This window comes from Nocardioides sp., assembly GCF_014360585.1.
Lineage (GTDB): Bacteria > Actinomycetota > Actinomycetes > Propionibacteriales > Nocardioidaceae > Nocardioides.
On the sequence record NZ_JACIXG010000023.1, the window covers coordinates 1 to 54016 of the forward strand.

Sequence of the window (54016 nt, forward strand, 5' to 3'; positions counted from 1 at the left end):
GGCGACGAAACTCTAGTTTCGTCGCCCACAACTACATTCTCGGCGGGTGCTGCTCGGGTCAGGGGTGGGTCATGGACTCGACGTCGAGGGCTTCGTCCAGCTGGGCCTCGGTGAGGGTGCCGTTCTCGACGTAGCCGAGCTCGATGACGGTCTCCTTGATCGTGGCGCCCTCGGCGAGGGCCTGCTTGGCGACCTTGGCGGCGGCCTCGTAGCCGATGTACTTGTTCAGCGGCGTGACGATCGAGGGTGAGGACTCGGCGTAGGCGCGCAGACGCTCGGTGTCGGGGACGATCCCGTCGACGGTGCGCTCGGCCAGGACGGTCATGGCGGTGGAGAGCAGGCGGATGGATTCCAGGACGTTGCGGGCCATCACCGGCATGGCGACGTTGAGCTCGAAGGCGCCGGAGGCCCCGGCGGCGGTCACCGTGGCGTCGTTGCCGATCACCTGGAACGCCACCATCAAGACGGCCTCGGGGACGACCGGGTTGACCTTGCCGGGCATGATCGAGGAGCCCGGCTGGAGATCGGGCAGGTGGATCTCGGCCAGGCCGGTGGTGGGGCCCGACGACATCCAGCGCAGGTCGTTGTTGATCTTGATGAGCCCGACCGCGATCGTCTTCAGGACTCCGGAGAGCTCGACCAGCGAATCGCGGGTGCCCTGGGCCTCGAAATGGTTGCGGGCCTCGGTGAACGGCTGGCCGGTGCGGTTGGCGAGGTCGGCGATCACCGACTGCGGGAAGCCGGCGGGCGTGTTGATGCCGGTGCCGACCGCGGTGCCGCCGAGCGCTAGCTCACGAACCCGGGGCAGCACCGACTCGAGTCGCTCGGCCGCGTAGCGGATGGTGGCTGCGTACCCTCCGAACTCCTGGCCGAGAGTGACCGGCGTGGCGTCCATCAGGTGCGTACGCCCCGACTTCACCAGGCCGGCGAACTCCTCGGCCTTCGCCTCGAGCGAGCCGGCCAGCACGTCGATCGCGGGCAGCAGCTGCTCGCTGACGGCGACTGCGGCGGCGACGTGGATGGCGGTCGGGAAGGTGTCGTTGGAGGACTGCGAGGCGTTGACGTGGTCGTTGGGGTGTACGTCCCGGCCGGCCCGCGCCACCAGGGAGGCGATCACCTCGTTGGCGTTCATGTTGGAGGAGGTGCCGGACCCGGTCTGGAAGACGTCGATCGGGAACGCGTCGTCGTGACGACCCTCGGAGATCTCGCCCGCGGCCGCGATGATCGCCTCGGCCTTGTCGCCGGGGAGCACGCCGAGATCGAAGTTGGCCTTGGCGGCCGCGGCCTTCACATGGCCGATCGCATGGATCAGCGCCGGCTCGATGGGTGTGCCCGAGATGGGGAAGTTCTCCACGGCCCGCTGGGTCTGGGCGCGCCACAGCGCGTCCTTCGGGACCCGTACCTCACCCATGGAGTCGTGCTCGATGCGAAAGCTCATGTCGTCCATGTCTGGTTCAACCTTTGACTAGTTGGTGCCATTCCTTGGCGAGACCCGGCCGGTAGAGAGCCAGCCTACGTAGAGCCAGTAGGTCTCCTCGTGCCCCTGCAGGTCGACGGGGTAGGAGTGTGCCTCGGCATGGTCGAAGACCTGCCTCATCACCTCCAGCAGCGCCGGAGCCTCCGCCGCCGACCAGACCACCACCGTGCCACCCGGGGCGGTCGCCCGCCGCGCATGGGTCAGCGCGGGCGCCTCGTAGAGCGCTCCGTTGGCGTCGTGGACCAGGTAGCCGGGACCGTTGTCGACGTCCAGCAGCACGACGTCGTACGCCTCGGGCCGGCTCTCCCGCAGGACCGCGGCCACGTCGGCGACCTCGATGTGGACGCGCTCGTCGCTCAGCAGGTCGGGACCGTGGGGGATCCGCCCGGTGCGCATCCACTCGACCAGGCGCGGCTCGATCTCGACGACGGTGACTGCTTCGACGCGCGGGTCGGTCAGCACCGCCTCGAGAGTGAAGCCGAGCCCGAGGCCACCGATGAGCACCTTTCGCGGCTGCGCGTGCAGCTCGAGCGCGCGCGTGGCGAGCGCTTTCTCGGTCGAGGTCTCGCGGGTGTCCATCACGAAGATCCCGTTGGCCCGCAGCTCCAGGTGGCCGTCCGCCCGATGCCGGAGGGCCAGACCACCGTCGACGATCACCGATTCAGTCCCGCTCACGGTTTCCATTCTGTCCGATGTGGGTACTGAACTGGGCATGAGCGATGACAACACCCAGTTCCCAGCCCAGCAGCAGGAGCCTCCTGGCCTCACCGGCGAGATGGAGCCGCTGCCCGACCACGGCGAGTCCAGCTACGAAGGCCACGGCCGCCTCGACGGAAAGATCGCGCTGATCACCGGCGGTGACTCCGGCATCGGTCGCGCGGTCGCCCTCGCGTACGCCCGCGAGGGAGCAGACGTGGCGTTCACCTACCTCCCCGAGGAGGAGCCGGACGCGCAGACGACGTCGAAGCTCGTCGAGGACGCCGGACATACGGCGCTGGCCATGCCGATCGACCTGCGCGAGAGCGAGGCGTGCGACGAAGCAGTCGAACGTACCGTGCAGGAGCTCGGCGGCCTGGACATCCTGGTCAACAACGCCGGCTACCAGTTCGCCCGCGACAAGGGCCTGACCGACATGGACGACGAGCGGATCGACCGGACCTTCAAGACCAACCTGTACGCCCTGCTCTGGCTGACCCGAGCGGCCGTGCCGCACCTGAAGAAGCGCAGCGGCTGCGTCATCAACAACGCCTCGATCCAGGCGTACGAACCCTCGACCAGCCTGCTCGACTACGCCGCGACCAAGGCGGCGATCAACAACTTCACCGTCAACCTGGCCGCTGAGCTCGGGCCCGAGGGCATCCGGGTGAACGCCGTGGCTCCGGGGCCGATCTGGACGCCGCTGCAGCCCGCGACGCAGGCGCCGGAGAAGGTGGAGCAGTTCGGGGCGAACACTCCGCTGGGGCGTGCCGGCCAGCCGGCCGAGGTCGCACCGGCGTTCGTCTTCCTGGCCTCGCCTGCGGAGGCGTCCTACGTCTCCGGGACCGTCCTCGGGGTGACTGGAGGACGGCCGGTCTTCTGATGGCGACCAGTGGCGCCAGCGGTCGCCCGGTCGAGGGAGGAGGCCCGGACGAGCGGCCGGAGGAGCGCATCACCCGCAACTGGAACGAGCTCCTCCAAGAACTACGAGTGCTGCAGACGGGCGTGCAGATCCTGACCGGTTTCCTGCTGACGGTGCCCTTCTCGCCGCGCTTCCCCGACCTGGACGACCAGCAGAAGACGATCTATCTCGTCGTGCTGGTCGGTTCGGTCATCACCACCTGCCTCATCGTCGCCCCGGTCTCCTTCCACCGGATCCTGTTCCGGCGCCGGCAGCGGCCGTGGCTGGTGCGGGCCTCGCACGCCTGCGCCCGGGCGGGCCTGGTGGGCTTCGCGATCGTCTCTTCGCTCGTCGTGCTGCTCGTCTTCGACGTCGTCGTCTCGCTCGCAATCGCGGTCGTCGCCGCAGCGGGGGTGCTGATCCTGTTCGTCTCCCTGTGGGTGGGTCTGCCGCTGCTGAACGGACGGAACAACTCCGACTGATCGGGTGTGACCGTCACCACAGCGGGAGTACGCTGGTGGGAAACCGAGGCTGGTGGGCTTATGTGGTCGATCTTCTGGATCATCGTCGCCGTGCTGCTCGGAGTGGCAGAGGCGTTCACGATGACGCTGGCGTTCGCTTTCGTCGCCGGCGGGGCGCTCCTCGCTGCCGGGAGCGCGGCGCTCGGCGCGCCGGTGCTGGTGCAGGCGCTCGTCTTCGTGCTCGCGGGCGGCGGCAGCGTACTGCTGGTGCGGCCGGTGGCGCGACGACATCTGGCTCTGCCGCCGCCGGTGCGCGACGGCACCGATGCCTTGGTCGGTCGTCAGGCGGTCGTCCTCGCGGAGGTGAGCTTCGACCACGGCCTGGTGCGCCTAGCCGGTGAGGAATGGTCGGCCCGGCCCTACGACGAAGACCTGGTCATCCCGGTCGGATGCCGGGTCGACGTGCTCGAGATCGAAGGCGCGACGGCGCTCGTGCACCCGCGCGACCCGCTGTCGCTCTCGCCCTAGGAAGGACGTACGACATGGAGCTTCTGCTGATAGTCCTGGTCCTGGTCGCGCTGGTGGTGGGTGCGGTCGCCTCGACGGTGCGGATCGTGCCACAGGCGCGGCGCTACAACATCGAGCGCTTCGGGCGCTACCGGGGCACCTTGCAGCCGGGGCTGAACTTCGTGATCCCGCTGGTGGACAGGGTCAACACCAAGCTGGACGTTCGTGAGCAGGTCTACTCCTCCAACCCGCGCCCCGTCATCACCGAGGACAACCTCGTGGTCGCCATCGACACGGTTCTCTACTACCAGATCACCGACCCGCGGGCAGCCGCCTACGAGGTGGCCGACTACCTGCAGGCGATCGACCAGCTCACCGTGACCACGTTGCGAAACCTGATCGGATCGATGGACCTGGAGTCCACCCTGACATCTCGCGAGACCATCAACGTCCGCCTGCGCGAGGTGCTCGACGACGCCACCGGGAAGTGGGGGATCCGGGTCAACCGGGTCGAGATCAAGGCGATCGACCCGCCGGCCTCGATCAAGGAGGCGATGGAGAAGCAGATGCGCGCCGAGCGTGACAAGCGCGCCGCGATCCTGCACGCCGAAGGCAAGCGGGCCTCGCTGATCCTCGAGGCCGAAGGCACCCGGCAGAAGTCCATCCTCGAGGCGGAAGGTAACCAGCAGGCCCGGGTGCTCGAGGCCGATGGTGAGGCCAACGCCTTGGAGCGGGTCTTCCAGGCCGTCCACGCCAACGACGCCGACTCCAAGGTCCTCGCCTACAAGTACCTCGAGATGCTGCCCTCGCTCGCCGCGCACGGCAACTCGTTCTGGGTCATCCCCGGCGAGCTCACCGAGGCGATGCGTACGGTCACCGGCGCCTTCGCCGACAACGCCTCCAAGTCTGGGGGCAACGGCAACGGCAACGGCAACGGCGACGGGAACGAGAACGAACGACGTACGCCGCCCGTCCCCGCCCCGCGTGACGCCATCGAGCAGGCCCAGCGTGAGGCTCACGAGGAGGCAGCCAAGGCCGTCGAGCAGGCCAAGGAGGAGTCCGCCCGCGCGGACCGCATCATCGGCTGAGGGATGCCGGTAATCTGACCGGCATGTCGCCGGGTCTCGTGGTCGTCCTGCTTGTTGTCGTGGTCGTCGTCGGGATGCTGATGGCGGTCAAGATCGTCCCGGCGGCGACCTGCGCCGTGATCGAGCGCGGCGGCCAGTACCGCAGGACGCTGAGCCCTGGCCTCAACGCCATCGTGCCGCTGCTCGACCGGGTCGTGGCTCGGTTCGACATGCGCGAGCAGGTGCTGTCGATGCGGGAGCCCCTCGTCTGCCGCGACCACTACGTCTGCGAGGCGGCTCTGAACGTCTACTTCGAGTTCGAGGATCCGTCGATCGCCTACCGCGTCGACAAGCCCCAGCAGCAGCTCGAACGTGCCGTGCGTGAGGCACTGCGAGAGTTCGCCGGAATCGTCGACCAGGACGAGTTCGTCACTTCCGCCCAGCGCCTGACGGACGTCGCGTACGACGCCACCCGCCGCTCCCGCGAGGACTGGGGCATCCGCCTCAAGCGCGTCGAGGTCACCGACCTCCGCGGCCCCGACTCGGCGCGACGATGAGTCACCTAGGGGCCACGGGCACTCTGAAACCGACGCGCGACACGCCGTTGCCAGGCGTGTCGCGGTTGGATTCTGGGCCTCTCAGGGCCGGGGTCAGGCGGCTGCAGGTCGCTGGGCCAGCGCCATCTCGATGCACCTCAGCACGTACTCGGGCTGGAACAACACCTGGTCGTAGGTGAACCGCAGCACGATCCAGCCGTCGGCTGCGAGCATCGTGTAGCGCTGGCAGTCGCGGTCGTGCGCCTCGCGGTCGGCGTGGAAGCCCCAGGAATCGGCCTCGAGGATGATGCCGTTGATCGGGTCGACGAGATCGGGATGCACCGTCAGCGCGCCGACGCGCACCTCGTACTGCGGGATGAACTCGTAGCCCGCAGCCGCCGTGATCGCGCGTAGGCCGGACTCGAACGCGTTGGCGGCCGAGCCGTTGGCATGGGCTGCGACCTTCTCGACCTGATCCCTGTTGCCGCCACGCCAGGTGTGGCTGGCCGTGACGAGCTCCTCATGCGTCACAGAGTCATGGCGCAACGCCGAGTCGGCGACGGTCAGTGCGGCGGCGAACGGCAAGTCACGGGCGCACAGCATGACGGTGAGCAGGGGGCCGGTTGACCAGCCGTCCAAGTCCTCGCGCCGGGCGTCGTACGTCCAGAACCTGGCCTTGCTCGTGGGTCGCTCCTGTCGGCTCGGCAGGAGGAGATGCGGGACGCTGGGAGATGTACGGACCTCCCAGCCGTGATGGAGCGCGGCGCTGAGATGGGTGAGATGGAGGTTGTGCTCCACCGCGAGACGGCGACCGAGGTCGGTCACGGGGAGGGCATAACGGTCGCGGTCGACATGGATGATCACCTTCTTCGACACCGCGGTGCGGAGGCGTCGGCGGCTGGAGAGCGCGACGATGTCGGCGGCGCATGCGATCCCACCCAACCGCTCCAGCGCCTCGACTGCGTCCATGACTGCCAGTATGAGAGCGACCACCGACAGCCATGACGGGAGCCGTGGAGGCATCGCGTGCCGCTGGAGGGGGTACCGGGCTGACATGAGCGAACGACGCGATGATCACCTGGAGACCGACACGTCCGATGAGTCCGGGGAGGTCTCCGAGGTCCAGCAGCTGGACCCGGAGGCGGCCGAGACACCCGTCGCGCCGTCGGACTCGACTGCTGGATACCCGGAGTCGGAGTCCGGCGAGCCGGACACTCGTGGCTCAGGTCCCGACTCCGCCCCGCCGGAGAACCGACGCGACAACGAGACGACCTGACCCCTGGGTGGTCGTGCCGTAAACCTGTCGCGAGCGGGCGCCGGCGCGCGGCAGGATGCGGCCGTGACCTTGTCGACTCCCACGCTGCGTACGTCCCGACTGGTGCTTCGCCCTTTCACCGAGGCTGACGCGGAGTCGCTCTTCAAACTGCAGAGCAACGCCCACGTCCTGCGCTACTGGGACTCCGCGCCGTGGACCGAGCGCGAGCGTGCGGACCAGTTCATCGCCCGGTGCCGCGTCATGGCGGAGGAGGAGAGCGGGGTGCGGGTGGTCATCGAGCGCGACTCCGCGTTCCTCGGCTGGTGCACCTTCAACTCGTGGGACCCCGATTTCCGCAGCGCGTCCCTCGGCTTCTGCCTCAACGGGAACTCGTGGGGACACGGCTTCGCGACCGAGGCCGCCGGCGCGCTGCTGGCCTGGGCCTTCGACACCTTGGACCTGAACCGCGTCCAGGCCGAGGCCGACACCCGCAACGCCCCCTGCGCCCGGGTGCTGGAGAAGCTCGGGTTCAAGCTGGAGGGGACGCTGCGCGAGGACTGCATCGTGAACGGCGACGTCTCGGACTCGTGGGTCTTCGGGCTGCTCAGACGGGAGTGGGAACCGGTCGGCAGCAACTGAGAGGTGCCGTTGGGGCCGTTGCGGGGTACCGCAGGAGCCATGAGCCATCAGCAGCTTCCCGCAGAGGGGCCGGACGACCCCGACTACACCGATGATACCGGCCAGGTCTCCGAGACCGGGCGCCTCGACGAGGACGAGAGCAGTACGCCGATCGCCCCGTCGGACGCAACCGCTGGCTACCCCGACTCGGAGTCGGGCAGTCCGGACACGCAGGGGTCCGGACCGAGCGAGCCGCCGCCAGAGAATCGGCGTGACAACGACGTCTAGGGACTCTGCGGGCGGGCCGGGAGACCTGTCGCGACTTCGTGGGTCTTCCGGCTCCTCAGACGGGAGCGGCGGCCATAGGGCCTGTGGGAAACCCCTGCGACACACCGCATGTGGGCGTGTCGCAGGGCCGTCAAGCGCGTTCGTGGCCTCCAGCAGGATCAGCCGAAGAGGTCACCCAACCAGGACTCGCGGTGGTGGCTGCGTCGGTTGTCTTTGTGGCGGTCGTCGTCATAGTCGCGCCGCTCGTACTCTCGCTTCTCGTAGCGTCGCTCGTCGCGCTGCTCCTGGCGGGGCTGCTCCTGGCGGGGCTGCTGGTAGCCGCCGGGCTGCGGGGCGCCGACGGACCGCTCGATGATCTTGTCGATCTCGCCGCGGTCCAGCCACACGCCACGGCACTGCGGGCAGTAGTCGATCTCGATGCCTTGGCGCTCGCTCATCACCAGGGTGGCACCGTCGATGGGGCACTGCATGAGGGTCTCCTCGTCGTTGGGGGATCGGCGCCGATCAACTTATCCGGTCGTCCCGCAACGCCGAGGCTCACTGCCGGCCGACGTCCGCTCAGCGGCACCGAGGTGGTGCCGGAGGGCTCGGTGACGAACCTCGCGCCGTCGAATCGTGGGTCTTCAGCTGCTCCGGAAGGAATGGGATCAGTCGCCGAGACGCTTGAACGGCTCGATGGCGAAGACGACGTCGACGGCGACGTCGAAGTAGGCGGCGATCCGCAGAGCAAGATGCAACGAGGGGCTGTATTCGCCCCGCTCCAGGTAGCCCACGGTCTGGTAGTGGACGCCGAGGGCGTCGGCGAGCTCCCGACGGGAGATGCCGCGCTCGGCGCGTAGCATCGCGATCCGGTTGTAGACGGTGTCCGATTCGTTGGCCACAGGTCAGTAGCCCCTGGTCATGACCTTGTCGCGCGCGGCCGCGATCGCGGAGCCGGTCTGGCGGCGAGCCATCCGGCGGAGCACGATCGGTGCCAGCACGAGCCCGATGACGGCCCAGACACCGAGGACGGCGAACATCTCGACCGTGCGCCAGGAGTCTCCGATCTCGGCCGCCTCCGCCCCAGCGGGCATCATCGCGGACCGGGTGCCGAGCCCGAGCCAGTAGAAGGGGAAGACCTGCCCGACCCACTGCAGCCAGGTGGGCATCGCGGTGATCGGGTAGAAGATGCCGGAGATCGCGATCAACAGCATCGAGGCCAGCATGATCAGCATCGACTGGGCGCTCGACTTGAAGATCGAGCCGAGCGCCGACCCGATCGGAACGGTCGCGACCATGCCGACGACGAAGATGACCGGGAGCAGCAGCGCCGTGCGGCCGTCGATCCGAAGGTCGCCGATCACCGTCACCGCGGGAATCGCGAGCAGCACCAGGCTGGCCAGCGTGGTCAGCCCGAAGAACCAGATCTTGCCGATCAGGTAGCCGAGCATCCCGTCGGGCGTCGCTTTGGCCCGCAGCAGCGTGCCGTCCTCGCGGTCGGTGGCGATCTGCATCGCCGGGCCCGCGAGGCCGCCGAAGGCGATCGACATCCCGATCAGGCTCGGCAGCACCATCGCACCCAGTGCGAGGTCGGTGCCGGGCACGGTGTTGCCGCGCATGAACAGCAGCGTCACCGTGAAGCTGATCGGGAAGAGAAGCATCCAGAAGATGTCGCCGACGTCGGTCAGCGAATACTTGGTCTCCAGCCAGCCGCGGTGCAGCCCGGCGCGTACGGCAACGCCGCACGTGCTTGTCGTCCCGGTGGTGATCATGAGAGCGCCTCCAGCTTCTCGTGCTCGTCGGCCTGGCCGCTCTCGACCCGCTGGACGAGCGCGAGGTAGGTGTCCTCGAGGTTGGCCCGTTTCACCTCGAGCTCGGTCACGTCGGGGTCGGTCGCGAGCAGGCGGCGTACGAACTCGGTCGGATCACGGTCCTCGACGGCGTGCACGTGCCGCTCGTCTCCGGCGGTCCAGCGGACCTCCGCCTTGGTCGCGAGGTCGAGGGCCAGCTTGTCGGGACTGCCGTCGGCGATGATCGTGCCGCGGTCGAGCACGAGGATCCGGTCGGCGAGCTTCTCCGCCTCGGCCAGGTCGTGGGTGGTCAGCAGCACGGTGGTGTTCTCGAAGTCGGAGAGCCGGTGCACCAGTTCGTGGAACTCTCGTCGCGCGTGCGGGTCGAAGCCGGCCGTCGGCTCGTCGAGGAACACCAGCTCAGGACGGCCGACGATGCCGATCGCAACGTCGACCCGGCGGCGCTGACCGCCGGAGAGCCGCATCACCCTCTGCTCGGCGTGGGCGGTGAGGCCCACGAGGGCGAGGAGCTCGTCGACGTCCCACGGGCGAGGGACCTCAGCGGTGGCGTACGGCGCGTAGAACCGCGCGTGGTAGTCGAGCAGGTCGCGAACCCGCCAGCGGCTGTGGTCCCGCCATGACTGGAGCACCACGCCGACCCGCGCACGCCACCGCTCGTCGCCCCGTGCCGGGTCGGATCCCAGGACGCAGACGTCGCCTGACGTCGGCATCCGGAATCCTTCAAGGACCTCGATGGTCGTGGTCTTGCCGGCGCCGTTGGGCCCGAGCAGGGCGACGACCTCGCCGCGACGAGCAGAGAAGGTCGCGCCCTTGAGCACCTCGTTGCTGCCGTAGCGCACCCGCAGGTCGCGCACGTCGAGTGCCAGGTCGGTGAGCGCTGTTGTGCTCTCGCTATCGGACATAGCAGGAATACTACGACTGATAGACGAAGTGCGACAGCAAATTGGGTGGCCTCCCGGCTCAGCGCTCCTTGGAGCGGACCCGGATCCCGGTGAGGGGGACGGTGGTCGTCCCGCTCGGGTCGGTGAAGAAGTCGTTGCCCTCGCCGTCGACCACGATGAAGGCGGGGAAGTTTTCCACCTCGATCTTCCAGACCGCCTCCATGCCGAGCTCGGGATACTCCAGCACCTCGACGGACTTGATGCAGTCCTGCGCGAGCCGGGCGGCCGGGCCGCCGATGGAACCGAGGTAGAAACCGCCGTACGTCCCGCAGGCCTCGGCGACGACCTTGGAGCGGTTTCCCTTGGCGAGCATGACCATGGAGCCGCCGGCGGCCTGGAACTGCTCGACGTAGGAGTCCATCCGGCCGGCTGTGGTCGGGCCGAAGGAGCCGGACGCCATGCCTTCCGGCGTCTTGGCCGGGCCGGCGTAGTAGACCGGATGGTTCTTCATGTACTCCGGCATCTCCTCGCCGGCGTCCAGTCGCTCCTTGATCTTGGCGTGCGCGATGTCGCGAGCCACGACCATCGGGCCGCTCAGCGAGAGCCGGGTCTTGACCGGGTGCTGCGAGAGCGTCTCCAGGATCGAGGACATCGGCTGGTTGAGGTCGATGTCCACGACCTCGCCGGCCGCGATCTCCTCGGCCATCCCGGCGTCCGGCATGTACTGCGCCGGATCGGTCTCGAGCTGCTCGAGGAACACCCCGTCGCGGGTGATCTTGCCCAGCGCCTGGCGGTCGGCGGAGCAGGAGACCGCGATCGCCACCGGGCAGGAGGCGCCGTGGCGGGGGAGTCGGACGACGCGTACGTCGTGGCAGAAGTACTTGCCGCCGAACTGGGCCCCGATCCCGAAGGACTGGGTGAGCTCGAAGACCTTCTCCTCGAGCTCCGTGTCACGGAAGCCGTGGGCGCTCATCGACCCCTCGGTCGGCAGGTTGTCGAGGTAGTGGGCCGAGGCGTACTTGGCCGTCTTCAGGGCGAACTCCGCGGACGTCCCGCCGATGACGACGGCGAGGTGGTACGGCGGGCACGCGGCGGTGCCCAGCGAGCGGATCTTCTCGTCGAGGAAGGACAGGATCCGGTCGGGGTGCAGGATCGCCTTGGTCTCCTGGAACAGGAACGACTTGTTGGCCGAGCCGCCGCCCTTGGCCATGAAGAGGAACTTGTACTCCGGGCCGTTCTCACCCTCGGCGGTCGAGTAGATCTCGACCTGCGCGGGCAGGTTGGAGCCGGTGTTCTTCTCCTCGTACGTGGTCAGCGGCGCGAGCTGGGAGTAGCGCAGGTTGAGCTTGGTGTAGGCGTCGTAGACGCCGCGGCTGACGGTCTCGGCATCGTCGGCGCCGGTGAGCACGCCCTCGGACTTCTTGCCCATCACGATGGCGGTGCCGGTGTCCTGGCACATCGGCAGGATCCCGCCGGCGGAGATGTTGACGTTCTTGAGCAGGTCGAGCGCGACGAAGCGGTCGTTGCCGGAGGCCTCGGGGTCGTCGATGATCTTGCGGAGCTGCGCGAGGTGGGCCGGGCGGAGGTACTGGTTGATGTCCTTCATCGCCTCGGCGGTCAGCCGGCGGATCGCCTCGGGCTCGACCTTCAGGAACTTACGCCCGTCGACCTCGACCTCTTCCACCCCCTCGCTGCTGATCAGCCGGTAAGGAGTGTCGTCCTTACCGGTCGGGAGGAGGTCGGAATACCGGAACTCAACGTCAGCCACGAAAGGGAATCGTACGCCGCCCCCGGCCTCGGTCCCGACACCGAGGGCAGAGGATGTTCGCGCCAGCCTGCTCGAGAGCGGCGTGGAGTCGTGGCTGTCACGCGCGGGGCGGGACGGGGGCTGGGAGCCGGCCGTCAGGCGGCGGGCCCGGCTCGCAGGGCCGCCGATGCCGCGACCAGCGTCGCCACCACGGAGGCACTGAAGGCGGGATCCATCACCGCTGCGGAGCACGGGCCGCGGGACGGGCCGGACGGCAGCACCAGGCCGGAGACGAGCGCGCGGTAGGTCTGGACCCCGCCCTGCCGTGGGTCCGGGGGCAGGCGGTGAACGCAGTCGTCGGCGCCGACCAGCCGGCCCAGGGCCCGGAGCCCACCAGCCCCACGCGCAGGACGCGCTCAGGCATCGGTGAGCACCACCACGAGCCGGGTGTGCCTGGACATGTGATCCTCGAACTCGCTCGGGTGCTCTCCTGACTTCGGCAACCTACCCGAGCGTGTCAGCCGGCGAGGCCCATCGCGAACACATGCAGGGCACTGTTGGCGGATCAGGGGACGGGAGGCATCTCGGTCTGGCGCGAGTCGAGGCCGACCCTCGGCTTGCGCCAGTTGCCCCGGGTGAAGTCGGGGATCTCCACCGGCTTGCCGTTCTTGGCCAGCGACTCGACGCTCAGCGGGACCGGTGAGCACCACATGGCCGAGTCGTAGACGTCGATGTCGGGGACCAGCCCGGCGCGCATCGTCTGGATGAGACGCCACTGCAGGATGTAGTCCATGCCGCCGTGACCGCTCCCGGAGGCGTCGTCCTCGAGCTCCTTCCAGAGCCAGTGGTCGAACTCTTGGCGCAGCGCCTTGAAGCCGCGCCAGGTGTCGCCGCTGTGCAGCGGCTCGGCGTAGACGCGGGCGCCGGTCGAGTCGCCGCCGACGTAGTCCTCGAACAGGCCGCGGCTGCCCTCGATGCTGTTGATGCGGCTGTAGGGCCGGGGCTGGCTCACGTTGTGCTCGGCGCTGATGGTGCGACCCCCGGAGGTGGTGATCTCGCAGCTGATGCGGTCGCCGTTGATGTACTCCTCCTTCCACGACCGGTGGTCGCGGGGGACGAAGCGCTCGCGGTAGTCGGCCAGGCCCCGCGGCGCGGTCGCGGTGGCGGCCAGCGTGACGGCTCGGTCGCCGCGGTTGATGTCCATCGCGGCAGCGATCGGCGCCAGGCCGTGCATCGGGTAGAAGCTGGCGGTGCTGCGGGTGTGCCACAGGCGCCGCCAGTCGTCGGTGTAGTAGCCGTCGTTGAACAGCAGGGCTCGCAGATCGTGCAGGTAGCCGCCGGCGCCGTGGGTGATGTCGCCGAAGACCCCCTCGTGCGCCATCTTGAGCATCGCCAGCTCGTTGCGGCCGTAGCTGCAGTTCTCGGCGAGCAGCAGGTGCTTCCGGGTCACCTCGGAGGTGTTGACCAGGTCCCACAGCTCGTCGAGCTGCGTGGCGATCGGCAGCTCGACGGCGACGTGCGCGCCGGCCAGCATCGAGGTCCGCGCCTGGTCGTAGTGGAACTCCCAGGGGGTGGCGATGTAGACGAGGTCGAGCTCCTCGCGGTCGAGCATCTGCTTGAAGGAGCCACGCTCGCCGCCGTACTCCTTGGGGCGGGTCTTGCCGCGCGCGACGAGGTCGTCGGCCACCCGCGTGGCGCGGTCGGCGCGGATGTCGCACACCGCGACCACGTGCGCGCCGGGGATGTCGGCCCAGCCACGGGCCATGCCGAAGCCGCGGTTGCCGAGGCCGATCAGCCCGATGCGGACGATCTCGTGTGCTTCGAAGGCCTGGTTGACCATGGTGCGCTGGCCGGCGGCCCGCGCCGGGGTGGCGCCTGCGGTGAGGGCGCCGATGCCCAGGGCGGCCCCGCCCACTGCGGCGGCGGAGCCTAGGACGCTGCGCCGGGAGAACCCGGTAGCGAGCTTGGTGTCGGGCGTGGTGATGGACGTCGTCTGCATGTCTTCGCTCCGAGGTCGAGGTCGGGCCGACACGGCCTGATTGATCGTTTATGATCGAAACAATGCTTGTATCGGCAGAATCAATCGCTCAGGAAGACTGTAGGGCACGTCACATCGCGGCGCTAGACCCTTGCGCGCCGCGATCGACACGATCGGCTCGTCGCGGGGGTCAGGGGCGACGGCGCCGCGGATCTCGACCTACCAGAGGTATCCCGCTGGATGGGCCTAGGGCTGGGGCTTTTCGGTGGTGCGCGCTATGGTCGGAGACGTCCACACGGGAGTCCGCGGCAGCGGGCTGAGAGGGAGCTAAGGCCGCTCCGACCGTTACACCTGATCCGGATCATGCCGGCGAAGGAAGTGATTGGTTGTGCCTCTTCCACGTATTTTCTGCTTGGTCTCCTCGAGCGAGGATCTCGCGCTGCTGCCCGCATTCGCGGAGCTCGGCGTCGCCGGTTTCCAGGTGCGCGACAAGGCCGCGACGACCCGCGAGCTGCTCGCTCTGACCGCGGCCGTGATCGAGCGGGTCGCGGCGTACGAGGCCTGCGTCGTCGTCGACGACCGGCTCGATGTGGCGCTCGCGGCCGGTGCACACGGTGTCCACCTCGGTGCCGCCGACCTGCCGGTGGCCGATGCCCGCCGGATGGCCGACGCGGTCGCTCCGGGGCTGGTCATCGGGGCGACCTGCCGCGACCGTGCCGCGGTCGAGGCGGCGGCCGCCGCAGGTGCTGACTACGCCGGCTTCGGGCCGGTCTTCGCGACCTCGTCCAAGGCGGGGCTTCCCGACCCGCTCGGCGTCTCCGCCGTCGCTGACGCAGCCGGGGTGCTGCCGCTGATCGCGATCGGCGGGATCTCGACGACGTCGGCCGGCCCGGTGCGCGCCGCCGGCGCCCACGGGGTCGCCGTGATCGGCGGTCTCTGGCGACAACCCGATCCACTGCAAGCCGCGAAGGAGCTCGTGGAAGCGGTCGGCTGATGCGGGTGCGGATCCTCGGTGCCGGGATCGTCGGGCTGTCCGTGGCCGACGAGCTGATCCGCCGCGGCCATGACGTCACGGTCGTCGACCCCGCGCCGGGCTCGGGGGCGTCCTACGCCGCGGCCGGGATGCTCAGCCCCGCAGGTGAGGCCTGGCACGGCGAGGAGGACCTGACCCGGCTCTGCCTGTCGTCGCTGGCGCTCTGGCCCGACTTCGCCGACCGTCTCGGCGTGCCGATCCACACCCGCGGGACGGTCCTGGCCGGCGTCGACGCCGGGGACGTCCAGCAGGTCGAGCGGCAGCTCGCGGTGCTCGACCTCGCGGGGGTCTCCTACGAGAGACTCGTACGCCGCGAGCTGCTCGCCCGCGAACCCGGGCTCGGCCGCGTCGGGGGCGGGGCCTTCCTCGCCGAGGATCACTCGGTCGACCCGCGTGCCGTCGTCGCGGCGCTGCTCGCCCGCGTCGGCGACCGTGTTGGTCTCGACACGACGTCGTTCGTCCCTCACGACGTCGGCTCGACCGACGCAACCGCCGGTCGAGCCGCCGGTGCTCCGCTGGTCGAGGCCACTTCGTTCAGACCAGGTGAGCGCCAGCGAGCCGGTGTCGAGACCAACACAGTCGTGTCGAGCGAGGCAGGGGGCGGCTCGACCAGCGAGGTGACCGTGATCGCGACCGGCGCGCAGCTCCCCGATCCGTACTCCTCCCTCATCCGGCCCGTGCGCGGCGACGTGGTGCGTCTGCGGACGCAGGAGCGGGTGGAGCGGACGGTGCGGGCCTGGGTCCACGGCGAGCAGGTCTACGTGGTGCCGCGGACCGAGAGCGACGAGGTGGTCGTCGGCGCCACCTCCGAGGAGCGCGACGGCCCACTGCTGCCGACGGTCGAGGGCGTGTGGCGGCTGCTCGACTCCGCGCGCCGGGTGATCCCGGCCCTCGACCGGGCCAGCGTGGTGGAGGTGACCTCGCGGGACCGCCCCGGGACCGCCGACAACCTCCCCCTGGTCGGCCCTACCCAGGAGTCGGGGGTCGTGCTGGCCGCCGGCGCCTACCGCAACGGCGTCCTGCTGGCGCCGCTCATCGCGCGGCTCGTCGCCGACCACATCGAGACCGGGGCAGTCGAGCCGGAGCTGGACCCGCGCCGGTTCCGGATGAAGGAGGACGGATGAAGATCACCCTGAACAGCGAGCCGATGGAGGTCAGCGGCACCGTTGCCGACCTGCTCGAGGCAAGGACTGGCGACCGACGCCCGAGCGGCATCGCCGTCGCCGTGGACGAGGAGATCGTGCCGCGCGACGACTGGGCGCGATGGCAGCTCCGAGACGGTCATGTCGTCGAGATCGTGACGGCGGTGCAGGGCGGATGACCACCTCACCGATGAACAGCCTGAAGATCGCCGGGCGCGAGCTCTCCTCGCGCCTCTTCCTCGGCACCGGCGGCCTGCCCAACCTGGCCCTGCTCCCCGCCGTCATCGACGCGGCCGAGCCGGGCCTGGTGACGGTGTCGATGCGACGTACGTCCTCGACGGCGACCGGCGGGCTGCTCGAGACGCTCCGCGCCGCGAAGGTGCCGATCCTGCCCAACACCGCCGGCTGCCTCTCGGCCCGTGAGGCGGTGCTGACCGCCGAGCTCGCCCGCGAGGCGCTCGAGACCGACTGGGTGAAGCTGGAGGTGATCGGCGACGAGACCTCGCTGATGCCCGATGCCGTCGAGCTCGTCGAGGCCGCCGAGCAGCTGGTCCGCAAGGGCTTCACGGTCCTTCCGTACGCCACCGACGACGCTGTCCTCGCCCGCCGGCTCGCAGACGCCGGCTGTGCGGCGGTGATGCCGCTCGGCTCACCGATCGGGTCGGGGCTGGGCATCCTCAACCCCTACGCCATCGAGGCCGTGGTGGCCGCTGTCGACGTGCCGGTCGTGCTCGACGCCGGGGTCGGGACCGCCTCGGACGCGGCGTTGGCCATGGAGCTCGGCTGCGCTGCCGTACTCGCCGCCACCGCGGTCACTCGCGCCGACGATCCGGTCGGGATGGCTCGCGCGCTGAGGCTGGCGGTCGAGGCCGGACACGCCGCCCGCGGCGCCGGCCGGATCCCACGCCAAGCGGTCGCCCGGGCGTCCTCACCGATGGAAGGCCGAATCGCATGACCGACTTACCTCGACTGCTGGTCCTCACCGACCGCTCCCAGCTGCCGCTCGGCCGCAGCCTGCTCGCGACGATGGCGGCCTGCGCCGAGGCCGGCCTGACCCACGTCGTACTCCGTGAGCTCGACGAGACCCCGGAGCAGCGAGCCGGACTGGTGAAGGCCGCCGTCGACCTCGGTCTGGTGGTCATCGCTGCGCACGACCTGCTGCCGGGTGCGGCTGGGGTGCAGCTCCCCGCCGACGGGGGTAACACGTCGTTCGTAGGACTATCCGGTCGTTATAACGGGCGAGAAGACGGTGTAACAGCGTGTTACACCCGCGGTCGCAGCTGCCACAGCCCCGCCGAGGTTGCCACCGCCGCCGAGGACGGGTTCGACTACGCGATGCTCAGCCCGTATGCGCTGACCGACTCCAAGCCTGGTTACGGACCGCCGCTCGGGCCGGCCGCGTTCGGCGACCTGCCGCTCCCGACGTACGCCCTCGGGGGGATCACCCCGGACAACGCCGCCGAGGCCGTGGCGGCCGGCGCCCACGGCGTCGCTGTGATGGGTGCGGTGATGCGTGCCGAAGATCCGGCCGGGGTCGTACACGACCTGCTGGCCGTCCTCGCCGCCGCGACGAGGCCGGAGGTGACCGCGTGAACCCGCCGGTCGCGCTCACCATCGCGGGCACCGACTCCGGGGGAGCGGCCGGCACGGCCGCCGATCTGGCGACGTTCGCCGCGCTCGGGGTCCACGGAGCCTGCGTGATCACCGCGATCACAGCCCAGGACACGACCGGCGTCAGCGACATCCACGCCGTTCCGCACGCGACCATCGAGGCTCAGCTCGATGCGGTGTTCGACGACCTACCCATTGCCGCGATCAAGACCGGGATGCTCGGAACGGCGGCAGCCGTCGAGGCAGTCGCGCAGCGGGTTGTGAAGCTGAGAGTGGCCTATAGCCCACTCTCAGCTTCACAAGCTGCGGTTGTCGTTGATCCTGTTCTTGTCGCCACCTCTGGGGCGGTGCTCGGCGGGGAGGACGTACGCCGTGCCTATCTCGACCACCTCCTCCCCGTCGCCACCGTCGTCACCCCCAACCTCGACGAGGCCCGGGCTCTGGCCGGCCACGACGGGACGCCCGAGGATTTGGCGGCTGCCCTCGCTGGTCGAGCCGCCGGAGCCGCTAGGCGGAGGCGTGTCGAGACCAACACAGTCCCATCGAGCGCCGTAGCGGACCGTGTTGGTCTCGACACGCTCGCTGGCGCTCGCGGCTCGACCAGCGGGGTGACCGTGATCCTCACCGGCGGCGACCCGGCGGCGACCGGGAGCTGCACGGACTGGCTCGCCGAGCCGGGAAAGCAGCCGATCCCGCTCACGCACCCCGCAGTCCCCACGAGCAACGACCACGGCACCGGCTGCACCTACAGCTCAGCCCTGGCCGCCCATCTCGCCCACGGCGCGACGCTGCACAAAGCGGCGGAGCAGGCCGCGGCGTACGTCACCCAACAGCTTCGAGCCAGCAAGACCTGGACCCTCGGAAGAGGCCGGGGACCGATCGCCCACACCAAGGAGACCCGATGACCGTCCACCCCGCCCACACCCGCCTCGAGCTCGGCGACCTCAAGGTCCCGGTGACCCGGGTCGAGCTCACCAACGGCGAGACCTTCGACCGCTACTGCACCGAGGGCCCTGGATCCCGACCCGAGCAGGGCCTCCCGCCGCGCCGCCTCGAATGGATCGAGGACCGCGGCGACACCGAGCCGTACGACGGCCGCCCGACAGACCTCCGCGACAACGGCAAGACCGCCGTACGCCGAGGCGAAGCCAGCCAGGAGTGGCAGGGCGAGCGCAGGCGTCCGCGCAAGGGCGAGAACATCTCGCAGATGCACTACGCGCGCCAGGGCATCATCACCAAGGAGATGGCCTACGTCGCCGTCCGCGAGAGCTGCGACCCCGAGCTGGTCCGCGAGGAGGTCGCGGCGGGTCGCGCGATCATCCCCAACAACGTCAACCACCCCGAGTCCGAGCCGATGATCATCGGCAAGCGCTTCCTGGTGAAGATCAACGCCAACATCGGCAACTCCGCGGTCACCAGCAGCATCGCGGAGGAGGTCGACAAGCTCACCCACGCGATCACCTGGGGCGCGGACACGGTGATGGACCTCAGCACCGGCGACGACATCCACACCACCCGCGAGTGGATCCTGCGCAACAGCCCGGTCCCGATCGGCACCGTCCCGATCTACCAGGCCCTGGAGAAGGTCAACGGCGAGGCCGACAAGCTGACCTGGGAGGTGTTCCGCGACACCGTCATCGAGCAGGCCGAGCAGGGCGTCGACTACATGACGATCCACGCCGGCGTACTGCTCCGCTACGTCCCGCTCACCGCCAACCGCGTCACCGGCATCGTCAGCCGAGGCGGCTCGATCATGGCCGGCTGGTGCCTCGCGCACCACCAGGAGAGCTTCCTCTACACCCACTTCGACGAGCTGTGCGAGATCTTCAAGCAGTACGACGTCGCCTTCTCCCTCGGGGACGGGCTCCGTCCGGGGTGCACCGCCGACGCCAACGACGAGGCCCAGCTCTCCGAGCTGCGCACCCTCGCCGAGCTGACGGAGCGAGCCTGGCGCCACGACGTCCAGGTCATGGTCGAGGGCCCCGGCCACGTCCCGCTCAACCTGGTGAAGGAGAACGTCGACCTCCAGCAGGAGTGGTGCCACGGCGCGCCGTTCTACACGCTCGGCCCGCTCGCGACCGACATCGCGCCGGGCTACGACCACATCACCAGCGCCATCGGCGCGGCCACGATCGCGATGCACGGCACCGCGATGCTCTGCTACGTCACCCCGAAGGAGCACCTCGGGCTGCCGGACAGGGACGACGTGAAGACCGGCGTCATCACCTACAAGCTCGCCGCCCACGCCGCCGACATCGCCAAGGGCCACCCCGGCGCACGGGACCACGACGACGCCCTGTCCAGGGCCCGTTTCGAGTTCCGCTGGCGCGACCAGTTCGCCCTCTCGCTGGACCCGGTCACCGCGGAGAGCTTCCACGACGAGACCCTCCCGGCGGAGAACGCCAAGACCGCCCACTTCTGCTCCATGTGCGGCCCGAAGTTCTGCTCGATGAAGATCAGCCAGGACGTACGCGACCGCTTCGGCAGCACGGAGGGCGCGTCCCCCGAGGAGATCGAGGCGGGGATGCTGGAGAAGTCGAAGGAGTTCGCGGCGGCGGGAAGCCGGGTGTACCTCCCGCTCGCCGACTGACCCGCCGATCCGACGGTGCTATCGGTTCGCCAGGCTCTCGTAGAGCCTGGCGAACCCCTCCGCGCCGTGCCCCGCGGCGATCTGTCCGCTGATCAGCGCCTGGACCTCGGCGATCGGGGCGGGGTCGACGCCCTCCTCCTCGCTGGCTCGCACGATGTGCGAGAGGTCGGAGAACTCCAGGCTCTGCTGGCCCGCGACGGTGTAGTCACCGCCGTCGATGACCTTCGCGTAGTCGGCGAGCTCCTCGGTCATCGCTGCCAGGAACGGCGCCTGCCGTGCCGCGAACTCGGACGCGCTCATCCCCATGGCGGCGACCATCGCGGCCCCGTGGAAGAAGCCCGTGAACATCTGGTACATCCCCGACAGGATGGCCAGGTCCACCAGCGATGCCCGGCCGGCGTCCTCGCCGTGGAACTCGCTGGTGGCCCAGACCTCGAGCATCGGCAGGAGGGCTTCGTACGCCGCCCGCGAGCCGCTGTAGAAGATCTGAGCCGCGCGGGATCCGATCATCGACGGCACGGCCATGATGGCACCGTCGAGGTAGTCGATGCCGTGCTCGGCCGCCCAGGCGGCGAGCTCGCGGGACTCGTTCGGCGTCGTCGTCGTGACGTTGACCAGGGTGCGTCCGCGCAGCTCGCCGGCGACCGGGCCGAGGGTCTCCTCGACCGAGGAGCGCTTGAGCAGGCAGGCGATGATCACGGGGCTGGCCAGCACCGCCTCCCGGGCCGAGTGCGCGGCATCGGCGCCTCGGCCCGACAGGTCGGTGGCACGGCCAGGGGTGCGGTTCCAGACGGTCACGGATCGGCCGGCGTCGAGCAGGGCAGTCGCCAGCGCGCTGCCCATCGCGCCGAGTCCGAGCACGCTGACGTCGGTCGGGTGGGTCGGGTTTCGATCGGTCTCTGACACGACATCCATGCTGGAGGAGATCGTCGATCAGGGGGAGTACCCACTATTTACTGGGGTACTTACCATCAGGTAAGCGCAGCAGCCCGAGCGAGAGACCGGCGCCGAGGTAAAGGATCAGGGATGATCCTGACAGACGGCAGCCGCGATCGCCGATAGCATTCATGATCATGGGCCTCCCCGAACCGCACCCCGGCCAGCCTCGACGAGCCGACCTGCGCGTCAGCGACGCCGACCGCCATGAGGTGGCCGACATCCTGCGCGAGGCCGCCGGCGAGGGCCGGCTGGACATCGAGGAGCTCGAGGAGCGGATCGAGGAGGCCTACAAGGCCAAGACGTACGCCGATCTGGAGCCGATCACGCAGGACCTCCCGGTCGCAGGGCGGCCGCCCGTGGCACCTTCCGCGGGTTCCAGCACTGTGCCCGTCGTCTACGGCGGGGGCGAGGAGCACGACAGTGCCAGCGCGTTCCTGAGCAACGTCGAGCGCAAGGGCGTATGGATGGTTCCGCAGCAGCTGTCGGTCAACGCGGTGCTGGGTGATGCCAACATCGACCTGCGTGAGGCGCACTACTCCGCGCGCGAGGTGGTCATCAGCGCGACCTCGGTCCTGGGCAGCGTGAAGGTCACAGTGCCGCCGAACGTGCACGTGATCGTCGAGGGCAACGGTGTCCTGGGCGACTTCAAGGAGCCGTCCGGCAAGGTGCCCGAGGAGCTCACCGCGGACTCGCCGGTGGTGCGGGTGCGCGGCATCGCGGTGCTGGGCGACGTGACCGTCAAGCGCCGGGGTCCGCGCCCTCCGAAGCGCACGCTGAAGCAGCATCTCGGTCTGGAGTGACTGGGCCCATAGCGATGGGCATCCGGGGGATTGTCGAGGCGCGCCTCCGGCCCCCGCACTAGCATTCGCCTCATGGGAACGACCCCCGAGCCATTCCGCGGCCAGAATCCTGATCCGAATCTTCGGATCAGCGATGCCGACCGCCACAAGGTGGCCGACATCCTGCGCGAGGCCGCAGGCGAGGGCCGTCTGGAGATCGACGAGCTCGACGACCGCCTCGACGCGACGTTCAAGGCCAAGACGTACGCCGACCTGGTCCCGATCACCGTCGACCTGCCGGCCGCGGGGAGCCCGTCGTTGCTGGTCCCGCAGGGCTCGCCCGTCGCCGGGAAGAGCCCAGCGGTCTTCGCCGACACTCCGATCGAGAGCCAGCTCTACGTCGCGATCATGAGCGGCGTCGACCGGCGCGGGGTCTGGACGGTCCCGGCGACCGGAAACGTGATCGCGCTGATGGGTGGTGCCGAGCTCGACATGCGCCAGGCGCAGTTCTCCGCCCAGGAGACGGTGATCTACGCCAACGCGATCATGGGCGGCGTCAACATCACCGTCGGCCCCGACGTCCAGGTCGTGATGCAGGGCGTCGGGATCATGGGCGGCTACGTCGGTCCGAGCGGGATCGAGCCGTCCGGTGGGCCGGTGCTGCGGGTGAAGGGCCTGGCGCTGATGGGTGGCGTCACCGTCATCCGTAAGCCGGTGAAGGAGACCAAGAGCAAGCGGCTGCGGATGCCGCCGCCGCACGGGCTGCACTAGCCACACCTCCGTGCCGAGCCCGCCCTCCGGGTCCGCTTCGCGGACCGGTCTTGCCGTGCCCGCAGAGAAGACGATAACCTCACCCCAACTCGTTATTGTCTAGTTACTTAATACACAAAGGAGCCTCAGGATGAAGCCGACCTGGAGCGCATTGCTGGGCGTCGCACTCCTGGCGGTCGTGGCGCTGGTCGTCGGGCTCCTGGTCGCCGGTCCGAAGACCGTCGTCGCCGGCCCCGCGGCAGCCGGCCCGTCGACCGCGACGGTCGCGGAGCCTGCGGCCGAGCTGGCCGCCACGACCGACGAGCGCCCCGACATCGTCCTGATCCTGATGGACGACTTCTCCTTGGAGCTGCTCAGGACGATGCCGGCGGCCGCCGAGATGGCCGCGGAGGGCGCGACGTACCAGAACGCCTTCGTCATCGACTCGCTGTGCTGCCCCTCCCGTGCGGCGCTGCTGACCGGACAGACGCCGCACCACACCAAGGTCCTCACCAACACCCAGAACGACCCGGAGCACCCGGTCGGCGGCTGGTCGGCGTTCCAGCGCTACGGCAACGTCGAGAAGCAGTTCAGCATCGGGCTGCAGGAGGCCGGCTACACGACCGGTTTCGTGGGCAAGTTCATCAACGCCTACGAGGCCAGCGTCGATGCGGACGGCAACCGGGTCCCGCCGCCCAAGGTGCCCGGCTGGGACTCGTGGAACGCGCTCCTCGGCGGCGCCTACGGCGGCTGGGGCTACCAGAGCACCTTCCTCGACGACGACGGCGAGATGCGGCTGCGCCACCATCCGCAGCCGCCGACCTCGGCCACCCCGGCTGCCAAGGACGCTGCGTACGCTGCCAACGTCACCCGCGACTACGCCCTCGACTTCATCGAGGACCATCGGGACGACGAGGAGCCGTACTTCCTCGAGATCGCCGCCTATGGTCCCCACTCCCGGCTCGGCCACCACTACCCGGGCCTGGACACCTGGTTCCCGCCCGCGTTCGCCGACCAGGCACCCGCCGGCGACCCGGCTGGCGGCAACTGCGGCCGGTTCGACTGCGGCGAGCTGACGTTGGCGGACCTGGCCGGCTACGACGACGACCGCCAGGACAACGCCCCCACCTACCTTCACCGCGGCGGACGTACGTCGCCGGCCCCTGCCTGGCGCACCAACAAGGTCTCGCTCAGCGCCGAGACGGCGCTGAGCCAGTATCGCGACCGCGCCCGGATGGTCCAGTCGATCGACCGGATGGTCGCCCAGGTGCGCGAAGCCGCCGGCGACGACGCCTACATCGTGCTGACCTCCGACAACGGCTTCCATCTCGGCCAGCACCAGCTCAACGGTGGCAAGGGCGCCCCCTACGACTCCGACACCCGCGTCCCGCTGGTCGTCGTCGGCCCCGGCGTGGTGCCCGGCAAGCGCAGCCAGTTCGTCAACAACATCGACCTCGCGCCGACCTTCCTCGACATCGCGGGAGCCCCGATCCCGGCGTACGTCTCGGGGAGCTCGTTCACCGACACGCTGAGCCGGCCGGGGGTCCCCGGCGCGAGGTACGCCTTCTTCGAGCACACCTACGCCAAGGCCCATCCCGGCGAGGTCGACCTAGACAAGGGGTCGGGCGGGACCATCGACATCATCCCGTCCTACATCGCGGTGCGCGGCTCGCAGGGCCTGCTCGTCCGGTTCGACCTGGACAAGTCCTGGAGAGGCACCGACTACGCCTACGAGCTCTACCGCTACGACCGGCCGTGGGAGGACCGCAACGTCTTCGCCGAGGACCACGCGAAGCCGTACGCCCGGGACCTGATGCGCCGGCTCGAGGCCTACGAGGGCTGCGCACCGGCTGTCTGCCGGGCTCTGACCCGCTGAGCCCGGATCTGGGCTAAGGTGTCTCCGCCGGGGCCGATGTGGCCTCGGTCACTTCACAACGGATCGTCCGGCACGTACCTGCCGGTGAAGGAGACAACGGAATCATGGCAACAGTCAGCTTCGAGAAGGCCCAGCGTTGGTACGCGGGCGCCAACGAGCCCGCGGTCAAGGGCATCGACCTCGAGATCCAGGACGGCGAGTTCATGGTGCTCGTCGGCCCGTCCGGATGCGGTAAGACCACCACCCTGCGCATGCTCGCCGGGCTGGAGGAGGTCAACTCCGGTGCCATCAGGATCGGTGACCGCGACGTCACCAACGTGGCGCCCAAGGACCGCGACATCGCGATGGTCTTCCAGAACTACGCGCTCTACCCGCACATGAGCGTCGCCGAGAACATGGCGTTCTCGCTGAAGATGGCCAAGGTCCCGAAGGCCGAGCGTGACAAGCTCGTCGCCGACGCCGCCAAGACCCTGGGCCTGACCGACTACCTCGACCGCAAGCCGAAGGCGCTCTCCGGTGGTCAGCGCCAGCGCGTCGCCATGGGCCGCGCGATCGTCCGCCAGCCGCAGGTCTTCTGCATGGACGAGCCGCTGTCCAACCTCGACGCCAAGATGCGCGTGCAGACCCGCACCGACATCGCCAAGCTCCAGGCCGAGCTCGGCATCACCACCGTCTACGTCACCCACGACCAGGTCGAGGCGATGACGATGGGCGACCGCGTCGCGGTGATGAACGCCGGTGAGCTGCAGCAGGTCGCCACGCCGCTCGAGCTCTACCGCAAGCCGGTCAACCTCTTCGTCGCCGGTTTCATCGGCTCGCCGCAGATGAACATCATCAAGGCGACCGCTGCCGACGGCGGCGCCAAGATCGGCGAGTACGTCGTGCCGGTCGGTGCCACCGCCAACCTGCCCAAGGAGATCACCGTCGGTGTGCGTCCCGAGGGTTTCCGCATCGTCGGCGAGAACGACGGTGGTCTGCCGGTGAAGGTGACCGTGGTCGAGGAGCTCGGCTCGGACTCCTTCATCTACGGCACCAGCGACGTCGAGGGCGTCCCGTCGACGCTGATCGTGCGGGTCTCCTCCAAGGACAACGTCGCCAAGGGCGACACGCTCTACGTCACCACCGACCCCGAGGACGTCCACGTCTTCGACACGGAGTCCGGTCTGCGCGTCAGCAACTGACCGAGTCAGTGCTGCTGGTTCATCCGAGCCAGCATCGCGTTGTAGGCATCGAGGGCCTCGTCGCTGTCGGGATCCACGGATCCCGGCTCGGCGGGGCCTTCGTCGGTCCCATGAACAGCAGAGCCACGGGCGCTCTCCTGGGCGAGCTGGCTGGTGCGTACGCCGTCGAGGAAACGTCCGGTCATCTTCGCCCGTCGCTCCGGTGAGGAGACCACGGCGATGACCAGGCCGATGGCGAGCAGCATCATGCCGCCGTCGCCGGCGGCCCACATCAGACCACCGGCGGTCTGGATGTCCGTGACCGCGTCGAGCGCCCACTCGGGCCGGGCCTCGGAGTAGATCGGATAGAGGTCGCGCTCGGTCTGCAGCATCACGATCCCGACGATCGTGTCGGGCACCATGCCGACCACGAGAAGCGCGATCCGGCCCAGGTAGGGCAGGTCGGAGCGCACCTTCTCCTCACCGATCGTGCCGGTGAGGAAGAGGAACCCGGAGACGACGTAGAGGATCTGCTCACCGACCATCAGCGTGGTGCTCCGCGCCATCGCGTCCATGAACCCGGACAGATGGGTGCCGATGATCACCACCGAGTAGAGCAGGGTGCCGGTGGCTGGGTGGACGAGAACGGTGACCGGGAGCGATCGGATAGCCCGCTCGGCGCGCGGTCCGGTCTCGGCGATGACCGTGAGCGGATGGCCCAGCACGAGCAGCGTGGGCACGACCATGATCAGGGTCAGGTGGAGCACCATGTGCATCCACGCCAGCGACATCGCATAGCCGTTGATCGCCGAGGCGATGACGACGTACATCAGGGCGAGGCCGGACAGGAACGATGCCACCCGCCAGCTCTTGACCGTCGAGGCGGCGCCGGCGGCATTGCGAAGCGTGAGATAACCCGCCGCGAGGATCACCGCGGCGAGCAGCCAGCCGGGCTGGAGACTCCAGGTGGTGAAGAACTCGGACCAGCCGAGCGCGGGCAGGGAGCCGTGGTCGTGCATGGTCTCACGGTATCTCCGGGGCGCGACCGGAAGTTATTTCAGGCGGCTGCCGGGGTCGATCAGCGGCACCAGGAACAGCCGGGCCAGGGCGCGTAGCTGCGCGTCGTCGTCGACGTCGACGACCTCGCTCGGGGTGACCAGGAACGAGGTCGAGGTGCGGACCATCAGCTCGGCGACGAGATCGACCTCGACCTCGGCAGGTACGTTGCCGGCGCGCTGCTCGCGCCGCAGCTGGCCCGCAACGAAGCGCGCGATCGTGGCCACCGTGCGGCCGCCGTCGCCGACGATCGAGTGCACCAGGGAGTCGGTCTCGACGGTGAGCAGGCCGCCGATCAGCGGGTTGCCGCGGATCGCCCGCATCGCGCTGGCGAAGCCGATCTCGACGCGCTCGGCGGCGTCGGCGGCATCGGCGATGTCGAGGACGAACTGGTCGAAGTAGCGCCGGAACTCGCGGCGTACGACCTGCTCGACCAGCGCGTCCTTGTTGGTGAAGCGCCGGTAGACGGTGATTCGGGCGACCCCGGCCCGCTTGGCGACCTCCTCCATGGTGGTGCGCTTGATCCCGATCTGACGAAACTGCTCCGCGGCCGCGTCGAGGAGCCTGGCGGTCACCGCCTCGTCCTCGATGGGCTCGGCGACGTCGGCGAGGGCCCTGGCGAGCAGCGACTCTGGCTCGTCCTCCGGGAGGGTGGTGGGCATCAGGGCTAGGCCGTGACGGGGCGGTCGCCGGCCCGGTTGGCGGCCCGGTCGGAGGGGTGGTCGGCGGTGCGGTAGGCGGTGCGACGGACGACCCTGATGAAGGCCGGCCACAGCGGGCGGGGCAGGTCGTGGCCCATGCCCTTGAACAAGGTGAGCTCGGCGCCGGGGACGGCGGCAGCGGTCGCCCGGCCACCGGAGACGTGGACCATCTTGTCGTTCAGGCCGTGGATGACGCTGAACGGGACCCGGAGGCGCCCGAGATCCGCGGTGCGGTCGGGCTGGGTGAGGACGGTGAGCATCTGCCGCGCGACGCCTGCCGAGCTCACGCCGCGGTTCCAGGTCTCGATCGCCCGGCGGCGTACGTCGTCCTCGGGCTCGGGGAAGGCCGGCGAGCCGATCTGGACGCCGCCTTTGATCTGGCGCTCGATGTAGCCCTCCAGCCCGGGCTTCTTGATGACCAGCGCCGGCAGCAGGGTCGGGTGCTGGAAGCCGACCCTGCGGTGGCCGGTCGTGGACATCGTCGAACAGACCGAGCGGACCCGGTCGGGGTGACGAATGGCGAGCGTCTGGGCGATCATCCCACCCATCGACACGCCCCACACGTGCGCGGAGCCGATGTCGAGATGGCTCAGCAGCGCGGCCGCGTCGTCGGCGAGGTCGTCGAGCGTGTACGGCGCCTGGGTCGGCAGCCCCGCGAACGCCCGCGCCAGCCGCGCGAGCGTGATCCGCTCGTCGGACGGGTGCGGCGAGGAGTGGCCGACGTCGCGGTTGTCGTAGCGGACCACGTAGAACCCCGCCTCGGCCAGCTGCTCGCACAGCTGGACGTCCCACCAGGTCATCGGGCCGCCGAGCCCCATGATCAGCAGCAGCGGGTCAGCGCTGGGGCTGCCGAACGTGTCGTACGCCAGCTCGACTCCTCCGGGGAGGAAAGCTCTGGACTCGGTCGGCTCGGCGGGGATGGTCATACGCCGACTTTACCGGGGTCGGCCAGACTCCCGGTGGTCGAGCTTGTCGAGACCACCCGGCGCAGAGCAGGGTTCTGGGAAAGCTAGATCTCGACCCGCCCGTCGCTCGGGCTCGCAGGCTCGCCCGAGCGAGGCTCGGAGGCTCAAAAGTCGATCGCGCTGTATGCCTTGAGCTTCGCGAGCTGGTGCTCGGAGGTGACCTTGCGGATGGTGCCGGAGCGGCTGCGCATCACCAGGGAGTCGGTGACGACGGCGCCGTGGGGGAGGTACTGCACGCCGCGCATCAGGTCGCCGTCGGTGATGCCGGTAGCGACGAAGAAGCAGTCGTCGCCGGTGACCAGGTCGTCGGTGTGGAGCACGAAGTCGGGGTCGAGGTTGTGGCCGGCGTCGAGAGCGCGCTGGCGCTCCTCGTCGTCCTTGGGCCACAGCCGGCCCTGGATGGTGCCGCCCATCGCCTTCATCGCGCAGGCGGCGACGATGCCCTCGGGGGTGCCGCCGATGCCCATCAGCAGGTCGGCGCCGCTGCCCGCACGGGCAGCGGAGATCGCGCCGGCGACGTCGCCGTCGACGATGAACTTGATCCGCGCACCGGTCTCGCGGATCTCCTCGACCATCTTGTCGTGGCGCGGCCGGTCGAGGACGATCACGGTGATGTCGGAGGTCTTGGTGTCCTTGGCCTTCGCCACCGCGGCGATGTTCTCCGCGACCGGCAGCCGGATGTCGACGACGTCGGCGGCCTCGGGGCCGGTGACCAGCTTCTCCATGTAGAAGACGGCGCTCGGGTCGTACATGCTGCCGCGCGGGGCGACCGCCATCACCGCGACCGCGTTGCTCATGCCCTTGGCGGTCAGCGTGGTGCCGTCGATCGGGTCGACCGCGACATCGCACTCGGGGCCGGTGCCGTCGCCGACGCGCTCGCCGTTGTAGAGCATCGGGGCGTTGTCCTTCTCGCCCTCGCCGATGACGACGGTGCCGTCCATGGCGACCGTGGAGATCATCGTGCGCATCGCGTGGACCGCGACCCCGTCGGCGCCGTTCTTGTCGCCGCGACCGACCCAGCGGGACGCGGCCATCGCCGCCGCCTCGGTGACGCGCACCAGCTCCAGGGCCAGGTTGCGGTCAGGGGCGGTGGGGGCGACGCCGAGCGGCTGGGTGTCGTTCATGAGGGTCAATCTATCGGCCGGGCGAGGTGGAGCGGCCCTGGTGTCACTTGATCGATCCAGAGACAAGCCTCACAGCGAAGCCGGACTGCGGGTCGTCCAGAACCTGCTCGGTGGGGCCGTCCTCGACGATGTGGCCGTGCTCGATCACCACCACCCGGTCGGCGAGCGCGCGGGCGTCGGCGGCGTCGTGGGTGACGATGATGGCGGTCCGGTCCGCGAGGGCGGTGCGCAGCGTCTGCCGCAGTGCGGGACGTACGTCGACGTCCAGAGAGGCCATCGGCTCGTCGAGCAGGAGGAGCTCGGGGTCGGCCGCGAGGGCCCGGGCCACCGCCACCCGCTGGGCCTGCCCGCCGGAGATCTCCGTGGGTCTGCGCCCGGCGAGCGTCTCGGCGCCGACCTCGGTGAGGTGACGGAGGGCGAGCTCGTTGGCCTGGCGGCGGCGTACGCCTCGGGCTCGCGGAGCGAAGGCGACGTTGGCCAGCACCGACATGTGCGGGAAGAGCAGCGGGTCCTGGGCCAGCAGCGCGACCCCGCGGGCGTGCGGGGGAGTGGCGTCGAGGACGCGGTCACCGAGGCGTACCTCGCCGTCGTCGGGGCGAAGGAGCCCGGCGATCACGCCGAGGAGGCTCGACTTGCCGGCGCCGTTGGGTCCGGTGATCGCGACCGTCTCTCCGGCGGCCACGTCGAGGGTGACGTCGATGCCGCGCCGGGCGATCACCGCCCGGAGGTGTAACGCGCTCACAGGGCCCTCCCGTGGCGGGCGAAGCCGATCACGGCGATGGCGACGACGACCAGCACGAGCGAGAGCGCGACCGCCGCGTCGGGATCGTCGACACGGAGCAGGTAGACCTGGAGCGGCATCGTGCTGGTGACGCCGGGGAGGTTGCCGGCGAAGGTGATCGTGGCGCCGAACTCACCCAGGCAGCGGGCGAAGGCGAGGACCGACCCGGAGAGCAGGCCGGGCGCGACCAGCGGGAGGGTGACGCGCCGGAAGACGGTGGTCGGGCGGGCCCCGAGCGTGGCCGCGACCGCTTCGTACCGGGTGCCGCTGGTGCGCAGGGCCCCCTCGAGGCTGATCACCAGGAACGGCAGCGCGACGAAGGTCTGCGCGATCACGACGGCGAGGGTGGTGAACGGGATCTGGATGCCGACCAGGTCCAGGGACTGGCCCAGCAGCCCGCGGCGGCCGAAGGTGTAGAGCAGCGCCAGCCCGCTGACGACCGGCGGCAGCACGAGCGGCAGCAGCACCAGCGAGCGGATCAGGCCCTGCCCCCGGAAGCTGGTGCGGGCGAGCACTGTGGCGAGAGGTACGCCGAGGAGGATGCACAGCGCGGTGCCGGCGGTGGCGGTGCGCAGGCTCAGCCAGAGCGCCTCCAGCGCGGACGGCGAGGTGACGAGTGCGGGGAGGGTCGCCGGGTCGACACGGAGGACGATCGCGGCGAGCGGGAGGATGATGAACGCCGCGGCGAGAGCCGCCGGGAACCACAGCCAGCGTGGCATCCCGACGGACGGACCGGCCCCCCTCTGCCGGTCCGTCCGCCTTGGGGCCCCGAGAAGATCAGGGCTGGCTGAAGCCGGCATCGGCCAATACCTTCTGCCCGGTCTCGCTCAGCACGAGGTCGACGAACGCCTGGGCGAGCTCGGCGTCGTCGGCGCCGTCGAGGACGCTGATCGGATAGCTGTTCACGACCCGGCCGGACTCCTCGAGCTCGACGCCCGTCACGGAGTCGCCGGCGGCGGTCACGTCGGTGACGTAGACCAGGCCGGCGTCGGCGTCACCGGAGGTGACCTTGGCGAGTACGTCGCTGACCGACTGCTCCTCGCTGACCGGCTCGATGTCGACGCCGGTCAGTTTCTCCATCTCGGCGGTGGCGTTGCCGCACGGGACCTCGACCGTGCAGACGACGACCTTGGTTCCCGGTTCGGCCAGATCCTGGAAGCCGGAGATCTTCGCCGGGTTGCCCGGGGGAGTGGCGATCTCCAGCGTGTTGGCGGCGAAGGCCCGCGGGTCGGTGGCGAGGTCGCCGAGCTTGCCCATGTTCTTGGTGTCGGCGGAGGCGAAGACGTCCGCCGGGGCGCCGTCCTCGATCTGGGCCACCAGGTCCGAGGAGCCGCCGAAGCTCGTGGTCACCTCCACGCCGGGGTGCTCCTTCTCGAACCTCTCCGCCAGCTCGGTGAACGTGTCGGTCAGCGAGGCCGCGGCGAAGACGGTCAGGTCCCGCTCGTCTGCCTGCCCGTTCGCGCTCCCGCAGCCGGTGAGGACGAGGACGGCCGCAGTGGCGACGGCCGCGATCCCAGGCCTGCTGGTCATGGGCGCTCCACGACGACGTTGGTCGACTTGATGGACGCGACCGCGCTGACGCCGGGCTCCAGGCCGAGCTCGGTCGCGGCCTCGGCGCTCATCAGCGAGACGATCCGGTAGGGCCCGCAGACCATCTCCACCTGGGCCATCACCGTGTCCATGGTGGTCCGGGTGACGATCCCGAGCATCCGGTTGCGGGCGCTGACCGCCTTCGCCCGGTCAGGGGTGGGGGCATCGGCCAGCTCCGAGGCGAGCCTGGCCAGGACGGTGCCTTCGATCACCGCGCGGCCGTTCTCCGTGGCCGCCTCGATCCGTCCCGTGTCGATCCAGCGGCGCACGGTGTCGTCGCTGACGCCGAGGAGGCCGGCGGCTTCGGCGATGCGGTAGGTGGGCACCGTACGAGTATCGCATCTGCGGGGGAATTTCGGCCAGAGTCCCGCATCTGCGGAGTCTTCTGATGCGTCGTCCAAGGCGGGCGAGACCGCGATTCGAGGGAACATCGGCCGAGTGGGACCATGGAGGGCGTGAGCGAGCGCCAGCGAGGGAACCAGACAATCAACACGCCGCCGCGTCCGTATGATGGCGCTTGCGCCACGGAGGTGGCGGCGTGAGCGACACCGATCAGCAGCAGCCCGCCCAGCCGTCGAACGAGCCGACGAGCGAGCAGCCGGAGACCCCGGCACGCAGCTACCCGCGTACGTTCGGAGCGCTCATCGGGTCGATGATCTTCCTGCTCGCCCTGGTTGTCCCGATCGTGCTGATCGTGCAGTGGCGCGGCAACGTCGAGCGTGACCTCAGCGGCGCCAACGCGACCTACAAGGCCGACTGGGCCGACGCCGTGGACAGCGCCCAGGCCGCCGACATCGACGTCGTCTACCCCCGCGAGCTGCCCACGGGCTGGTACGCCAACACCGAACCGTCCTACCAGGGCGGCGAGGAGCCGTCGTGGACCATGTCGTTCGTCAAGGGCGAGACCTCCTACGTCGGCCTGGAGCTCTCCGCCCGCTCGGCGCAGGTGCTGGCCCAGAAGAACGTCGACACCCAGGCGACGAAGGGCGACGAGGTCACGATCGAGACCGATGTCGCCACCACCTGGACCGAATGGTCCGACTCCGACGGCGACAACGGCTACTCCACCGAGGTCGACGGCCAGACGCTGATGCTGTGGGGCCCCAAGGACGGCGACGTACGCGACTACCTCGCCCTCCTCACCACCGAGTCCTTGAAGTAGCGACCACCGCTGGTCGAGCCGCCGGAGTCGACACGCTCGCTGGCGCTCGCGGCTCGACCAGCGAGGCGAGGTCGTCAGTCCTGGATGGCGGCGTCGATCTTCTTCCGGGCGCCGTCGAGCCACTCCTGGCACAGGGTGGCCAGCTTTTCGCCGCGCTCCCACAGGGCCAAGGACTCCTCGAGGGTGATGCCGCCGGCCTCGAGCTTGCGCACGACGTCGATCAGCTCTTCGCGGGCCTGCTCGTAGGAGAGGTTCTTGTCGGTGGTGTCGTCAGTCATCGGCGCCATCCTTGGTGGGCTCGGTCTTCTCGGTCGAGGTGATGGTTGCGGCCAGGCGTCCGTCGGCGACGCGGATGCTGACGGTGGCGCCTTCGGCGGCGTCGGCGACGCTGGTGAGCACGTGGCCGTCGGCGTCCTGGGCGACGGCGTAGCCGCGCTTCAGCGTCTCCAGCGGGGACAGCGCTCTGGCGCGGGCTCGGTGGTGGCCGATGTCGTCGGCGGCCCGGTCGAGAGCGTGCCCGACGGTGCGCCGCGCTCGGTCTCGCAGCGAGACGACCTCGTCGAACCGGGCGTCGATGAGCGAGCGCGGGTCGGCCAGCACCGGGCGCGAGCGCAGCGCGTCCAGCAGGGTCTGCTCGCGATGGATCAGCGCGGCGATCCCGCCGCGGAGCCGGTCGCGCCCGGTGGCGACGATCCGCTGCTCCTCGACCACGTCGGGCACGACGAGCTTGGCGGCATCGGTCGGCGTCGAGGCGCGTACGTCGGCGGCGAGGTCCAGCAGCGGCGAGTCGGGCTCGTGGCCGATCGCGGAGACGATCGGCGTGCGGGCCGCGTGGACCGCACGGATCAGGTGCTCGTCGGAGAACGGCAGCAGGTCCTCCACGGAGCCGCCACCGCGGGCGATGACGATGACGTCGACCTCGGGGTCGCGGTCGAGCCGCTGCAGCTTCTCGACGACGTCGGCTGCGCTGCGGGGCCCCTGCATCGCGGCGTACGCCACCTCGAATCCCACCTGCGGCCAGCGCCGCTTCGCGTTCTCGAGCACGTCGCGCTCGGCCGCGGAGTTGGCCGCTGTGACCAGCCCGACCTTGCCAGGCAGGAACGGGAGCGGCCGCTTGAGCTCGGCCGCGAAGAGCCCCTCGGCGGCCAGCAGCTGCCGGCGCTGCTCGAGCCGGGCGAGCAGCTCGCCGAGCCCGACCGGACGGATGTCGCGGGCCTGCAGCGACAGGGTGCCGCGGTTGGCGTAGTAGGACGGCTTCGCATGGATGATCACCGACGCGCCCTCGACCAGCGGCGGGTTGAGGCTGTCGAGCAGGAACCTGGTGCACGTCACCGGCACCGAGATGTCGGCCACCGAGTCACGCAGGGTCAGGAACACCGTCTGCATCCCCGGTCGCCGGCTCATCTGGGCCACCTGCCCCTCCACCCAGACCGCACCGAGCTTGTCGATCCAGCCACCGATCGCGTTCGCGATCTGCCGCACCGGAGCGGGCGACTCGGGGGAGGTGTCCAACGCCATGGCGCCAACCCTAGAGCGGTCCACCGACATCCGAGCCTTGCCGGGGCTCGCGCGTCGGGAGATGAGAGAAGGCCGACACCCGGCCGACTCGGAGGTTCACGTCCCGGTCTCTAGACTGGAGGCATGAGCATCGACCTCGGCACCCCACGCCTGATCTCCGACGACGAGAAGGCTGTCCTCCTCGCGGAGCCGCGCGGCTACTGCGCCGGAGTGGACCGGGCCGTGATCACCGTAGAGCAGGCCCTGGACCTCTACGGAGCGCCGGTCTATGTGCGCAAGGAGATCGTGCACAACAAGCACGTCGTCGACGACCTCCGCAACCGCGGCGCGGTCTTCGTCAACGAGCTCGACGAGGTCCCCTCGGGAGCGACCGTCGTCTTCTCCGCCCACGGCGTCTCGCCGGCGGTCCACTCCGACGCCGCCGTGCGTGAGCTGAAGACGATCGACGCGACCTGCCCCCTGGTGACCAAGGTCCACCTCGAGGCCAAGCGGTTCGCGCGCGAGGGTTACAGCATCCTGCTGATCGGCCACGCCGGTCACGAGGAGGTCGAGGGCACCATGGGCGAGGCGCCGGAGGCGACCACGCTCGTCGAGGGCCCCGGCGACGTGCAGAACATCGAGGTTCCCGACCCGTCCAAGGTCGTCTGGCTCTCCCAGACGACCCTCTCGGTCGACGAGACCATGGAGACCGTTGCCGAGCTCCGGGTGAAGTTCCCCGAGCTGCTCGACCCGCCCAGCGACGACATCTGCTACGCCACCCAGAACCGTCAGCAGGCGGTCAAGGAGATCGGCGCGGCCAGCGACCTGGTCATCGTCGTCGGCTCCGGCAACTCCTCCAACTCGGTCCGCCTGGTCGAGGTCGCCCTCGAGGCCGGCGCCAAGGCCTCCTACCGCGTCGACGACGCCAGTGAGATCGACGAGAGCTGGCTGGATGGCGTTCGCAACGTCTCGGTCACGTCCGGAGCCAGCGTCCCGGAGAACCTGGTCGAGGGCGTCATCGAGTTCCTCAAGGCCCGGGGCTTCCCGGACGCCACGGCCCACAAGAGCGCCGAGGAGTCGCTGATCTTCGCGCTGCCCACCGAGCTCCGCAAGGACCTCAAGGCTGCCGCAGCCCGCTAGGGCATCTACCGGGTCGCCTCTTGATCCACCCCCTCCCAAGAGGGTTAGGGTCGAGGGGTGGCCCGATTCCTCGACGTACACCCTGACAACCCGCAGTCCCGTCTGATCAGCCAGGTCGTCGACGCCCTGCGTGACGACCAGCTGATCGCGTACCCCACCGACTCCGGCTACGCGCTCGGCTCCCGGGTCGGCAACAAGGACGGTCGCGACCGGATCCTGCGGATCCGTGGTCTCGACGACCGCCACCACTTCACGCTGATCTGCAAGGACTTCGCCCAGCTCGGCACGATGGTCCACGTCGACAACAGCGCCTTCCGGGCGATCAAGCACGCGACGCCGGGGCCCTACACCTTCATCCTCCCGGCGACCCCGGAGGTGCCGCGTCGGCTGATGCACCCGAAGAAGAAGACCGTCGGCGTACGCATCCCTGAGCACGCCGTGGTGCAGGCGCTCCTCGAGGAGCTCGGCGAGCCGCTGCTGTCCTCGACGCTGATCCTGCCGGGGGAGACCGAGCCGGAGGTCTTCGGCTGGAACGTCAAGGAGGCGCTCGACCACCAGGTCGACATCGTGATCGAGGCCGGTGAGACCCCGGCCGAGCCCACGACGGTCATCGACTGGTCCGACGGTCAGCCCGAGATCATCCGTGAGGGTGCCGGCGACGTCTCCGGCTTCCTGGCCATGGACTGACGCTCCGAACGGTTCGAGTCAGGAGGCCAGCGCGCGCTCGCGCTCGACCTCTTCACGGGTCTCGCTGCGCTGTCGCAGGACCCGGCGGCGCATCACCAGGCAGCCCAGGCACAGTCCGTAGCCGATGAAGAGGCTGATCGCGTGGTGTCCGAGGCCGCTGACCACGGCTTGGACGAACCCGTCTGCGGGATCGGCGATCGACCCGGGCTGGGTCGCGGCCAGCAGGATGAAGATGCCGAGCATGATCAGCGGCGGAAGCACGGCGACCACGAAGAAGTCACTGGGTCTGACGATGAGCGCGAGCGTCAGCGCGATCGCCACGAAGGTGAAGTCGAAGAAGAGGCCGATCTGGTCGTCGATGAGCAGATCGACGAAGGTCACCGTCAGCGACGTGGCGGATCCGAGCGCGACAACATGGCGGCCGGACTCGCGTCCTTCCTCCCAGATGGTGCGCTCACTCATGCCGTCGCCCCCGTGGCGCAAGCGCCAGGATACGGACGCGACGGCATGAGGCCTATCGTCGCTCGCTGGCGCTCACTCATGGGGTCACGATCTCTCGTATGCAGCCTGTGTATCAGAACCCACGGTAGGGCCCGGCACACCGTCATTCTCGGCGGCGCGCCGATCATCCTCCCTTACGCTGCTCAGCCGCTCCACAGCCCGGATCTCGACGGCCCGAGGCGTCTCGAGATCGTCGTCGGTTACCGATAGTTCATTGAAACGACGGGCGGCCACCAGGACCCGGTTGTCGAACGACCCGATCGCCTGGTTGTAGCGAGTCACCGCGGTGTTGAGCGAACGCCCGATGCCGTCCAGATGAGTGGACATCGTGGCGAGGCGCTGGTGCAGGTCGCGGCCGAGGCGGTGGATCTCACGGGCCTGCTCGGCAAGGGCTTCGTGGGACCATCCGTGCGCGACCGTGCGCAGCAGGGCGATCAGCGTCGTCGGTGAGGCGAGCACGACGCGACGCTCCGCGGCGTACTCGATCAGGCTGGGCTCGGTCTCCAGCGCGGCCGAGAGAAACGACTCCGCGGGCACGAACAGCACGACGAACTCGGGCGACTCCTCCAGGAAGCGCCAGTAGGCCTTCGAGGCCAGCTGGTCCACATGCGTACGCAGCTGGGCGGTGTGTCTACGCAGGTGAGCCCGGTAGTCGTCCTCGTTGTCCGCGGCCGCGGCATCGAGGTAGGCGTCCAGCGGGACCTTGGAGTCGACGACCAGCTCCTTGTTGCCGGACAGGTGAACCACGAGGTCGGGGCGCAGCCGCCCGTCCTCCAAATGCACCTGCTCGGAGAAGTCGCACTTGTCCACCAGGCCGGCGAGCTCCACCGCGCGCCGCAGGTGCATCTCACCCCAACGGCCTCTGACCTGGGGTTTGCGCAGTGCGGTCGACAGCGTCCGGGTCTCGGTCTGCAGCCGGCCGACCTCGGTCTCGAACTGTCCCTGCCAGCGCGCCCGCTCCCGGTCGAGATGCTGCATCTGGTCGCTGAGCCGGTCGAGGCCCTGCATCACCTCTGCCTGGTCCACCATCCCCGCCGCGACCGTGCCCACGCTCCGCGCACGCACCCACAGCACCCCGAGGAGGGCACCCAGGACAAGACCGATCACCAGGCCGAGCACAAGGATCCAGATCTCCATGCCACTGATCCTCGCAGGGACCACCGACAGTTTGGGTCAGGCACAGTTGTTCGATCAGGCACAGTTGTGCCGACTCGTGATTCCATAGAGACATGGCCTACGACACTGAACTGGCCGAACGAGTGCGCGACCTGATGCCTGCCGGTGCCACCGAGATGAAGATGTTCGGTGGGCTGGCGTTCATGGTGAACGGCAACATGGCGTGCGCAGTCGGCCCCGACGACCTGCTCGTACGCACCGGCAAGTCTGCCTACGAGGCCGCCATCGCGGCAGGCGCGGAACCGACGATCATGGGCGCCCGGACGATGTCCGGCTACGTCAACGTCGCCGCCGACCTGGTCCGCGGCGACGCGCTCGCAGACTGGGTCAGCCGCGGCGTCGCGACGGCCGAGTCGTTGCCGCCAAAGCCCCCGAAGCCGCCGAAGTAGTCGAAGTAGCCGGCTTCAGTCGATGTCGACGATCACCGGAGCGTGGTCGGAGGGGGAGCCGGTGCCGATGGCGTGGTTGCGCTCGTCGAGGTCGACGAAGGCGCCGGTGACCCGCGAGGCGAACGTCGGTGAGCCGAGGACGAAGTCGATGCGCAGACCGCGGTTGCGCTCGAAGCGCTGCCGGTAGTAGTCGAAGTAGGTGTAGGCCTCCGGGCCGGGCACGAAGGGGCGTACGACGTCCTTGAAGTCCTTCTCGATGGCGAAGAAGGCGTCGCGCTCGGCGGGGGTGAGGTGGGTCTTGCCGACGAACTGCTTGGGGTCGAAGCAGTCCTCGTCGTAGGGGCAGACGTTCCAGTCGCCGACCATGGCCGACGGCCCGTCGTGCCAGGCGGTCGCCGCCTTCTGCAGCGCGGTGAGCCACTCCAGCTTGTAGGCGTAGTGCGGGTCGTCGGGCTTGCGGCCGTTGGGGACGTAGACCGAGGTCACGCGTACGCCGCCGCACGTCGCCGTGAGGGCGCGGGCCTCGGCCACGTCCTTGAACGAGGGCATGCCCTCGAATCCGACCTGGACGTCGTCCAGCCCGACCCGGGAGAGCAGCGCGACGCCGTTCCACTGGTCATAGCCGACCGAGGCCACCTCGTAGCCGCGCGCCTCCAACCCCATCGTCGGGATCTGGTCGGGTTTGGCCTTGGTCTCCTGCAGCGCGAGCACGTCGATCGAGTGTCGTTCGACGAAGGCCTCGACGCGGTCGATGCGGGAGCGGATGGAGTTGATGTTCCAGGTGGCGATACGCACGCCCGTCAGACTATCGGGGAGGCCCGGTGGACTACCGTTTGAGGCGTGGGCAGCGCGACGATCGAGATGCACGGGGTTCGTCGTCTCTACGAGCAGGCTGATCTCGTCGATCTGATCGCCCTGGACGACGTCGACCTGACCATCGAGCCGGGCACGTTCGTGAGCATCATCGGTCCCTCGGGGTGTGGGAAGTCGACGCTGTTGCGGCTGATCAGCGGGCAGGAGTCGGCCGACGCGGGGAGGATCACCGTCTGCGGTCTGACCCCGAAGGAGGCCGCCGAGGCGAAGGCCTTCGGGTTCGTGCCGCAGTCTCCTGCGCTGCTGCCCTGGCTGAGCGTGCTCGGCAACGTGACGCTGCCCCACAAGGTCAACCGCCGAAGCGACCGCGGCCGCCCGGACCTGGAGGCGATGCTGCGCGAGGTCGGGCTGGGGGAGTCGCTCCACAAGCTCCCCGCCGAGCTGTCGGGCGGCATGAAGCAGCGGACCGCGATCGTACGCGCCTTCGGGCTGCGTCCTGACGTACTCCTTCTCGATGAGCCGTTCGGCGCTCTCGACGAGTTCACCCGGGAGGCTCTCCAGGAGCAGCTGCTGGAGCTGTGGGAGCAGACCCGCGCGACCGTCGTCTTCGTCACCCACTCGATCTCCGAGGCCGTCAGGCTGTCGGACAGAGTGGTGGTGATGGCGCCGCGGCCCGGCCGGATCACCGACATCATCGACATCGACCTGCCCCGCCCGCGCCACCAGGAGATCATCACTTCTCCGCAGTTCCACGCCTACGAGCTGGCCCTCCGCGACAGCCTGCGGGACGCCTTCAGCCACGGCGAGGTGGTCTCGTGAGCCTCCAGCCGGGTGCCCAGACGGGTACGCAGCCGATCCCACCGAGACGGCCGCATCTCCTCGTCCCCACCCCCGAGCAGCTCGCCGCTCGCCGCCTGCGTCGCCGGACTCGGCTGCTCCGCCCGGCGTACTGGCTCCCGTTCGTCCTCCTCGTCGTGGTGCTCGCGATCGCGTGGGGCATCGGGGCGCGGCAGATGCCCTACCTGTTCGCGCCGCTCGGCGAGATCGCGGGCGTGCTGAGCGAGGATCTGGCCTACTTCCTGGAGAACACCCTGATCACGCTCGGCGAGGCGATGGTGGGCCTCGGGATCGGGTTCGTCGCCGCCTTCGCGCTCGCCGTGGTGGTGAGCGAGGTCGCGGTGGTGCGTCGCGCGGTGATGCCGCTGGCGGTGGTGCTCTCGGTGACACCGCTGGTGGCGATCGCGCCGCTGCTGGTGGTCGCACTCGGCTTCGGGATGGCGCCGAAGGTCGTCCTGACCGCTCTGGTCTGCTTCTTCCCGATCCTGATCAACGTGGCGACCGGGCTGCGCACGGTGCCGGGTCCGGTGCTGGAGGTCTACCGCACCGTGGCCGCGAGCCGGCTGGAGGTGCTGCGGTACCTGCGGGTCCCGGCGTCGCTGCCCTACGTCTTCGCCTCTCTGCGGATCGTCTTCCCGCTCTCGATGATCGGCGCCGTGGTGGCCGAGCTCGCCGCCGCGGGCTCGGCGGAAGGGCTCGGCAGCGTGATACAGGTGGCCAGCTCACAGAACAGACTGGCTACCGTGTGGGCAGCGATCTTCGTCCTCGCGGCGCTCGGGTCGCTGCTGTTCTGGTTCGTGACGCTCGCCGAGCGGCGAGTGCTCCGCTGGCACCAGCCCTGATCCTCCTAAGGAGCCCCTTGATGTCCCGCGTACGTCCGATAGCCCCTGCCCTCGCCTCGGTGCTCGTCCTGCTGACTGCGCTGACCGCCTGCGGGTCCTCGCAGGAGACCGCCGGCGAGCAGGGGAGCGCGGTCTCGGCCGAGCGCTGCGAGCAGAACGAGGCGGCCGGGAAGATCACCTACATGTCGGGCTACTACTGGCAGGCGTCGGCCTCGATCATGGAGGCGATCGCCGCGGATCGGCTGGGCTACTTCAACGACCTCTGCCTCGACGTCGAGCTCCAGCCGGGCTCGGGCGACGTCTCCCAGAACGCCAAGCTGATCGCTGCCGGGAAGGTGCAGGTCGGGCCGCTCTCGGAGCAGGACATCATGACCTCCAACGCGAGCGGCCTGAAGGTGCTCGGCGTCTCGTCCTACTCCAACGCCGGCCTCGATGTGCTGATGACCCGCAGCGACATCACCGATCTCAGCCAGCTCGAGGGCAAGACCCTCGGTCACAAGGGCTGGGTGCCGGTCGGTGTGCAGGCGATGCTCGCCCAGGCGGGGGTCGACCAGTCGTCGGTGAAGCAGGTCAAGGTCGGCTACGACCCCGGCATCCTGACCCGCGGGCAGGTCGACGCGCTGGTCGGGTTCGTCTCCAACGAGCCCAACCAGCTGAAGGAGGCGGGCGAGGAGGTCACCGTCTGGGAGCCGACCGACTTCGACGTGCCCGGCTCGCTGGGCGCCTACTCCGTCAACCCCGCCTGGGCGAAGAAGCACCCCACCGCGGTCCAGGACTTCCTCCGCGCCATCTTCAAGGCCTACGCCTACTGTGCCGCCGACGAGCACGTCGAGGAGTGCATCGGCTATCAGCACGACCTCGCCGGCGCCGAGTCCGACGAGAAGCACGAGACGGCGATCTGGCGCACCGAGGTCGAGGTCGCTGCCGACAACCCGCTCCCGGGCAAGTTCGGCTCGGTCGACCCCGACAACGTCGCCGCGCTGGCCGGGGTCGTGACGACGTACGCCGGGCAGAAGGTCACGCCCGAGGACGCCGCCTCCTGGTTCGACACGTCCTTCGCCGAAGCCGTCGTCGACGACGAGGACAAGGTCATCTGGCCCGCTCCGTGACACGAGCGGGTTCCTGAGCCGACAGCAGAAAGATGGCGACCCTCACGGATCCGGGAGGGTCGCCATCGTCGTTCTGTGGAACCAGGTTGGGGACTAGTAGGAGAGCCCGTGGCCCAGCGGGAAGAGGTCGGGGATCTCGACCGGCAGCTTGCCGCTCGGGTCGACCTCGCCGTAGAGCACCCGCACCAGCGACTCGAGCTGGTGAGAGGTGTAGCCGTAGGTGTTGAGGACGGTCGCGGCCTCCGGGAAGGACGTGACGTCGTAGGGGTTGCGCATCGCGGTCACGACCACCGGGGTGTCGGTGTCGAGCAGCGCCTTGACCAGCTTGGTCTGGGCCACCGCGGCGGGCGTCGGCTGACCGGTCGACGGGTTGATCTGCCAGGCATTGTTGGTCGGCACCACGACCAGGTCCTTGCCCTCGGCGGCCTCGACCGCAGCGGCGATGTTCGCGTCGCTCGGCGTGGTGCCCGACTGCAGCACCTGGGTGGTCGCGCCGCGCTTCTGGAGGCCGGCCGCGATGCCCGCGGTCGTGTCGACACCCCAGCCTGCGACCAGAACGTTCTTCGGCCCGGCCGCCAGCGGCAGCAGGTCGTCGTCGTTCTTCACCAAGGTGGTGGTGCGATCGGAGATGGACTGGGCGTCGGCCTTGTGCTGCGGGTTGCTGAAGACCGCCGGAGCGACCGCCGCGTCTACGTACGGGTCCTCGAAGATCTCGTTGTCGAGCTTGTGCTTCAGGATCCGGTAGACCGACTCGTCGAGCCGCTTGCGCGAGATGGTGCCGTCCTTGACGGCGTCGGTGACCGCGGCGTAGGCGACGTCCATCTTCGGCGGGATGAGCAGCTGGTCGGCGCCGGCCAGGAAGGCCTCGACCGGGGCGACGTCGGCCGGGTAGGTCGCGGCCGCGCCCTGCATGTCGAGGGCGTCGGTGACGATCAGGCCGTCGAAGCCCATCTCCTCGCGGAGCAGGCCGGTGAGGATCGGCTCGGACATGGTCGCCGGCTCACCGCTGGGGTCGATCGCGGGCACGGTCACGTGCGCCGTCATGATCGCGTCGATCCCGGCGTCGATCGCGGCCTTGAAAGGCGGCAGGTCGATCTCCTCGAGCTCCTCGCGAGTGTGGGTCACCTCGGGAAGGCCGTAGTGGCTGTCGACCCCGGTGTCGCCGTGACCGGGGAAGTGCTTGGCGATCGAGGAGAGGTTGCCGTCGTCGAAGCCCTCGACCTCGGCGACGACGATGTCGGAGACCGCGGCCGGGTCGGCGCCGGGCGAGCGGATCCCGATCACCGGGTTGTTGGGGTTGAGGTTGACGTCGGCGACCGGAGCGTAGTCCTGGGTGACGCCGACGGCGGCCAGCTCGGTGCCGATCACCTCGGCCGAACGGGCGGCGTCGTCGGTCGAGCCGGAGGCGCCCAGCGCCATCTGCCCGGGCATCTGGGTCGCGCCGCTGGCGGGACCGAAGCGCGCCACGAGCGCGCCGCCCTCCTGGTCGACGGCGATGTTCAGGGGGATCTTGGGCCGCTGCTGCAGCGCGGCCTGCTGGAGGCCGTTGGAGAGGGTCGCCACCTGGGCCGGGTCACCGATGTTGTCGGGGCCGCGGGTGGTGAAGTAGATGACGCCGCCGGGCTGGTACTTCGCGATCGCCTGCGCCGGGGTGTCCACCCCGTAGAGCTTCTGGTTCCCGGCCTTCGCCGCGTCGCTGATGTTGTTGGCGTCGCGTCCGTAGACCTCGATCACGAAGAGCTGGCCGATCTTCTGCTGAAGCGACATGTGCTGCATCAGGGAGACGATCTTGCCGTGCTGTGTCGGCGTCCTGCCGCTGGCGGCCGTGGCTTGTTCCGGTCCCGTGGCGTGGGTTGCTGCGTACGGCATCGCAACCGCCACCGCGGCGGCGAGACCCGCAGCCGCGAGCCTTCCGCACCTAGTCAGTGTCGTTCTGCTCATGACAACCTCTCCATCTGCACCGCTGATAGACGGCACGGCGATTCACTTTAGGGGCTATCAACCGGTCATGGAAGAAAATTGCAGAGACTGCGGAATTGGCACGTCCAATCGGTAGTTCTGGCGACCGAATCTGTAGTTGTGGAGGACGAAACTCGACATTCGTCACCCACAACTACAGATTCGCCTGTTGGTGGTGCGGTTTCGGCGAACGAATTTTGTCAGTTCGGTGGACAGAATGGGTCGGCAGGGACATGGTGAACCCCGTGCGCATCGTTGTCGGAGCCGCAGCGGCGGCCACTCTCGCTCTCACCACTCTCACCTTCGCGCCGGCGGCGCCGGCGGCGCAGGCTGCGCTGTCGGTGCCGTCTGGGCAGCCAGGAGGTGCGTATGACTGGACGTCTGTGAACGTCGATACGACGCAGGGGTTCCGGGCGCTCGACGCCGTCGACGCGGACACCGCGTGGCTCGGCGGCGACGGCGGGGGAGTCTTCCGTACGACGGATGGCGGCCAGACCTGGGACGAGGTGTCCCCGCCGGGAGCCGACGAGCTGCTCTTCCGTGACGTCGAGGCGCGCTCGGCGAGCGAGGCGGTGGTGCTCTCGATCGGCGAGGGCGAGGCGAGCCGGATCTATAAGACTGTCGACGCTGGCGCGACCTGGACCGAGACGTTCCGCTCCGCGGAGCCGGCCGCGTTCTACAACTGTCTCGACTTTTGGCCCGGTGGCAAGCGCGGCATCGCGATGAGCGACCCGGTGGACGGCGAGTGGCGGATCATCACCACCGCCGACGGTGGCGACACCTGGACGATCGCGGACACGCGTGGCCTGGAGGCTCCGGGCGAGGTCGGCTACTCCGCCAGCGGGACCTGCCTGGTCACCGCGGGTGCGCGGGACGCCTGGATCGGTGGCGGCGGCTCGGCCGCGAAGGTCCACGCCACCCATGACGGTGGCCGTACGTGGTCATCGGCCGACTCCACGATCGCGACCGGCGAGGCCGCCGGAGTCTTCGGGCTCGGCTTCCGCAACCCCCGCCAGGGGATCGCGGTCGGTGGCGACTTCGGCCTCGAGGACGACGGCGTCGACCGTGCTGCCTACTCCACCGACGGTGGTCGCACCTGGGTCAACTCGGCATCTGACCTGGGTGGATACCGCGAGGCGGTCGCCTGGATCGGCGGCAGCACCGCGATCGCGGTCGGCCCGAACGGTAGCGACCTCACCCACGACAACGGCCGCTCCTGGAAGCCGTTCGGCGCCGAGCAGACCCGCTTCCACGTCGTCGACTGTGTCGGCGGCACCTGCTGGGCCGCCGGCGCCGGTGGGCGCGTCGGAGTGCTCACCAGCTGAGGGCCAGACCTGCTGAGCTCAGATCTTGAGCCCGATCGTCATCGGGCCGCGCGAGGTCATCTCGTGCTCGCCACGCTCGACGCAGAACTCGTTGCCCTCGGGGTCGCGGAGCGCGACGAAGCCGGTCCCGTCCTCCTTGCGGTGGTCGCCGAAGACGGTGGCGCCGAGGGCGAGCGCCCGCTCGACCAGCTCGTCACGGGTCGTGTCCTCCGGCTTGATGTCGATGTGGACGCGGTTCTTCGCCGACTTCGCCTCGGGCACCGGGATGAAGAGGAGCATCATCTCCGTCGAGGGGAAGCTCTTGGCGACGATCACCTCTGGGTCCTCGTCGTAGAAGAGGTGCCAGCCGGTGATCGCCGACCAGAACTCCGCGAGCGTGCGAGCGTCGGTGCAGTCGAAGGTGAGATGGCGGATCTGGATCGTCATGGCCGGATCATCCACGATGCCGGGCGCATGAGAAACGGCTTATTCGACGAACTCCGAGACCGTACGCGGCGTAGCCGCTGTCGCGAGCGCGACTGCTGTCTCGAGCGGCACGTCCGGGACCTCCACGTACTCCCGGCCGGCCGCCGTCATGGCGGTGACCTGGGCGAGCCCGAGGCGACGGTCGAAGTAGGTCTGCCTGACCCGCCAGCCGATGATGCCCTCGGTCTGCAGGGTGGTGCGAACGGTCGTGAAGGAGCCGGAGCGGACGACCAGGTAGCGATCGGTGAGCGCGTGGCCGAGGTGGCGATGGGCGAGCTCGGCGCCGAGCAGCTCGAGGACGAGCGCGATCACCAGCGCCGCGACCGGTAGCCACCAGAGCCAGAGGTCGCCGTAGATCCCGATCAGCACCGTCGGCACCAGCGCGAGCGCCGTCACGATCACCGTGCCGAACAGCGCCCGGAACCAGTAACGGCGCCGTGGTCGCGGACCGTGGCCGGTGAGCTCGGCCGAGAACGCGTCCTCACCGAGGATGTCCCTGCCGACGGTCGACACCACGGACTCCGGCGCTGTCGGCAGGACCGCGGGGAAGTTGTCGTCCAGACCGGTCGTGAGCAGGTTGAGGTCGGCGCCGCCGGCCAGACCGATCAGTGGGCCGACGGTCGAGGTGGCGCCGCGTACCTTCGCCTCTTCCACCGTCGTCGCGCGGGTGCTGGTCAGGCCGAAGCTGCGCCGCAGCGTGGTGCCTTCCCGGCCCCGCTCGCGCACCACCTGGAGACCCCACCAGCGCACGACGTAGCCGACGCAGGAGCCGGCCGCCCACACCAGCGCGGCGACGACCAGCGCGATCGGGATCGCGATCAACAGCATGCTGAGGAACGACTCGATCGGACGGCCGTTGAGCTCACCGTCGTCGATCCGGATCCCGATCGTCCGCTCCCAGGGGATGAGTTCGGAGAAGGCGCCGAAGAACGCGGCCAGGCCACCGAGCGCGATCGCGAGGTTCTTGAGGTTGAGCGGGGCGTACTTGATCCAGGACCAGTCGAGCTTGGCGATCACCTCGCCGTCGTCGGCGACGGCTGACGAGACCTGGCTGCCACCGGTGGCGGTCGCCTCGTCGCCGGCTTCGCCAGGGGCCGCGCCGGACTCGGCCGCCGATGGCGAAGGTGTGGCGTGCAACAGCTCGCGGCGCAGTCGGGCGGCCGATTCCTTGGTCAGGGAGTCGAGGTTGATCTGGCCCTCGTCGACCCCGGTGCCGACACTGACCTTCGTGACGCCGAGTGCACGGTGGATGAGGGTCGAGTTGAGGTCGACGCTGCGCACCCGATCGAGGCGGGCGGTCAGGGTGGTGCGGTTGAGCAGGCCCTTGCGGACCTCCAGATGGGTCGGGGTCACCCGATAGGTCGTGGTCAGCCAGGGGATCAGGCCGATGACCGCGGCGACCACGGCGATGCCGACGGCGACCAGCAGACCGATGAGCGGGTTGGCCTGCCCGGCACCGAAGGCACCGACGGCGACCGGGATGACGGCCTGGCGCAGCGTCGAGATCGGGCTGACCACGGCCGTCCACCCGGCCAGACGCTGCCACTCGTCCTCCGGGGCCGGGGGCTGCGGGGGTGTCGGGGGCTGCGGGGGCTGCGGGGGCTGCGGGGGTGTCTCCGGAGTGCTCACGTCGCGTCCTCAGGTGTCGCGGCGGTGATCGCGACCAGCTTCGCGACGACCTCGAGCGCGAGCGCGTCATCGAGGCACGAGATCTCGACGATGCCTGCGGACGAGGCGGTCGAGACCTTGACCGTACGCAGCCCGAAGTGCCGCATCAGCGGCCCCTGGGTCGAGTCGACCGTCTGCACCCGGGAGAGCGGCACGATCTCGTCGACGACGGTGAGCCAGCCGTGGCGTACGTGGACGGCGATCTCGGTGACCTCCCACCGGTGGATCCGGAACCGGACCGACGGCACGAAGGTCAGTCCCGGGACCGGCGCCAGGACCATCAGCGCAACGGCCAGCCAGATCAGCCAGGTCCACCATCCGGAGGGGACCAGGAGCGCCGTGACCGCCGCGCCGATCGCGAAGGCCAGCCAGAACACGGCACCGATGGCCGAGGTCGTGCGCCAGTAGGCCGGTGCGCGCTCGGAGACCTGATGAGCAGGTTCGCGCAGTCGTCGGGGTGCTTCGGGGGTGCTCACAGGAGGCGAGCCTATGGGGTGGCTGGTCTTCAGCGGCGGAATTTGTGCGCGGCGATCACGGATGAGTACCAGTCGAAGGACTCGCGCGGCGTGCGGACGAGGGTGTCGTAGTCGACGTGGACCAGTCCGAACCGCTGCGTGTAGCCCTCGGCCCACTCGAAGTTGTCCATCAGCGACCAGCAGTAGTAGCCGGTGACGTCGATGCCGTCTGCCACGGCACGCTCGACCTGGCGCAGGTGGAGGTCAAGGTAGGCGATGCGGTCGGCGTCGCCGTCGCCGGGGGAGGTGTTGTAGGAGGCGCCGTTCTCGGTGATCACGAACGGCGGATGCTGCGGATAGCGCTCGTGCAGCGCGGTCAGCAGGTCGTGGAGTCCGTCCGGGACGACCGGCCAGCCGAAGTCGGTGGTCGGGTAGCCGGTGATCGGCGGCTGCTCGATCGGGTTCGCCGCGCCCTCCGGAGCGGCGGCAGCGGCGGTCGGGTTGTAGTAGTTGAGGCCGTAGAAGTCGAGCGGCGCGCTGATCACCTCCAGGTCTCCGTCCTGGACCGGGAAGAGCGCGGCGAGGTCCTCGGGATAGCTCCCGAGCAGCACCGGGTCGGCGAACGAGTGGTTCCACAGCGTGTCCAGCAGCCCGGCGGTGGCCTGGTCCGCCTCCGAGGAGGTCGCCGGCCATACCGGCATGTGGTTCGTCGCGGTGCCGATGCTGCTCGCGCCGGCGGCGCGCAGCGCCTGGACCGCCAGCCCGTGCCCGAGCAGCAGGTGGTGTCCGACCGGCAGTGCGTCGAAGGCCAGCGTCTGACCGGGGGCGTGGATGCCGAGCGCGTGGCCGAAGACGGTCACCACGTTCGGTTCGTTCACCGGGCACCAGTGGGCTACCCGGTCGGCGAGCCGCTCGCCCAGGACCGCGGCGTACTCTCCGAATCGCTGCGCCGTCTTCCGGCTCAGCCAGCCGCCATGGGCGTCCTGCAGAACCTGCGGGGTGTCCCAGTGGAACAGGGTCGCCATCGGCGCGATGCCGCGCTCGAGGAGCCCGTCGACGAGCCGGTCGTAGAAGTCCAGGCCCGCCTGGTTGATTCTGCCCGCGCCGGTCGGCAGCACCCGCGACCACGAGATCGAGAAGCGGTACGCATCGAGCCCGAGCCGCGCCATCAGCGCGAGGTCCTCGTCGAGCCGGTGGTAGTGGTCGCACGCCACCGCTCCGCTGGAGCCGTCGACGATCCGCCCGGGTTCGGCGCAGAAGGTGTCCCAGACCGAAGGACCTCGTCCGTCCTCGTCGGCCGCTCCTTCGATCTGGTAGGAAGCGGTGCTGGCGCCGAAGCGGAAGCCGGTCGGGAGGGTGCTGCCGGGAAGCTCGCTCACGCCGTCGAGTTTGCCCGTCCGACCCGGCTCTGTCCGCGTTTCGGCTGTGCTCGGCGTACGGATCTCGACCCGCAGTCGCGGCTACGCAAGCTCAGCCGCGCGCTCGCTCGATCTCCTCGCGTTCCCCGAAGCAGGCTTCGGGGAGGCTCGGACCTAGGATTGTCGATCGTGGCACTCACCATCGGCATCGTGGGACTTCCCAACGCGGGCAAGTCGACCCTCTTCAACGCTCTGACCAAGAACGACGTACTCGCGGCGAACTACCCCTTCGCCACCATCGAGCCCAACGTCGGCGTCGTCGGGGTGCCCGACGAGCGGCTGCCGGAGCTGGCGAAGATCTACGGGTCCCAGAAGCTGCTGCCGGCCACGGTGCAGTTCGTCGACATCGCCGGGATCGTGCGCGGCGCGTCGCAGGGTGAGGGTCTGGGGAACAAGTTCCTCTCCCACATCCGCGAGTCCGACGCGATCTGCCAGGTCACCCGGGTGTTCCGCGACGACGACGTCACCCACGTCGACGGCAAGGTCGAGCCCGCCAACGACATCTCGACCATCCAGACCGAGCTGATCCTGGCCGACCTGGAGACGGTCGACAAGGCGATCCCGCGGCTGGAGAAGGAGTCGCGCAAGGCTCCCGATCTGAAGGCCAATCTCGCCGCCGCGGTCGAGGCCAAGGAGGCCCTCGAAGCCGGCACCCCGATCATCGCCACCAAGATCGACCGCGCTCTGATCCGCGACCTGATGCTGCTGACCGCCAAGCCCTACATCTTCGTCTTCAACTGCGACTCCGACGAGCTCGCCGACGAGGCCCTGAAGGACTCGATGCGCGAGCTGGTCGCTCCCGCCGAGGCGATCTTCCTGGACGCGAAGTTCGAGTCGGAGCTCGTCGAGCTCGACGAGGACGAGGCCCGCGAGTTCCTGGCCGACGCCGGCGTCGAGGAGCCCGGCCTGGACATCCTGGCCCGTGTCGGCTTCGACACCCTCGGCCTGCAGACCTACCTGACGGCAGGGCCCAAGGAGGTCCGTGCGTGGGAGATCCCCCAGGGCGCCACCGCCCCCGAGGCCGCCGGTGTCATCCACACCGACTTCCAGAAGGGCTTCATCAAGGCCGAGATCGTCTCCTACGACGACCTCATCGCGTGCGGCTCGGTCGCCAAGGCTCGTGATCTCGGCAAGGTGCGCATGGAGGGCAAGGACTACGTCATGGCCGACGGCGACGTCGTCGAGTTCCGTTTCAACGTCTGAACTGCGGTCATGGGCCGCGCCGGGTCTCGTCCACGGAAGCGGAAACGAGCGCCGGGGACTCATCATCCGGTACCTGATCCGGTGCCTGACAGGACCCCGGAGCGAAACCGGTACGCGTGGGCAAACCTCGAGCGCCCGCTACACACGTCGTTCTGGTTCGGCGTCGCGGCGGGGATCCTGGTCGCTGGTCTGATCGTCGTCGGGATCGTCGGGGAACACATCGACCCGGATCCGGGCTATGCGATGGTGCCGCCGGTCGCAGCGTTTGTTGCGCTGATCGCGATGACCATCATGTACGTCATCCTGTTGCTGTGCAACGCTGCGCTGCGCCTCATCGAGCGGCAGGACTCGACGCGCAAGCCGACCTCCAGGCGCAACCGCTGAGATGTCTCCGGGGAGCTGTTGCGGCAGTGCCTGGCTGGGGGACACCTCTCCGCTCCTGACGCTTGACGACGCTGGGCCGGAATGGTCGCGTCGGGAGTCCGGCTAGGCTCTGCCGGAGTCTCGGCTGACGGAGTGGAGCTGTGATGGACGGTCAGGTTGCGGCGATGTGGATCGCGTTCCTGATGTTGATGTACGTGCCGACGATCGTCGCGCTGATCCTGATCGTCCGTGGTGCGGTTTTCCGGGGACGGATCACCGGGCTGGACGTTCTCGACATCGTGATGGTGTTGGTCTTCTGCTGGACCGGTGCTCTCGTCTACTTCCTCATCGCCTTCCTCCGTAGCCGACGGGAGGCGCAGGCCCTGGTCGGTTCGCGTCCCGCGATCGAGGAGAGCGAGCCGACCTTGGATCGGGTCGATGAGGCGTACGCTCGGGCCTGGGTCGAAGCGCGTACGGCCGGCGACGATGTCCTGATCGACATGCTCCATCGAGCAGGACTCGGGCCGGAGTGGACCGAGCCGGGTCGGCCGCGGGCGGATCTGTTGCTGGCCATCTGGCAGGCAGGCGCTCCTCCGAGGTCGAGCTCGAAACAGCTTCGCGAAGCGCTCCGGGCACGGCCTGGGCGCACCGAGGAACTGTCTCGCGACGGTCAGGTGTGGGAGCCGGCGTTGATCACCCGTCCGGACGAGTCGCGGTAGAAGAAGCGGCAAGGGCGAAAGAACGACGATCGCGATGGCTATGACAGAGGGTCTGACCTTGTGAAGATTTCACAAGGTCAGACCCTCTGTCATAGTCCGTCCCCGTAGGCTGAGCCGATGGCGCTGGTGGACAGGGGAATCTGTTACACCGTCGACGGGATGAGCCCAGAGCTGCTTCGAGACGACCTCCGGACCATCCGTGAGGAGCTGCACTGCGGTCACACTGATCGGCGCCGAAACATCGGCGCTCCTGGAAGCAGCGCGCACTGCTGCGGGTCTCGGGCTGCAGGTGTACGTCCGGCCCCAGCTCCCGTCGGGCCGTGACCGACAGCTCGTGGAGCACCTCCAGGAAGTCGCCTCCGGGGTCGAGCGCATACGGCAACGGCACCCGGGCGGAGTGACGCTGGTCCTCGGCACCGAGCTCTCGCTCACTTCGCGCGCCATCGTTCCGCTCGGTTCGGAGTTCCTGCGGCTCCTGGTCATCCTGCGGCTCGGCCGCCCGCTGAGGAGACGCATCACTCGCCGTGTCGATGCGGAGCCCCTTTCTTCAGCTTTGGGACGCGTTCCGCGAGAGTGCGTGCTTTCGATAGATCTTGACTGCGGATCGGACGCGGGGGTGCTCGTCGCCATCGAGAGTCGAGGCGATCGCGAGCCCGCGTTCGACGTCTGCGGACGTTCCCTTCTTGATGAACCAGAGTGGTGCCGTGATCGCTGATCTGCGTCGGAGCGGATCCTCAGCGCCCGCGAGCTCGTCGAGCACAGCGCCGTCGACGGCTCCGATGAGGATCGGCCAGCCGAGCACCCGTGGGGCCGCTCGATCCACCATATCCCACGTGCTGATGGCGTCATGCCGATCAAGGTAGATGCGTGCGAGGGCCGCGCGCTCGTCGCTCGTGAGGTTCCGTCGGGCGCGGAAGTCGAGGACGCAGAACGCTGACAAACGCATCTCGTACGCCGGATGCTCGAAGAGAGCGTCTAGCTCCGTTCCTGGTAGATCGACAGCAGACTTCGCGATGTCGAACAGCGTGCCCATCCGCACCCCGATCACGGGCTCATCGGTGGCGACGCGGTTGCGGATCTTCGCCTCCTCGATCGGGTCGGCGGCGTCGTGCAGGGCCTTGGCGACCTGGGCAGCAGTCGAGAGCGGCGTCGGCATGGACACGAGCATATGGACCTGGGCGCAGAGGCACACGTGGTCGCCGGACACGGAGAAGGATCACTCGGTTCGCGCTGAAGGTCGGCCTGTACATTGTCGCGTCGTGATCGAAGGTGTGGGCGGGCGAGTCGTCGCTGACAGGTACGTGCTCGCCGACCGGCTGGGCAGCGGTGGCATGGGCACGGTGTGGAGTGCCTGGGACCAGCTGCTGCAGCGGACGGTGGCCGTCAAGGAGCTTCATGCCGTCGGCGGCGGCCACGAGCAGCAGATGTCGATGCGGCGGGTGCTGTCGGAGGCGCGGGCGATCGCCCGGGTGACTCATCCGCATGTCATCGACATCTACGACCTGGTGGAGTTCGACGGTGGTCTCTGGATCGTCATGGAGCTGGTGCCCGGTGGCTCGCTGAGTGAGCGGGTGCGGTCGAGCGGTCTCCTGTCGCCGGCGGAGACGGCCCGCGTCGGCCTGGAGATCCTGTCCGCGTTGGAGGCGGTCCACGCCGCCGGTGGGCTGCATCGTGACGTGAAACCGGCCAACGTTCTTCTTCGCGCGGACGGCAGCAGCGTGCTCACCGACTTCGGCATCGCCGCCCTGTCCGGGCACACCGGTCTCACGGGCACGGGCAGCGTGATCGGCTCGGCCGAGTACATGGCCCCGGAGCGCCTGCGCGATCAGCCTGTCGGTCCGGCCAGCGATCTGTTCTCCCTCGGTGTCACGCTGTGTTTCCTGGCGACCGGGCAGACCCCCTTCGCCCGCGGGGACCTCGCGGCGACCACGTTCGCCGTCGCTTATGAGCCGCCCTCCGTCCACGTCCCGGGGCCGCTCGGCGATGTCA

Annotated in this window: 61 protein-coding genes, 1 pseudogene and 1 riboswitch (1 of these 63 cut by a window edge); of the genes and pseudogenes, 33 read left to right on the forward strand and 29 right to left on the reverse strand. The window is 69.3% G+C overall.

Features of this window, described 5'->3' with window-relative positions:
* Positions 1–58: 58 nt before the first annotated feature.
* Together H5T77_RS09740 and H5T77_RS09745 are read right to left on the reverse strand one after the other, a co-directional pair.
* Positions 59–1447 carry a class II fumarate hydratase gene (locus tag H5T77_RS09740; protein WP_292648267.1) on the reverse strand — a complete coding sequence of 463 codons (1389 nt, stop codon included), beginning with the start codon at positions 1445–1447 and terminating at the stop codon, positions 59–61.
* Positions 1448–1465: 18 nt separating this feature from the next.
* Positions 1466–2161, reverse strand: coding sequence for a spermidine synthase (locus tag H5T77_RS09745; protein ID WP_292648269.1), 696 nt, complete (start codon positions 2159–2161; stop codon positions 1466–1468).
* A 28-nt stretch (positions 2162–2189) separates the two neighbouring features.
* Here H5T77_RS09745 and H5T77_RS09750 point away from each other — a divergent pair, with 28 nt between their 5' ends.
* The 5 genes from H5T77_RS09750 to H5T77_RS09770 are packed head-to-tail and all read left to right on the forward strand — an operon-like array spanning position 2190 to position 5666.
* A complete protein-coding gene (locus tag H5T77_RS09750) occupies positions 2190–3056 on the forward strand; it encodes a glucose 1-dehydrogenase (RefSeq protein WP_292648271.1) in 867 nt (288 codons plus the stop codon).
* Positions 3056–3556, forward strand: coding sequence for a DUF6328 family protein (locus H5T77_RS09755; RefSeq protein WP_292648273.1), 501 nt, complete (start codon positions 3056–3058; stop codon positions 3554–3556). Before H5T77_RS09750 ends, H5T77_RS09755 begins: the two co-directional genes overlap by 1 nt.
* A gap of 60 nt (positions 3557–3616) precedes the next feature.
* The gene (locus tag H5T77_RS09760; RefSeq protein ID WP_292648276.1) at positions 3617–4063 is read left to right on the forward strand and encodes an NfeD family protein; all 447 of its coding nucleotides are present in this window, start codon (positions 3617–3619) and stop codon (positions 4061–4063) included.
* A 14-nt stretch (positions 4064–4077) separates the two neighbouring features.
* Positions 4078–5130, forward strand: a complete 1053-nt coding sequence (locus tag H5T77_RS09765) for an SPFH domain-containing protein (RefSeq protein ID WP_292648279.1) — start codon at positions 4078–4080, stop codon at positions 5128–5130.
* Positions 5131–5153: 23 nt separating this feature from the next.
* Positions 5154–5666, forward strand: coding sequence for an SPFH domain-containing protein (locus tag H5T77_RS09770; RefSeq protein ID WP_292648282.1), 513 nt, complete (start codon positions 5154–5156; stop codon positions 5664–5666).
* Between the two features lie 93 nt (positions 5667–5759).
* On the opposite strand, the gene H5T77_RS09775 is transcribed toward H5T77_RS09770, so the two are convergent.
* Entirely contained in the window at positions 5760–6614 is an 855-nt protein-coding gene (locus tag H5T77_RS09775) for an endonuclease domain-containing protein (protein WP_292648285.1), read from the reverse strand.
* 85 nt (positions 6615–6699) lie between these two features.
* Between H5T77_RS09775 and H5T77_RS09780 the strand changes: the two genes are divergently transcribed.
* The 3 genes from H5T77_RS09780 (at position 6700) to H5T77_RS09790 (ending at position 7806) form a co-directional block, all read left to right on the forward strand.
* Complete coding sequence (locus H5T77_RS09780; RefSeq protein ID WP_292648288.1) at positions 6700–6921, forward strand: hypothetical protein; 222 nt, start codon at positions 6700–6702, stop codon at positions 6919–6921.
* A gap of 63 nt (positions 6922–6984) precedes the next feature.
* Entirely contained in the window at positions 6985–7539 is a 555-nt protein-coding gene (locus H5T77_RS09785) for a GNAT family N-acetyltransferase (protein ID WP_292648291.1), read from the forward strand.
* A 39-nt stretch (positions 7540–7578) separates the two neighbouring features.
* Entirely contained in the window at positions 7579–7806 is a 228-nt protein-coding gene (locus H5T77_RS09790) for a hypothetical protein (protein ID WP_292648294.1), read from the forward strand.
* A 158-nt stretch (positions 7807–7964) separates the two neighbouring features.
* Here H5T77_RS09790 and H5T77_RS09795 read toward each other — a convergent pair whose 3' ends face one another.
* The 5 genes from H5T77_RS09795 to H5T77_RS09815 form a co-directional block, all read right to left on the reverse strand.
* Positions 7965–8276, reverse strand: coding sequence for a TFIIB-type zinc ribbon-containing protein (locus tag H5T77_RS09795; RefSeq protein ID WP_292648297.1), 312 nt, complete (start codon positions 8274–8276; stop codon positions 7965–7967).
* Positions 8277–8453: 177 nt separating this feature from the next.
* Entirely contained in the window at positions 8454–8687 is a 234-nt protein-coding gene (locus H5T77_RS09800; protein WP_292648302.1) for a helix-turn-helix transcriptional regulator, read from the reverse strand.
* Between the two features lie 3 nt (positions 8688–8690).
* Complete coding sequence (locus tag H5T77_RS09805) at positions 8691–9557, reverse strand: ABC transporter permease (protein WP_292648305.1); 867 nt, start codon at positions 9555–9557, stop codon at positions 8691–8693.
* Entirely contained in the window at positions 9554–10498 is a 945-nt protein-coding gene (locus tag H5T77_RS09810) for an ABC transporter ATP-binding protein (RefSeq protein ID WP_292648306.1), read from the reverse strand. The genes H5T77_RS09805 and H5T77_RS09810 overlap by 4 nt, the downstream gene beginning before the upstream one ends.
* 58 nt (positions 10499–10556) lie before the next feature.
* Complete coding sequence (locus H5T77_RS09815) at positions 10557–12245, reverse strand: fumarate hydratase (protein ID WP_292648309.1); 1689 nt, start codon at positions 12243–12245, stop codon at positions 10557–10559.
* A gap of 90 nt (positions 12246–12335) precedes the next feature.
* On the opposite strand from H5T77_RS09815, the gene H5T77_RS09820 reads away from it, so the two are divergent.
* On the forward strand, positions 12336–12530 hold the full coding sequence (locus H5T77_RS09820) for a hypothetical protein (protein ID WP_292648312.1): 195 nt from the start codon (positions 12336–12338) through the stop codon (positions 12528–12530).
* A gap of 38 nt (positions 12531–12568) precedes the next feature.
* Positions 12569–12718, forward strand: coding sequence for a hypothetical protein (locus H5T77_RS09825; protein WP_292648315.1), 150 nt, complete (start codon positions 12569–12571; stop codon positions 12716–12718).
* 71 nt (positions 12719–12789) lie between these two features.
* Here the strand turns inward: H5T77_RS09825 and H5T77_RS09830 are convergent, their stop codons facing one another.
* Complete coding sequence (locus tag H5T77_RS09830; RefSeq protein ID WP_292648317.1) at positions 12790–14223, reverse strand: Gfo/Idh/MocA family protein; 1434 nt, start codon at positions 14221–14223, stop codon at positions 12790–12792.
* Positions 14224–14487: 264 nt separating this feature from the next.
* Positions 14488–14597: riboswitch (TPP riboswitch) on the forward strand.
* On the opposite strand from H5T77_RS09830, the gene H5T77_RS09835 reads away from it, so the two are divergent.
* The 7 genes and pseudogenes from H5T77_RS09835 to thiC all read left to right on the forward strand — a co-directional run bounded on the left by H5T77_RS09835 (position 14591) and on the right by thiC (position 20578).
* Positions 14591–15196, forward strand: coding sequence for a thiamine phosphate synthase (locus H5T77_RS09835; protein WP_292648320.1), 606 nt, complete (start codon positions 14591–14593; stop codon positions 15194–15196). It overlaps the preceding riboswitch by 7 nt.
* Positions 15197–15201: 5 nt before the next feature.
* Positions 15202–16359 (forward strand): annotated as a pseudogene (locus H5T77_RS09840) (FAD-dependent oxidoreductase); the annotation flags it as partial.
* On the forward strand, positions 16356–16556 hold the full coding sequence (gene thiS / locus H5T77_RS09845; protein WP_292648324.1) for a sulfur carrier protein ThiS: 201 nt from the start codon (positions 16356–16358) through the stop codon (positions 16554–16556). The pseudogene H5T77_RS09840 and the gene thiS, both read left to right, overlap by 4 nt.
* Complete coding sequence (locus tag H5T77_RS09850) at positions 16553–17332, forward strand: thiazole synthase (protein ID WP_292648325.1); 780 nt, start codon at positions 16553–16555, stop codon at positions 17330–17332. The genes thiS and H5T77_RS09850 overlap by 4 nt, the downstream gene beginning before the upstream one ends.
* Complete coding sequence (locus H5T77_RS09855; RefSeq protein ID WP_292648326.1) at positions 17329–17970, forward strand: thiamine phosphate synthase; 642 nt, start codon at positions 17329–17331, stop codon at positions 17968–17970. The genes H5T77_RS09850 and H5T77_RS09855 overlap by 4 nt, the downstream gene beginning before the upstream one ends.
* Complete coding sequence (thiD, locus tag H5T77_RS09860) at positions 17967–18893, forward strand: bifunctional hydroxymethylpyrimidine kinase/phosphomethylpyrimidine kinase (protein ID WP_292648328.1); 927 nt, start codon at positions 17967–17969, stop codon at positions 18891–18893. The genes H5T77_RS09855 and thiD overlap by 4 nt, the downstream gene beginning before the upstream one ends.
* Complete coding sequence (thiC, locus tag H5T77_RS09865) at positions 18890–20578, forward strand: phosphomethylpyrimidine synthase ThiC (protein ID WP_292648331.1); 1689 nt, start codon at positions 18890–18892, stop codon at positions 20576–20578. Before thiD ends, thiC begins: the two co-directional genes overlap by 4 nt.
* A gap of 18 nt (positions 20579–20596) precedes the next feature.
* Here the strand turns inward: thiC and H5T77_RS09870 are convergent, their stop codons facing one another.
* Positions 20597–21493, reverse strand: a complete 897-nt coding sequence (locus H5T77_RS09870) for an NAD(P)-dependent oxidoreductase (protein ID WP_292648333.1) — start codon at positions 21491–21493, stop codon at positions 20597–20599.
* Positions 21494–21651: 158 nt separating this feature from the next.
* Here H5T77_RS09870 and H5T77_RS09875 point away from each other — a divergent pair, with 158 nt between their 5' ends.
* The 4 genes from H5T77_RS09875 (at position 21652) to H5T77_RS09890 (ending at position 26103) form a co-directional block, all read left to right on the forward strand.
* The gene (locus H5T77_RS09875) at positions 21652–22317 is read left to right on the forward strand and encodes a DUF1707 SHOCT-like domain-containing protein (protein ID WP_292648335.1); all 666 of its coding nucleotides are present in this window, start codon (positions 21652–21654) and stop codon (positions 22315–22317) included.
* A gap of 72 nt (positions 22318–22389) precedes the next feature.
* Positions 22390–23067 carry a DUF1707 SHOCT-like domain-containing protein gene (locus H5T77_RS09880; protein WP_292648337.1) on the forward strand — a complete coding sequence of 226 codons (678 nt, stop codon included), beginning with the start codon at positions 22390–22392 and terminating at the stop codon, positions 23065–23067.
* A 130-nt stretch (positions 23068–23197) separates the two neighbouring features.
* A complete protein-coding gene (locus tag H5T77_RS09885) occupies positions 23198–24922 on the forward strand; it encodes a sulfatase-like hydrolase/transferase (RefSeq protein WP_292648339.1) in 1725 nt (574 codons plus the stop codon).
* Positions 24923–25026: 104 nt separating this feature from the next.
* Positions 25027–26103 carry an ABC transporter ATP-binding protein gene (locus H5T77_RS09890; RefSeq protein ID WP_292648341.1) on the forward strand — a complete coding sequence of 359 codons (1077 nt, stop codon included), beginning with the start codon at positions 25027–25029 and terminating at the stop codon, positions 26101–26103.
* A 5-nt stretch (positions 26104–26108) separates the two neighbouring features.
* Here the strand turns inward: H5T77_RS09890 and H5T77_RS09895 are convergent, their stop codons facing one another.
* From H5T77_RS09895 to H5T77_RS09930, 8 genes are all read right to left on the reverse strand, one after another.
* Positions 26109–27101: a cytochrome c oxidase assembly protein gene (locus H5T77_RS09895; protein ID WP_292648343.1), complete on the reverse strand. Its 993-nt coding sequence runs from the start codon at positions 27099–27101 to the stop codon at positions 26109–26111.
* A gap of 33 nt (positions 27102–27134) precedes the next feature.
* Positions 27135–27800, reverse strand: a complete 666-nt coding sequence (locus H5T77_RS09900) for a TetR/AcrR family transcriptional regulator (RefSeq protein WP_292648346.1) — start codon at positions 27798–27800, stop codon at positions 27135–27137.
* A 5-nt stretch (positions 27801–27805) separates the two neighbouring features.
* A complete protein-coding gene (locus H5T77_RS09905; RefSeq protein WP_292648349.1) occupies positions 27806–28765 on the reverse strand; it encodes an alpha/beta fold hydrolase in 960 nt (319 codons plus the stop codon).
* A 143-nt stretch (positions 28766–28908) separates the two neighbouring features.
* On the reverse strand, positions 28909–29928 hold the full coding sequence (gene glpX / locus H5T77_RS09910; protein WP_292648351.1) for a class II fructose-bisphosphatase: 1020 nt from the start codon (positions 29926–29928) through the stop codon (positions 28909–28911).
* A gap of 43 nt (positions 29929–29971) precedes the next feature.
* Entirely contained in the window at positions 29972–30670 is a 699-nt protein-coding gene (locus H5T77_RS09915; protein WP_292648353.1) for an ATP-binding cassette domain-containing protein, read from the reverse strand.
* Positions 30667–31428 (reverse strand): ABC transporter permease, encoded by a 762-nt coding sequence (locus H5T77_RS09920; RefSeq protein WP_292648355.1) that lies wholly within the window; start codon positions 31426–31428, stop codon positions 30667–30669. The genes H5T77_RS09915 and H5T77_RS09920 overlap by 4 nt, the downstream gene beginning before the upstream one ends.
* A gap of 58 nt (positions 31429–31486) precedes the next feature.
* A complete protein-coding gene (modA, locus tag H5T77_RS09925; protein ID WP_292648357.1) occupies positions 31487–32239 on the reverse strand; it encodes a molybdate ABC transporter substrate-binding protein in 753 nt (250 codons plus the stop codon).
* On the reverse strand, positions 32236–32625 hold the full coding sequence (locus H5T77_RS09930) for a TOBE domain-containing protein (protein WP_292648361.1): 390 nt from the start codon (positions 32623–32625) through the stop codon (positions 32236–32238). The genes modA and H5T77_RS09930 overlap by 4 nt, the downstream gene beginning before the upstream one ends.
* A gap of 212 nt (positions 32626–32837) precedes the next feature.
* Here H5T77_RS09930 and H5T77_RS09935 point away from each other — a divergent pair, with 212 nt between their 5' ends.
* Entirely contained in the window at positions 32838–33461 is a 624-nt protein-coding gene (locus H5T77_RS09935; RefSeq protein ID WP_292648364.1) for a DUF4245 family protein, read from the forward strand.
* Between the two features lie 74 nt (positions 33462–33535).
* On the opposite strand, the gene H5T77_RS09940 is transcribed toward H5T77_RS09935, so the two are convergent.
* Both H5T77_RS09940 and xseA read right to left on the reverse strand, forming a co-directional pair.
* A complete protein-coding gene (locus H5T77_RS09940) occupies positions 33536–33739 on the reverse strand; it encodes an exodeoxyribonuclease VII small subunit (RefSeq protein ID WP_292648367.1) in 204 nt (67 codons plus the stop codon).
* Complete coding sequence (gene xseA / locus H5T77_RS09945; RefSeq protein WP_292648369.1) at positions 33732–34979, reverse strand: exodeoxyribonuclease VII large subunit; 1248 nt, start codon at positions 34977–34979, stop codon at positions 33732–33734. Before xseA ends, H5T77_RS09940 begins: the two co-directional genes overlap by 8 nt.
* A 123-nt stretch (positions 34980–35102) precedes the next feature.
* Between xseA and H5T77_RS09950 the strand changes: the two genes are divergently transcribed.
* Both H5T77_RS09950 and H5T77_RS09955 read left to right on the forward strand, forming a co-directional pair.
* Positions 35103–36098, forward strand: coding sequence for a 4-hydroxy-3-methylbut-2-enyl diphosphate reductase (locus tag H5T77_RS09950; RefSeq protein WP_292648372.1), 996 nt, complete (start codon positions 35103–35105; stop codon positions 36096–36098).
* A gap of 57 nt (positions 36099–36155) precedes the next feature.
* Positions 36156–36785: an L-threonylcarbamoyladenylate synthase gene (locus H5T77_RS09955; RefSeq protein ID WP_292648374.1), complete on the forward strand. Its 630-nt coding sequence runs from the start codon at positions 36156–36158 to the stop codon at positions 36783–36785.
* A gap of 18 nt (positions 36786–36803) precedes the next feature.
* Here H5T77_RS09955 and H5T77_RS09960 read toward each other — a convergent pair whose 3' ends face one another.
* Positions 36804–37247, reverse strand: coding sequence for a DUF6542 domain-containing protein (locus H5T77_RS09960; protein WP_292648377.1), 444 nt, complete (start codon positions 37245–37247; stop codon positions 36804–36806).
* 84 nt (positions 37248–37331) lie between these two features.
* A complete protein-coding gene (locus H5T77_RS09965) occupies positions 37332–38423 on the reverse strand; it encodes a DNA recombination protein RmuC (protein ID WP_292648380.1) in 1092 nt (363 codons plus the stop codon).
* A 92-nt stretch (positions 38424–38515) separates the two neighbouring features.
* Between H5T77_RS09965 and H5T77_RS09970 the strand changes: the two genes are divergently transcribed.
* Entirely contained in the window at positions 38516–38851 is a 336-nt protein-coding gene (locus H5T77_RS09970; protein ID WP_292648383.1) for a TfoX/Sxy family protein, read from the forward strand.
* A gap of 15 nt (positions 38852–38866) precedes the next feature.
* Here the strand turns inward: H5T77_RS09970 and H5T77_RS09975 are convergent, their stop codons facing one another.
* On the reverse strand, positions 38867–39646 hold the full coding sequence (locus H5T77_RS09975) for an exodeoxyribonuclease III (protein ID WP_292648386.1): 780 nt from the start codon (positions 39644–39646) through the stop codon (positions 38867–38869).
* A gap of 45 nt (positions 39647–39691) precedes the next feature.
* Here H5T77_RS09975 and H5T77_RS09980 point away from each other — a divergent pair, with 45 nt between their 5' ends.
* Genes H5T77_RS09980 through H5T77_RS09990 form a run of 3 tightly spaced genes read left to right on the forward strand, consistent with a single transcriptional unit; the run spans position 39692 to position 42452 of the window.
* Entirely contained in the window at positions 39692–40483 is a 792-nt protein-coding gene (locus H5T77_RS09980) for an ABC transporter ATP-binding protein (protein WP_292648387.1), read from the forward strand.
* Positions 40480–41343: an ABC transporter permease gene (locus tag H5T77_RS09985; protein WP_292648390.1), complete on the forward strand. Its 864-nt coding sequence runs from the start codon at positions 40480–40482 to the stop codon at positions 41341–41343. The genes H5T77_RS09980 and H5T77_RS09985 overlap by 4 nt, the downstream gene beginning before the upstream one ends.
* Before the next feature lie 20 nt (positions 41344–41363).
* Entirely contained in the window at positions 41364–42452 is a 1089-nt protein-coding gene (locus H5T77_RS09990) for an ABC transporter substrate-binding protein (RefSeq protein ID WP_292648393.1), read from the forward strand.
* 93 nt (positions 42453–42545) lie between these two features.
* Here the strand turns inward: H5T77_RS09990 and H5T77_RS09995 are convergent, their stop codons facing one another.
* Positions 42546–44393 (reverse strand): glycoside hydrolase family 3 protein, encoded by a 1848-nt coding sequence (locus H5T77_RS09995; protein WP_292648396.1) that lies wholly within the window; start codon positions 44391–44393, stop codon positions 42546–42548.
* Positions 44394–44656: 263 nt separating this feature from the next.
* Here H5T77_RS09995 and H5T77_RS10000 point away from each other — a divergent pair, with 263 nt between their 5' ends.
* The gene (locus H5T77_RS10000) at positions 44657–45736 is read left to right on the forward strand and encodes a WD40/YVTN/BNR-like repeat-containing protein (protein ID WP_292648398.1); all 1080 of its coding nucleotides are present in this window, start codon (positions 44657–44659) and stop codon (positions 45734–45736) included.
* An 18-nt stretch (positions 45737–45754) separates the two neighbouring features.
* On the opposite strand, the gene H5T77_RS10005 is transcribed toward H5T77_RS10000, so the two are convergent.
* Genes H5T77_RS10005 through H5T77_RS10020 form a run of 4 tightly spaced genes read right to left on the reverse strand, consistent with a single transcriptional unit; the run spans position 45755 to position 49703 of the window.
* Complete coding sequence (locus H5T77_RS10005; RefSeq protein WP_292648401.1) at positions 45755–46162, reverse strand: VOC family protein; 408 nt, start codon at positions 46160–46162, stop codon at positions 45755–45757.
* A 39-nt stretch (positions 46163–46201) separates the two neighbouring features.
* On the reverse strand, positions 46202–47830 hold the full coding sequence (locus H5T77_RS10010) for a PH domain-containing protein (RefSeq protein ID WP_292648403.1): 1629 nt from the start codon (positions 47828–47830) through the stop codon (positions 46202–46204).
* The gene (locus H5T77_RS10015; protein WP_292648405.1) at positions 47827–48345 is read right to left on the reverse strand and encodes a PH domain-containing protein; all 519 of its coding nucleotides are present in this window, start codon (positions 48343–48345) and stop codon (positions 47827–47829) included. The genes H5T77_RS10010 and H5T77_RS10015 overlap by 4 nt, the downstream gene beginning before the upstream one ends.
* 29 nt (positions 48346–48374) lie before the next feature.
* Positions 48375–49703: a GH1 family beta-glucosidase gene (locus tag H5T77_RS10020; protein WP_292648408.1), complete on the reverse strand. Its 1329-nt coding sequence runs from the start codon at positions 49701–49703 to the stop codon at positions 48375–48377.
* A 168-nt stretch (positions 49704–49871) separates the two neighbouring features.
* On the opposite strand from H5T77_RS10020, the gene ychF reads away from it, so the two are divergent.
* The 3 genes from ychF to H5T77_RS10035 all read left to right on the forward strand — a co-directional run bounded on the left by ychF (position 49872) and on the right by H5T77_RS10035 (position 52027).
* Positions 49872–50945, forward strand: a complete 1074-nt coding sequence (ychF, locus tag H5T77_RS10025; RefSeq protein WP_292648411.1) for a redox-regulated ATPase YchF — start codon at positions 49872–49874, stop codon at positions 50943–50945.
* 81 nt (positions 50946–51026) lie between these two features.
* Positions 51027–51329, forward strand: coding sequence for a hypothetical protein (locus tag H5T77_RS10030; protein ID WP_292648413.1), 303 nt, complete (start codon positions 51027–51029; stop codon positions 51327–51329).
* 143 nt (positions 51330–51472) lie between these two features.
* Positions 51473–52027, forward strand: coding sequence for a hypothetical protein (locus H5T77_RS10035; protein ID WP_292648415.1), 555 nt, complete (start codon positions 51473–51475; stop codon positions 52025–52027).
* Positions 52028–52574: 547 nt separating this feature from the next.
* On the opposite strand, the gene H5T77_RS10040 is transcribed toward H5T77_RS10035, so the two are convergent.
* A complete protein-coding gene (locus H5T77_RS10040; protein ID WP_292648417.1) occupies positions 52575–53183 on the reverse strand; it encodes a DNA alkylation repair protein in 609 nt (202 codons plus the stop codon).
* Between the two features lie 103 nt (positions 53184–53286).
* On the opposite strand from H5T77_RS10040, the gene H5T77_RS10045 reads away from it, so the two are divergent.
* Positions 53287–54016: the beginning of a protein kinase domain-containing protein gene (locus H5T77_RS10045; RefSeq protein WP_292648420.1), read on the forward strand. Its footprint extends 1007 nt past the window's final position; only the first 730 of its 1737 coding nucleotides appear in the window; it begins with the start codon at positions 53287–53289; the stop codon falls past the right edge of the window.

Excerpts from the sequence above, each read along its gene's own strand:
- H5T77_RS09750 (WP_292648271.1), top strand. The coding sequence starts at position 2,190 with ATGAGCGATGACAACACCCAGTTCCCAGCCCAGCAGCAGGAGCCTCCT.
- H5T77_RS09855 (WP_292648326.1), top strand. The coding sequence starts at position 17,329 with ATGACCGACTTACCTCGACTGCTGGTCCTCACCGACCGCTCCCAGCTG.
- H5T77_RS10005 (WP_292648401.1), bottom strand. The coding sequence starts at position 46,162 with ATGACGATCCAGATCCGCCATCTCACCTTCGACTGCACCGACGCTCGC.
- H5T77_RS09810 (WP_292648306.1), bottom strand. The coding sequence starts at position 10,498 with ATGTCCGATAGCGAGAGCACAACAGCGCTCACCGACCTGGCACTCGAC.
- H5T77_RS09765 (WP_292648279.1), top strand. The coding sequence starts at position 4,078 with ATGGAGCTTCTGCTGATAGTCCTGGTCCTGGTCGCGCTGGTGGTGGGT.
- H5T77_RS09830 (WP_292648317.1), bottom strand. The coding sequence starts at position 14,223 with ATGCAGACGACGTCCATCACCACGCCCGACACCAAGCTCGCTACCGGG.
- H5T77_RS09940 (WP_292648367.1), bottom strand. The coding sequence starts at position 33,739 with ATGACTGACGACACCACCGACAAGAACCTCTCCTACGAGCAGGCCCGC.
- H5T77_RS09760 (WP_292648276.1), top strand. The coding sequence starts at position 3,617 with ATGTGGTCGATCTTCTGGATCATCGTCGCCGTGCTGCTCGGAGTGGCA.
- H5T77_RS09970 (WP_292648383.1), top strand. The coding sequence starts at position 38,516 with ATGGCCTACGACACTGAACTGGCCGAACGAGTGCGCGACCTGATGCCT.
- H5T77_RS09795 (WP_292648297.1), bottom strand. The coding sequence starts at position 8,276 with ATGCAGTGCCCCATCGACGGTGCCACCCTGGTGATGAGCGAGCGCCAA.
- H5T77_RS09995 (WP_292648396.1), bottom strand. The coding sequence starts at position 44,393 with ATGAGCAGAACGACACTGACTAGGTGCGGAAGGCTCGCGGCTGCGGGT.
- H5T77_RS09745 (WP_292648269.1), bottom strand. The coding sequence starts at position 2,161 with ATGGAAACCGTGAGCGGGACTGAATCGGTGATCGTCGACGGTGGTCTG.
- H5T77_RS09990 (WP_292648393.1), top strand. The coding sequence starts at position 41,364 with ATGTCCCGCGTACGTCCGATAGCCCCTGCCCTCGCCTCGGTGCTCGTC.
- H5T77_RS09950 (WP_292648372.1), top strand. The coding sequence starts at position 35,103 with ATGAGCATCGACCTCGGCACCCCACGCCTGATCTCCGACGACGAGAAG.
- xseA (WP_292648369.1), bottom strand. The coding sequence starts at position 34,979 with ATGGCGTTGGACACCTCCCCCGAGTCGCCCGCTCCGGTGCGGCAGATC.
- H5T77_RS09790 (WP_292648294.1), top strand. The coding sequence starts at position 7,579 with ATGAGCCATCAGCAGCTTCCCGCAGAGGGGCCGGACGACCCCGACTAC.
- H5T77_RS09880 (WP_292648337.1), top strand. The coding sequence starts at position 22,390 with ATGGGAACGACCCCCGAGCCATTCCGCGGCCAGAATCCTGATCCGAAT.
- H5T77_RS09965 (WP_292648380.1), bottom strand. The coding sequence starts at position 38,423 with ATGGAGATCTGGATCCTTGTGCTCGGCCTGGTGATCGGTCTTGTCCTG.
- H5T77_RS10040 (WP_292648417.1), bottom strand. The coding sequence starts at position 53,183 with ATGCCGACGCCGCTCTCGACTGCTGCCCAGGTCGCCAAGGCCCTGCAC.
- H5T77_RS09770 (WP_292648282.1), top strand. The coding sequence starts at position 5,154 with ATGTCGCCGGGTCTCGTGGTCGTCCTGCTTGTTGTCGTGGTCGTCGTC.
- glpX (WP_292648351.1), bottom strand. The coding sequence starts at position 29,928 with ATGAACGACACCCAGCCGCTCGGCGTCGCCCCCACCGCCCCTGACCGC.
- H5T77_RS09780 (WP_292648288.1), top strand. The coding sequence starts at position 6,700 with ATGAGCGAACGACGCGATGATCACCTGGAGACCGACACGTCCGATGAG.
- H5T77_RS10035 (WP_292648415.1), top strand. The coding sequence starts at position 51,473 with ATGGACGGTCAGGTTGCGGCGATGTGGATCGCGTTCCTGATGTTGATG.
- modA (WP_292648357.1), bottom strand. The coding sequence starts at position 32,239 with ATGACCAGCAGGCCTGGGATCGCGGCCGTCGCCACTGCGGCCGTCCTC.
- H5T77_RS09740 (WP_292648267.1), bottom strand. The coding sequence starts at position 1,447 with ATGGACGACATGAGCTTTCGCATCGAGCACGACTCCATGGGTGAGGTA.
- H5T77_RS09895 (WP_292648343.1), bottom strand. The coding sequence starts at position 27,101 with ATGCACGACCACGGCTCCCTGCCCGCGCTCGGCTGGTCCGAGTTCTTC.
- H5T77_RS09805 (WP_292648305.1), bottom strand. The coding sequence starts at position 9,557 with ATGATCACCACCGGGACGACAAGCACGTGCGGCGTTGCCGTACGCGCC.
- H5T77_RS09850 (WP_292648325.1), top strand. The coding sequence starts at position 16,553 with ATGACCACCTCACCGATGAACAGCCTGAAGATCGCCGGGCGCGAGCTC.
- H5T77_RS09755 (WP_292648273.1), top strand. The coding sequence starts at position 3,056 with ATGGCGACCAGTGGCGCCAGCGGTCGCCCGGTCGAGGGAGGAGGCCCG.
- thiS (WP_292648324.1), top strand. The coding sequence starts at position 16,356 with ATGAAGATCACCCTGAACAGCGAGCCGATGGAGGTCAGCGGCACCGTT.
- H5T77_RS09875 (WP_292648335.1), top strand. The coding sequence starts at position 21,652 with ATGGGCCTCCCCGAACCGCACCCCGGCCAGCCTCGACGAGCCGACCTG.
- H5T77_RS09885 (WP_292648339.1), top strand. The coding sequence starts at position 23,198 with ATGAAGCCGACCTGGAGCGCATTGCTGGGCGTCGCACTCCTGGCGGTC.
- H5T77_RS09905 (WP_292648349.1), bottom strand. The coding sequence starts at position 28,765 with ATGACCATCCCCGCCGAGCCGACCGAGTCCAGAGCTTTCCTCCCCGGA.
- H5T77_RS09890 (WP_292648341.1), top strand. The coding sequence starts at position 25,027 with ATGGCAACAGTCAGCTTCGAGAAGGCCCAGCGTTGGTACGCGGGCGCC.
- H5T77_RS09960 (WP_292648377.1), bottom strand. The coding sequence starts at position 37,247 with ATGAGTGAGCGCACCATCTGGGAGGAAGGACGCGAGTCCGGCCGCCAT.
- H5T77_RS09870 (WP_292648333.1), bottom strand. The coding sequence starts at position 21,493 with ATGGATGTCGTGTCAGAGACCGATCGAAACCCGACCCACCCGACCGAC.
- H5T77_RS09775 (WP_292648285.1), bottom strand. The coding sequence starts at position 6,614 with ATGGACGCAGTCGAGGCGCTGGAGCGGTTGGGTGGGATCGCATGCGCC.
- H5T77_RS09900 (WP_292648346.1), bottom strand. The coding sequence starts at position 27,800 with ATGCCCACCACCCTCCCGGAGGACGAGCCAGAGTCGCTGCTCGCCAGG.
- thiC (WP_292648331.1), top strand. The coding sequence starts at position 18,890 with ATGACCGTCCACCCCGCCCACACCCGCCTCGAGCTCGGCGACCTCAAG.
- H5T77_RS09920 (WP_292648355.1), bottom strand. The coding sequence starts at position 31,428 with ATGCCACGCTGGCTGTGGTTCCCGGCGGCTCTCGCCGCGGCGTTCATC.